Here is a 57101-nt window from a genome sequence, read left to right as displayed (position 1 = left end):
GAAGATCGACATGGTGGGGAACGGGTTGGGCCGCTGGAACACCATGCCGATGGTCCGGCGGACCGCGGTCACGTCGACGTCCCGGTCGTAGATGTTCTGGTCGTCGATGGTCAGCCGGCCCTCGACCCGGGCATTGGGCAGCACCTCGTGCATCCGGTTGATCGACCGGAGGAACGTGGACTTGCCGCAGCCGGACGGCCCGATCAGCGCGGTGACGCTCTTCGGCTCGACGGCGAGGTTGATGTTCTCGATGGCCTTGAACGACCCGTAGTACGCGGTGACGTTCTCGGCTTCGACTCGCTTGGCCATGGTGGACCTCTCTTGGGTGATCATCGGCTCAGCCGGTTGCGGCGGGAGAGCAGCTTCGCCGCGATCGTCAGGATCAGAACGAGACCGACCAGGGTGAGCGCCGCGGTCCAGGCGCGGGCCGGCGAGTACTTCGACGCCTCACCGGCCTGCTGGTAGACGAAGACCGACAGCGAGGCCTGGTTGTTCTCGAACGGGTTCAAGTTGATGGCCGCGCTGGCGCCCGCCACCAGCAGCACCGGGGCGGTCTCGCCAGCCGCGCGGGCGATCGCCAGCATCACGCCGGTGACGATGCCGGGCAGCGCGGTGGGCAGCACGATCCGCAGGATCGTCTTCCACTTCGGTACGCCGAGCGCGTACGCGCCCTCGCGCAGCGGCGCCGGGACGAGCCGGAGCATCTCCTCGGACGAGCGCACCACCAGCGGGAGCATCAGCACGCTCAGCGCCAGCGCGGCCCCGAAGCCGGAGAAGCCCGGCCGGCCGGTGCCGGTGAGGTGCGGCGAGACGATCAGCACCCAGAACGCCAGGATGAACAGCCCGGCCACGATCGAGGGGATGCCGGTCATCACGTCCACGAAGAACCGGATCGCGAAGGCGAACCGGCCGCGGCCGTACTCGACCAGGTAGATGGCGCAGAGCAGGCCAATCGGCACGGTGATCAGGGTGGCGATGCCGACCTGCTCCAGCGTGCCGACGATGGCGTGGTAAGCGCCGCCGTTCGGGTCGCGCGGCCCGATGTTGTTCATCGAGGTCTGGAAGAAGTTGCCGTCGAACCGGTCGAGGCCCTTGCTGAGCAGCGTCCAGACCACCGACACCAGCGGCAGCGCGGCGAGCACGAACGCGCTGTAGACCAGCGTGGTCCAGACCCGGTTGCGGGCCTTGCGCCGGCCCTCCACGGCGCTGCTGGCGGCGTACGTGCCGATCAGGTGCAGCACCAGCCCGAGGGCGATCACCAGGACGGCACCGCCGATGCCGGTGCCGTACACGACCGCGGCCGCGACGGCCAGGGCCGCCACGGCGATGCCGAGCACGGCCAGCGCCGGCAGGCTGCGGCCGCGCAGATCGGTGGACCGGCCCGGCGCGCTCACGGGCGGGGAGATCGTGGTCATGCGGCGGTCTCCGTGAACTCGCGGCGGCGGTAGATGATCGCGCGGGCGGTCATGTTGACCACCAGCGTGATGGCGAACAGCACCAGACCCGAGGCGATCAGCGCGCCCCGGCCGACGTCACCGGCCTCGCCGAACTTGACGGCGATGTTGGCGGCGATCGAGTTGCCGCCGTTCTCCAGCAGGTTGAACGAGATGTTGTAGGCAAAGCTCAGCGTCAGGGCCAGCGCGATGGTCTCGCCGAGCGCCCGGCCCAGGCCGAGCATGATGGCGCCGATCACGCCGGGCCGCCCGTACGGCAGGACCGCCGTGCGGATCATCTCCCAACGGGTGGCGCCGAGGGCCAGCGCGGCCTCCTCGTTGGCCACCGGCGTCTGCCGGAACACCTCCCGGGACAGCGAGGTGACGATCGGCAGCACCATGATGGCCAGCACCAGCGAGCCGAGCAGCACCGAGCGGCCGAACGGGCCGTCGCCGCCAAAGATCGGCAGCCAGCCGAAGTACTTGTTGAGCCAGACCGACAGGTCCGTCACCGGCTGGACGAAGTAGTCCCGGCCCCACAGCCCGTACACCACGCTCGGCACGGCGGCCAGCAGGTCGATCAGGAACCCGAGCGTCGTGCCCAGCCGGCGCGGCGCGTAGTGGGTGAGGAAGAGCGCGATGCCGAGCGCCACCGGCACGGCGACGATCAGCGCGAGCAGCGAGGAGAGCAGGCTGCCGAAGGCCAGCGCCCCGATGCCGAACTTGGGCTGGTCGGCGTTGGGGTCCCAACCGGAGTAGGTGAAGAAGTTCTCGGTGTCCGCTCGGATGGCCGGGATCGCCTTGCTGATCAGGAAGACGGCGATGGCCACGATGATGACCAGGACCAGGCCGCCGGCCGCCATCGAGAGCAGCCGGAACACGGTCTCCATGCCGAACCTGCTCCGGCGGGGAAGCGCGCCGCCGCCGCCGGCGCCGCCCCCGAACGGCGCGGGGTCCCTGCCGGTCGAGGCGAAGTCGGCCGTACGCGCCGAACCGGCGGACCGGCCGTGACCAAGGGTCACGGTCGGCCCGCCGGTGTTGGCGTCGGCCGAGCGGGGGATGTCAGGCATCTACTCGCTCGTTCCGTTCGGAAGGGATGGTCAACTGCGGGTGGTTCAGGCCAGCTTGGTGACCACGTCGGCCACCTTGGTGCGGACCGAGTCCGGCAGCGGGGCGTAGCCCAGGTCGCTCAGCGCCTGCTGGCCCTCGGTGCTGGAGGTGTAGCTGAGGAAGCCCTTGATCGCCTTGAGCTTGTCGGCCGACAGGCCCTTGGTGCAGACGATCTCGTAGGTGACCAGGACCAGCGGGTAGGCGCCGGCCTCCTTGGTGCTGTAGTCGATGGACAGCGCGAGGTCGTCACCCTGGCCGGCCACCTTGGCGCCCGCCACGGCCTTGCCGGCGTTCTCCGCGGTCAGCTCGGCGAACTCGCCGGCGCCGTTCTGGATCTTCGCCATCTTCAGCCCGGCGTTCTCGGCGTAGGACAGCTCGGTGTAGGTGATCGCGTTCTGGGTGCTCTTCACGAAGTTGGTGACGCCGTCCGAGCCCTTCTGGCCGGTGCCGCCCGGCGCCTTCCAGGTCTTGGCGTGGTCGAAGGTCCAGTCCGTCGTGGCGGTCTTGGACAGGAACTTGGTGAAGTTGTCGGTGGTGCCCGACTCGTCGTTGCGGTGCACGGTCTGGATGGCGGCCGACGGGAGCTTGGCGTCCGCGTTGTCGGCCTTGATCGCCGGGTCGTCCCACTTGGTGACCTTGCCGGCGAAGATCTTGGCGAGGGTGGCCGGCTTGAGCTGCAGGCTGTCCACGCCCTGAACGTTGTAGGCCACCGCGATCGGGCCGGTCACCATCGGCAGGTCGACGGCCTGGCCGCCGGAGCAGCGGGCGTCCGCCTTCGGCTTCTCCTCGGGCTTGAGCGCCGAGTCCGAGCCGGCGAAGTCGGCGGTGCCGGCGATGAACGCCTGGATGCCGGCGCCGGAGCCGGACGGGTCGTAGTTGATCGTCAGGCCGTTGCAGGTCTTCTGGTATGCCTTGGTCCACTCGGCCACGGCGTTCTTCTGCGCCGAGGACCCAGCGGCGTTGATCGTGCCGGTGCCGCAGTCGCTCGCGGCCGAGCCGGAGGGCGCGGCCGCGCCGCCCGAGCCGTTGTTGTCCGAGCCGCAGGCGCTGAGCGCGAGAACCGCGGTCATAGCGAGGCAGGCAATGGCGCCGTGCCGCTGGAGCTTCACCTGAGGGGTTTCCCTTCACATGGTCGGTTCCCCGGAGGGGTTTCCGGGCGCCGGTTCATGACCAGCCACGACGCAAGGTAGGAGGGCCAGGTGGACGGATCGTCGGCCGTGGGTGAACGGAGGATGAACAGGCGCGGCCGACTGGCTCACAGTTGGCTGAGGGCAGGTTGTCCGTTAGGTGAACTCGACGACAGGTATGGCCATTTTTCCGGACTTGACACCCCGGCCGCGATCGTGTCGCGACCGCTTCGTGATCCGGGCGTGACCCGGGCCCGGCCGCCGCGCCTGGGTCCTTCGGCCCTCCGGCGAGGGCCGACCGGCTAACCGTCGAGGCCCAACCGGTACGTGGCGTGCGCCGTCCATCGGCCGAAGCCGAGCCGGGCGTACAGGCGCATGGCGGCGGGGTTCGACTCGTCGACGTAGAGCATCACCCGGCGCAGGCCCCGGGACCGCAGGTGCCACAGTCCGGCCAGGGTGAGGGCGCGCCCGAGGCCCCGGCCGTGCGTGCCCGGGTCGACGCCCAGCACGTACACCTCGCCCAGCGGTTCGGTCCGGTCCACCGCCGGCGGATGCACCTTGGTCCAGTGGAAGCCCAGCAGCCGGCCGTCGTCCTCGGCCACTGCCAGCAGGAAGCCCTCCGGGTCGAACCAAGGTTCGGCCATCCGCTCCCGCAGGTCGGCCATCGCCCAGCGGCCCTGCTCCGGGTGGTCGGCGAAGGCCCGGGCGTTCACGGCCAGCCATGCGGCGTCGTCGGCCCCGGGCACGAACGGGCGCAGGGTCACCCCGTCCGGCAGGCTCGGTGCGGCGAGCTCGCCGGTGAGCGGCCGGCGCAGCTGCCAGAGCACCCGTTCCCGGGCGAACCCGAGGTCCAGGCCGAGGGCGGCGGCCGACGGGTGGTCGCCGTGCGCCCAGACGTCCAGGCTCGCTGCGGACCGGTCGGCGGCGTCCGCCCGGACCGTTCCGAGCGCCGCGGAAAGGAGCGCCCGGCCGATGCCGCGGCGCCGCTCGGCGGGGTGCACGACCAACTCGGCCACGGCGGCGTCCCGGCCGGCGGCCAGGTCGAGCTGCGCGTAGCCGGCCACCGAGCCGGTGGCCGTGCGGGCGACGAGGTGGTTGAGTGTGGCCGGGCCGCCGTGCCGCAGCCGCAGCAGGGTCTGCTCGGAGAGCGGGTCCGCGCCGTCGCTCACCCCGGCGGCCGCCGCGAGCGCGAGCACCGGCGGCAGGTCCTCCGGGCCCAGGCGCGCCGTGCGGGCCAGCCGGATGTCGTCTCCAGAAGCGGCTCGGATCATGCTGTCACCGTATCCGCCCGGGGGTTCGGGCGGCCGGGTCAGCCGGTGCCGCCGGGGTCCGGCCCGTCGCCGCCCGGCAGGCCGTCGCCGGATCGTGCCGCCGGGTCCGCGCCGATCCGGTCGGCCGCGGTCGAGCCGTCGTCGACCACCGGATCCGGCCGGACCGGGCTCTGTCGCGGCGTGGGACCGACCGTCGAGGCCGGCGTCGCCGTGGCCGACGGGCTGGCGACCGCCGCGTACGCCGCCGGTTGGTAGGTGGTGGGCAGGGCCGTGAGCTCGAACCGGTCGTTCAGCGTGGGCAGGATGGTGAGCAGGGCGTTCACGGTCTGCTGCCGGTCGCCGCCACCGTCGTGCATGAGCACCACCGAGCCCTCCACGGTGCCGCCCAGCACGGTCTGGATCACCGCGGCCGAGCCGGGCCGGGACCAGTCCCGCGGGTCCACCCCCCAGCCGAGCGAGGTCATTCCCATCTCCCGGGCCACCTCGACCTCCGGCGCGGTCCAGTTGCCGCCCGGCTGCCGGAAGTACTTGATCGGCACGCCGGGCGCGGCCGCGCTGATCGCCGCGCTGGTGCCGGCGAGGTCCGTCCGGATCGCCTCCGGAGTGCGCCGGCCCAGCGTGAGGTCGTGGCTCCACGAGTGATTGCACAACGTGTGCCCCTCGGCGGCCACGGCCCGGACCAGCTCCGGATGGGCCTGCGCGTTCTGGCCGATCATGCAGAAGGTGGCCTTGATGCCGTACGCCCGCAGCAGCGCGAGCACCTGCGGGGTCCAGGTCGGGTCCGGGCCGTCGTCGAAGGTGAGCGCGACCTGGCTGGTGCCGGTGGTCCACCGGCTGCCGGCCGCGCCGCTGCGCTGCGGCGGCAACGGCGGCCGTGGGTCGTACCGCAGGTCGGGCGCGACGGCCGGGGCCGAGGCGGAGGGTCGGGCGGCGGCCGGATGCTGCCCGGAGCTGCCGGTGCCGACCGACCGGCCGATGGCGTACACGGCGCCCAGGACCCCGACGACGATCAGGGCAACCAGGGTGATCAGCCGCAGCGCCGGAAATGACCTCATGCCTCGTGCCCCCGTGTCGCCCCGGCCGGCACGGTGGGGCCAGCGCGCTGGCTGGGCCTCCGGCCGGCCTCCGTAAGTGATCCTGGCTCAGCCTAGGACCGGGTATGGGGGTAAAAGAGGTTTTCTCGCACTTGGCCGACGAAAAACGCGAAAGTGGGAATTCGGTCGAATCAGACGGACAGCGGCTGCGGCGCCGGCTCCGTCTCCGGCAGGTTCCGGCCGGGGGGTACGACGAACTTGTAACCGACCTGGCGGACCGTCCCGATCATCGACTCGTACTCGGAGCCGAGCTTGGCCCGCAGTCGCCGGACGTGGACGTCCACCGTGCGGGTGCCGCCGAAGTAGTCGTAGCCCCAGACCTCGCGCAGCAGCTGGTCCCGGGTGAAGACCCGGCCCGGGTGCTGAGCGAGGAAGCGGAGCAGTTCGAACTCCTTGTACGTCAGGTCGAGCGGACGGCCCTTGAGCCGCGCGGCGTACGTGTCCGGGTCGATGGTCAGCTCGCCGGCCCGGACCAGGCCGGTGGTGGCCGCCGTGGCCGCGCTCATCCGGCCGATGGCCAGGCGCAGCCGCGCCTCGACCTCGGCCGGCCCGGCGCCGGCGAGGACCACGTCGTCGACCCCCCAGTCGGCGTTCACGGCGATGAGCCCGGCCTCGGTCACCACCGCGACCAGCGGCACCCCGAGGCCGGTGGCGCGCAGCATCCGGCAGGTGGCCCGGGCGTCGCCGAGGTCGGACCGGGCGTCCACCAGCACGGCGTCCGGGCTGGGCCCGGCGACCAGCGTGCGGACGTCCCGCGGCGCGGTGCGGACCGAGTGCGGCAACAGGTCGAGCGCGGGAAGCACGGTGGATGAATCACCGGGCAGCGCGGTGACCAGCAGTAAGATCTGCACTACTCACCTCCGTCCGGGCGGCCGCTCGCGGCCGCGCCGAGACCGTCACACCGCCGGCCGCAGGCCGGTGGGTCGTGGACCGTCGATCCCGGCTGCGCTGACGGGCAGGTGCCACGAGCCTAGCGGATCCGGCGGGTCCGGCCGCCGGCTCGGACCCGGATCGCCGTTCCGGAATGCGCCGGTTGACGCCTACATCGTCCGGATATTTTTCCTGCCCGAAACCGTGACCGGCGTGTTGCCCCCGCCGTCTGGCACGATCGTGGCGTGTTCCCCTCGACGCCATCCGAGGCCGGTCGCGACCGGCAACCCGGACCGGCCGGCCGCCCCGACCATGACCCTCGGGGCTACCCCACCGGGCCGGGACCGAACCCGCCCTACGGCGGCCCGCACCGTCCCCCCGGGCCGGACGAGCCCTGGTCGGACGCTCCGGAGGAGACCTGGACCGGCCCACCCGGGCAGCCCCGCGGCAACGCCGCCGCGCCGGCCGGCCGGCGCGGCGCCGGCCGGTCCGACCGGGACGGGGCGGCGGCGCACGGCCCGGCAGGCGCGCGGCATGGCGAGTCCACCACCGGCATCGGGCGGCGCGGCGATTCCACGACCGCCACCGGGCGGCGCGGCGAGTCCACCACCGGCATCGGGCGGCGCGGCGCGGAACCCGACGCCGCCGAGGGCGAGCCGGTGGTCGTGGTGCCGATCCGGCGGGCGCTCTCGGTGTCGGTGGCCGCCTTCGCCGCCCTGCTGGGCGTGGGCCTGGTGCTCGGCGCCCATACGGCCGGACCGGGGCACCGGGTGCCGTTCGCGATCGTGGTTCTCGGCGTACAGGTGCTCTATGTGCTGGCCTGGACCATGGCCATGCGGCCGCCGGCGCTGCCGCTGGTCGCGGGCGTCGGCGTGCTGGTGGCGGCCGGCGCTGACGCGGCGGCCGCGCTGCCCAAGCTGGCCGTGCTGGCGCCGCTGGGGTACGTGGCCGCGGGCGGCCTGGCGGTGGCGGTGCTGGGCCAGTTGATCCGCCGGGCTGACCGGACCAGGGTGACCGAGTCCCTCGGCGCCACCCTGCTGATCGTGGTGGGGGTGGTGGCGTTCGGAACGCTCATCGTGCTCGGCCGCAAACCGGGCGGCACCCAGGCGATCTTCGTCTGCCTCGCGGCGGCCGGGGTGGCCCTGGTGGTGGCCCGGCTCGTCGACGCGGTGCTGCCGCGTCCCCGGCTCGCCCCGCAGGTGCCCCGCGGCGCCGTCGGCGTGGTGCTCGGCGCGATGTGCGGCACGCTGGCGGCCGCCGTGATCGGCAGCTATCTGGTCAGCTTCCATCCGACCGGCTCGGCGGTGGTGGGGCTGGTGACCGCCGGCGCCGCGGTGCTGGCCGACCTCGCGGTGGGCTATGCCGAGGCGGGCCGGCAGATGGCCGGCGAGCGCCCGACCATGTGGCTGGCCCGGCACATGCAGGGTCCGCTGGGCGGCTTCGCGCTGGCGGTTCCGGTGGCCTACGCCGTCACGGTCTTCTTCCGCTGATTCAATCGAGCCTCGTTCGGGTAACGGGACTCGGACCCGATCGAGGCTTGGAGGCGACGTGGCTGGCGGCTATGCGTACGGGGAACGGCCGCGGCGGCGCGGCCGGCGGCTGCTGGTCGGCCTGCTTGTGCTGGTGATCGTGCTGGCCGGCCTGCTGGTGGTGGCCGACCGGGTGGCGGCCGGGTTCGCCGAGCGGACCATCGCCGACCGGGTTCGCCAGGAGGTCGCCAAGCAGGACGCCAGCGCCCAGGTCCAGTCGGTGTCGGTGGGTGGCTTCCCGTTCCTCACTCAGGTGCTGAAGGGGCGCTACGAGTCGATCTCGATGCGGCTGGCCGACGTGAACGGCGCGGTCCAGGGCAAGGGGGTGAGCCTGCCCCGGGTCGACATCGACGCCCGGAACGTGGACGCCCCCCTCGACACCCTGCGCTCGGGCAGCGGTGACGTGACGGCCGGCGCCGTGCACGGCACCGGAACGATCTCGTACGACAGCGTGGCCAAGCTGATCAACCGGCCCGGCGTCCAGCTCGCCGCGCAGAACGGCAAGCTCGGCATCACCGCCCCGGTCGACCTGCTGGGCCAGAAGTTCACCGTGCGCGGCACCGCCAAGCTGGCGGTGCAGAACGGTCAGGTGGCGCTCAAGTTCGACGACCTCACCGCCGACGAGCTGCCGAACATCCCGCTGGCCCAGGCGGCCCTGCGCAACTACGCCAGCCAGATCTCCATCAACATCCCGCTGCCGCAGCTGCCCTTCCAGCTCGCCGTCAAGGACGTGCAGCCGCAGCCGGACGGGCTGGCCGTGACGGCCGACGCCCGGAACGTCCCGCTGCGCTCGGTGTCCGGCTGACGCCGGCTCGCCCGCTCGCCGGCCGGCCCGTTCGCCGGCCCGCTCGCTCGCCGGCCGGCCCGCCGGTCGACCCGGTGCGGCCCCTTGGATCCGCCCGGATCGATCCGGCGGCCGTGACCTGGGTCTCGGCTCCCGGATCGTGGTCGGCTCTGGGGCTCGGGGCGGCCACGCTGGTAGGCTCCGCTTTCATGGGGACCTTCCTCACCAAGAGGCGCGCGGTCGACCTGTGCCGCGTGGCCACCTGCCTGTGTCGCACCGTCCACTGACGGCGCGGCAGCTTCCGGCCGCCTGACGCGGCCCGGCACGTGGAGTCCGTTCCCGGCTCCCCTTCCGCCCCCGGCACCGACGCCGTCGCACGAACCGTGATCCAACCGTCCTGGGTCCCGCGCGTGCCGACCGACAGATCGGGCAGTGACCCGCACGCGCTGGCTCACCACCACCCATCTGCGATCAGGGAGTGATCTGATGAGTCGCGACACCGTACTCGTCTCGGCCGACTGGGCCGAGAAGCACATCGGTGCGCCGGGGGTCGTCTTCGTCGAGGTGGACGAGGACACCTCGGCCTACGACGGCGGCCACATCGCCGGCGCGGTCAAGCTGGACTGGCGGACCGACCTGCAGGACCCGGTCCGCCGGGACTTCGTCAACAAGGCCCAGTTCGAGGCGCTGCTCTCGGAGCGGGGCATCGGCAACGACGACACCGTGATCCTGTACGGCGGCAACAACAACTGGTTCGCCGCGTACGCGTACTGGTATTTCAAGCTCTACGGCCACCGGGACGTGAAGCTGCTGGACGGCGGCCGCAAGCGGTGGGAGCTGGACGCCCGGCCGCTGGTCACCGACGCGGTGAGCCGCCCGGCCACCCGGTACGTGGCGCAGGAGCCGGACACGTCCATCCGGGCCTTCCGCGACGAGGTGGTCAACGCCATCGGCAGCCAGAACCTCGTCGACGTCCGCTCGCCGGACGAGTACGCCGGGCGGCTGCTGGCCCCGGCGCACCTGCCCCAGGAGCAGGCGCAGCGGGCCGGCCACGTGCCGACCGCGATCAGCGTCCCGTGGTCCAAGGCGGCGAACGAGGACGGCACCTTCAAGTCCGACGACGAGCTGCGCAAGCTGTACGCCGACGCGGGGCTCGACGAGGCGAAGGAGACCATCGCTTACTGCCGGATCGGCGAGCGCTCCTCGCACACCTGGTTCGTCCTGCACGAGCTGCTCGGCCAGCGTGCCGTGAAGAACTACGACGGCTCGTGGACCGAGTACGGCTCGCTGGTGGGCGTCCCGGTGGCGCTCGGCGATGAGCCCGGGGAGGCCTGAGATGACCGCTCCTGCTGCTCAGAGCGCGGCCGGTTGCGCCGCCCCCGACCAGGCCGCGCCGCTGCCGGCCAGCCTGGACCTGGAGAAGGAAACCGTCATCACCGGCGTGGTGAGCGCCGAGTCGGGCGAGGCCGTGGCCGGCGCGTACGTCCGGCTGCTCGACTCGACGGGTGAGTTCACCGCGGAGGTGGTGACCTCGCCGGCCGGTCAGTTCCGGTTCTTCGCGGCACCGGGCAGCTGGACGCTGCGGGCGCTGTCCCGGCACGGCAACGGCGACGCCACCGTGACCGCCGGCCGCGGCGTGAACGAGGTGGCCGTCACGGTCGGCTGACGGATCGGCAACGTACGCGGCGGCGCCGGCCGGGATCTTCCCGACCGGCGCCGCCGTCTATGCCGGCGCCGCCGTCCGTGCCGGCGCCGACCCCCCGGCCGTTAGGAAGGGCCCCTTGCTATACAAAAAGCGATAACAAGGGGCCCTTCCTTTCAGCCCGTCAGAGGCCGCTGGCGCGGTTGCCGCAGGGGGTGACCGGGGCGAGGACCCAGTCCAGGGTCTTGACGAATCCGGCGTCCACCTGGATCCGGGTCACCTGCGGGATCCAGCCGTCCTTGGCCGCGATCACCTCGTACCGGCCCTTGGGCACCCAGTAGACGTACCTGCCCTGGGCGTCCGTGCTGAGCGTGTATCCGGTGCCCGGCGAGCCGAGCGAGTTGACCCGGACGGTGGCGCCCTTGACCGGCACCCGGTCGCCCGCGCAGGTCTGCCCGACCACCGTGCCCTGCAGCTTGCCCCAGCTGGCCGGCGGCTGGACGTGCATGGTGACCGGCACGTCCCCGACCTGGTACGGGGTGTCGGACCGGAATCCCAGCTCGGCCGTGTAGGTGCCCGGCTGAGCCACCCCGGCCGCCGCCGTGGCGGTCAGGGTGACCGTCACGGTCCGGGACGCGCCCGGGGCCAGGGTGAAGGTCTCCGGCGACTCGGACAGCCACGGCACGTCGCCCTCGTCGACGCACCGGTCGAGCCCGGGCAGGTGCTCGGTCTCCTTCGATCCGACGAACGAGGTGGGCGAACCGCCGATCTTGTACGCCCCGCACGAGCCCGCGCCGCGATACCGGCTGAACTGCGCGTTCGGCAGGTCCTGCCAGGCGCCGGCCGCGGGGTCGTACCCGATGGTCCGGTTGGTCACCGCGGTGGATCCGCCGGTGACCCCGCCGGCCAGCACGAGCAGGCCGTTGGCGGCCGCGTACTGCGACCCCCACAGGTCGGTCGGCATGTCCGGCAGCCGCGCCCAGTCGTCACCCGCCGGGTCGTACCGGTAGGTGTCGGTGAACTCGGTGCTGCCCAACCCGCCGGCGCAGTAGACGCCGCCGGAGATGCCACCGCAGGACAGCCAGGACACCGAGTGCGGGTACGCGGCGCCGGCGCTGAACGAGGCGGTCTTCGGGTCGAACACCACCGTCGAGTCCGAGTCGGTGCATTCGGCGTCGGCGCAGCCAGCCACCAGGTAGACCTTGCCGCCGACCACCGCGCCGCCGGCCGCGGCCCGGGGCGCCGGGTTGGTCACCCCGGACAGCGTGCTCCACGAGCCCGTGGCCGGGTCGAAGACGTCCACGCTGGCCACCGGCGTGCCGTCGGCCGCCCAGCCGCCGAGCACGTACAGCCGGCCGTTCACCGCGGCGGCCGTCGGCTTCGACCGGGCCGAGGGCAGGTCCGGCAGGGTCGTCCAGGCGTCGCCATCCGGGTCATAGACGTACGCCTTGGCGGCCAGCCCGGTGTCCGAGCCGCCACCGACCGAGTACACCTTGCCGTTCAGCGTGGCCGCCGCGTTGTCGTACAGCTCGGCGGGCAGGTCGGCCACCCGTACCCAGGCGTCGTCGATCCCCGGCGAGCGCGAGGAGCTGGCCGGGTTTGCCAGCCCCGCAGTCGCGAGCGAAGACTGGCTCGGCGCGGCGGCGGCCGGGTTGCCCCTGGCGCCGTACTTCACCCCCTTCTGGGCCTTGCTGATGCCCTTCATCCGGTGCTCGGACAGCGCCGCGCCCTGGCGGCCGAGCAGGTCGAACCCGCCGGGCCGTTCCAGCACCTGCACGGTGGCCGCCGCGCTGCCGGAGTTGGTCACGGTGAGCGTCGTGCTGCGGGTGCTGCCGTACGGCTGGTACGACTCGATGCTGCCCGGCGTCACGCTGAGCCGGCCGGCCTTGAGGGCGAAATCGGCCCGCTTCACCGCGTCGGCCACCACCGTCACGGTCTTGGTGGCCGGGGCGTACGGCGACTTGGTGGCGGTGAACTTGTGCGCGCCGACCTGGCTGGAGAACAACCAGTAGAACCCGTCCGGAATGTTCGGATCCTCCGGGGTAGCCGCCGAGATGCCGCTGTCGGCGGGCGTGTCCACGCTGGACACCTTCACCCCGTTGAGCGGGCTGCCGGTGTTCTGGTCGGTGGTGAAGCCGACCACCAGGCCGCCGGTCGCCGGCGTGCAGTTGCGGTTGATGATCTGGACGTTGTCGACCTCCCACCACCAGTCCCAGTCACCGACGTAGTGGAACCGGACGAGGGCGCCGGCCGCGCCCGCCGCCGGGGTGAGCGGCACCTCCTCGACGGTCGGCCCGCGCCGGCTGGCCGTCTGATGCCATACGTTGGTCCAGGTCGCGCCGTTGTCGACCGAGACGTCGACGTCCGCCGAGTCGTCGGTGCCGACCGCCCGGAAGTCGCTGTTGAAGCGCAGCACCGGGGCGTTCGCGCCGGACAGGTCGACCGGCGGGGTGCGCAGGTCGGTGTCCTGGCTGTTGTCGATCCCCAGGGCGTCGCTGTCGACGATCGCGAAGCCGCCGGCGCCGCCGGTCAGGTTCCCCCGGCCGCCCGGGTCGTCGAACTGCCAGCCGCCGCCGGAGGTCCGGTTCACCACCGACCAGCCGGCCGGGGTGCCGGCGCCGTCGAAGGACTCCGACAGCAGCGGCGCGCTCAGGCTGGCCGAGTACCCGGGCGCCGTGCAGGACGCGTCGACCGGTACCGCGATGTTCACCGTCTTGTTCGCGGCCGCCACGGCAACGTCGGTGGTCACCGTCCGGTAGCCCGGGTACCGGACCGTGGTGGTGAGCTTGTACGTCGCGTCGCCCGGCACGGTGAACGAGAACCGGCCGTCGACCGGGTTGGTGAAGATCGGGCCACCGGGTCGGCCGGTGACCTCGATCCTGGCGTACAGCGGCCAGCCGTGCCCGGAGCCGTCGGTGACGGTGCCGGAGATCGTCACGGTCGGCGAGGCGACCAGGGCGAAGTCGCGGGTCACGGCCCCGCCCTCCGGCACCGTGACGGTGGCGGTCTGGCTGGCGTAGCCGTACGCCGTGGCCGTGACCGTGTGCTCGCCGGCCGGCAGGGTCAGGGTGTACCGGCCGTCGGCGCCGGTGGTGGCGCTCCGCCCCTCCGAGCTGACCGTGGCGCCGGCCAGCGGCGCCCCGGTGCCGGCGTTGGTGACCGTGCCGGTCACCCGGCCGACCGCGCCGCGCGGGGCCGCCGTGACCGCCTGGTACGCGTTGAGCCGGCCCTCGCCGTAGACGTTGTTGTCGTCGGCCGTGCCGCCGCAGCTGGTGTCGTTTACGTCGGTGGCGGAGTCGTCGAGCAGGGCGGCGGTGGCCGCGAGGTCACCGCGCAGGCTCGGCGCGGCCGACCAGAGCAGCGCCACCGTGCCGGACACGTGCGGCGCGGCCATCGAGGTGCCGCTGGCCCGTGCGTAGGTGTTGTTCGGCACGCTGGACCGGACGTCGGCGCCCGGCGCCGCGATGTTCGGCTTGATCCCGCCGTCGACCCGGGACGATCCGCGGCTGGAGAAGTCGGCGATCTGGTTGTTGATGTCGTACGCGCCGGCCGAGTAGGTCTCCGGGTAGTCCCCCGGGGAGCCGGCCGTGTCGCAGGCCGGGCCGGCGTTGCCGTTGGAGAAGGTCGGGAAGATGCCGGCCGCGCGCCAGGCCGCGACGGTCTGCTGGTACCACGGGTCGTTCTGGCCGCCGCCCCAGGAGTTGTTCACGATGTCCGGGTGCAGGTCGGGCCGCGGGTTCTGGCCGTTCAGGTCGGTGGGCGCGAGCACCCACTGGCCGGCCGCCAGCAGCGACGCGTCGGAGCACTGGTCGGTCTCGCAGCCCTTGGCGGCGATCCACTTCGCGCCGGGGGCGACGCCGATCTGGTTTCCGGCGCCGTCGTCGCCGACCATCGTGCCCATCGTGTGCGTACCGTGGCCCTCGTTGTCGCACGGCGCCGCGCTCGGGCAGATCCCGGCCGGGTCGTACCAGTTGTAGTTCTGGTCGAAGCTGCCGTTGCCGAGGTTGCCGCGGTACTTGCCGACCAGCGCCGGGTGGTCGTACTGCACCCCGCTGTCGATGTTGGCCACCACGACGCCCTCGCCGCGGTCGCCGTACTCGCTCCAGACCCGCGGCGCCTCGATGTTGGTGAGGCCCCACTCCACCGCCTGCGTTCCGGCCCGGGCGGCGGTCTTGCCGCCGGCGCCGACCGTCGGGCTCACCGGGTCCACCAGCTTGTACGTCCGGGCCGGCTCAAGGCGTTCCACATCGGACCGCGCGGCGATGAGGTCGACCAGGGCCTTGTCGCCGGTCACCCGCACGGCGTTGGCGATCCAGTACGCCGTGTACGGCGCCTTCCGCTCAGCCAGCAGGGAGCGCAGCCCCGCCTGGCTCCGCTGGGCGGTCCCGGTGAGCCGCTGATACACCTCGGTGGCCCGGGCGCCGGAGTCGCGCAGGCCGGCCGTCCCGCTCAGGCTGGCCCGTTCGCGCAGGTACACGGTGAAGCTGGTGCGTCCCTTGGTCGCCAGCTCGGCGAGCAGATCCTTGTTTACCGTGGCCCGGGCGCCGTCGCCCGCGGCCTGCGCCGCGGTCGACATCACCGGTTGGGCGGTCACGCCGAGCAGCACGGCGGCCAGGACGGCCACCGGCCGTCGCAGCCACGCCCCCCGGGATCGCCGTCCTGTTGGTCGGATGGACATCGTTCCTCCCCACCTGAATGACGCCGTTCGTCCGGGCTGGCCGGCGCCGGTGCCGCGGCCCCGGGATGTCCGGCGCCGCCCCGCGCGGGGATGGGGTGTCCGCCCTCCCCGCCTGGACCTGCTGTCATGCTCAATTCGGCAAGCCACGGTGATCAATGGATGGGGTCGGCCAGTATCGGGTCGAAATCGCGTCAGCCGACCGAGGACCGACCGAATGCGGCCCGATATCGGTCCTCATCGGTGTTGACGCCCGTGGATGGGTCGCGTTGGCTTGGGCTACGGACGGCCGCGGGGAGGTTCGGTGTCGAACGGACAACTGGCGTTGGTGGTGTGCGTATCGGCCGACCGGGGCCTCCGGGAGCGCCTGATGCGACGGCTGGATGATGTGGGGCCGCTGGTCCTCTGCTCGGACCTGGCCGAACTGCGGGCCATGCTCTTTCCCGCCCCCGGCGAGGTCCCACACGCACCCGCCCCCGGCGAGGTCCCGCAGGCACCCGCCCCCGGCGAGGTCCCGCACGCACCCGCCCCCGGGCCCGCCGCCGAGCCCGTCGGCAGTACCGGCGCCGACCGGCCGGGGCCACTCGGCCAGCTGACCATGGACCCCGACGGGCACCTGGTGAGCTGGCGCGGCCGCCCACTGGCGCTCAGCCGGCTCGAACGCCAGCTGCTGGCCCGGCTGGCCAGCCCGCCGGTGCGGGTGTGGACGTACGAGCGACTGTTCGCCTCGGTCTGGGGCGGCGCGTACCTGGGCGACACGGCGATCCTGCACTCGGCGGTGAAGCGACTGCGGCGCCGGCTGCGGACCGTGGACGGCGGTCCGCGGGTGCAGACGGTGCGCGGCGTGGGGTACCGGATCGCCCTCGGCGACTGATCCGCCCCCCGGGCGGCGGCGACGGCGACGTAGGGTCTCTTCCCGACCGGGCCGGGGAGCCCGGCGGTTGGGGGTGGGGCATGCCCGCGTTGTCGCGTCGACAGTGGATCCTGGCCGGGCTCGCGGCCCTCGTCGTGCTGACCGGGCTGGTGACGTGGCTGGTCTGGCCGTCCGGCGGGGAGGCGCCGCGGGAGCGGCGCTACGGCTCGTTCACGGCCTGCCTGCTGACCGACGACAAGGGCCTGGCCGGCGAGCAGGCCAGGGCCAGTTGGGCCGGCATGCAGCAGGCGTCCCTGGCCACGGCCGCCAAGGTGCAGTATCTGAGCGTGGCCGGGGCGCAGACCCCGAGCAACGCGGCCAGCTACTTCAACTCCCTCGGCGTGCAGCGGTGCGGCCTCATCGTGGCGGTCGGGCCCGGTCCCGTCGCGGCCACCGCGGCCGGTCACGGGCAGTTTCCGGGCGTGCGTTACCTGATCGTCGGCAGCTCACCCGACCCGGCCCTGCCCGCCGTGCCCGCCGCCGGTCCGGACGCCATCACCGCGGCCGTTCGGGACCGGATGACCGAGGCGGTCCATAACGCTCCTAAGTGATCTCATACTTTTGGATACCTTGTTTTCCCAGCCAACGTCCAGGAAGCTTCTCGCGTAAGTGGATCACGGGGGAGGGGCTGCCATGGGCGGTCAGCTGATGGATGCTGCGCGGATTCCGGTCCGGCGCCGGCGGGCGGGCCGGTGGGGATCGGCGGCCCGGCGCGTGGCAGCCGTGCTCGTCGCGGTGCTCGCGCTGACCGTCGCGGTCCCCCAGCCGCCAGGAGCGGGCCAGGGCGGCGCCGGCTGGCCGCTCGGCTGGCTCCGATCCGCCCTGTCGATGCGGATCTCCTGGGCCGGCGTCCCGCCGGTTCCCCACCAGCAGAGCGGCCGGTCGGTGCCCGGTCACTACGTAAAGGCCGCGCCCGGCCGGGCCAAGGGCAGTGGCGAACGCGCCAGGGGCGAGCTGGCGCGCTTCCAGCCGCACCGGCCGGCGGCCGGTGTCCGGACGACCGGCCCGGGCCGGTCCGGCTTCGACAAGCGGACCAGCAAGCGGCTGATGCCGGCGTCCACGGCGAACACCGAGGTCTACCAGAACGCCGACGGTTCGGTCACCCGGCGGGTCTTCGAGCGCCCGGTCAACTACCGCGACAGCGCCGGCGCCTGGCACGCCATGGACAGCACGCTGGTACGCGGCGCCGACGGCCGGTACCAGGTGCGGGCCAATCAGCTCGGCATCAGCTTCGCTGGCGCCGCGGCCGCCGGATCGGGTGCCGCCGGTTCGGGTGGCGCGGCCGGCGGCCCGCTGGTGACCATGCCGCTGGGCGGTGACCGGTCGCTCGGGTACGGCCTGGCCGGCGCCGCGCCGAGCCCGGCCCGGGTGGACCGGGAGACCCTCACCTACGACGACGTGTTCCGCGATGTCGACGTGACGCTGGCCGTGGCGGGCGCGGCCGTCAAGGAGACCCTGGTGCTGCGCTCCGCGCAGGCGCCCACGGAGTACACGTACCCGCTCACCCTGCGCGGCCTCACGCCGCGGATCGACGCCGACGGCGCCGCCGTCTTCACCGCGGCCGACGGCTCGGTGGCCGCCCGGATGCCGGTCGGCTATCTCGAGGATGCCAGCGTCGACAAGTCGGGCAGCGGCGCGATCTCGCACAATGTCGCGTACCGGATCGTGCCGTACGGCTCGGGCTGGGCGCTGCGGATGAGCTTCGACGCGGCCTGGCTGCGCGATCCGGCCCGGAAGTTCCCGGTGCTGCTCGACCCGTCCACCGGCACCATCGCCGACACCACCGCGGACCTCTACGTCCAGTCGGACACCACCGAGGTGGACCGGTCCGGCGAGGACAACGTTGCGCTCGGCACGTTCGACGCCACGGCCACCGGCAGGGCCCGCGCGCTGCTGCCGTTCCCGACCTTCGGCTCCACGTACGCGGGCAAGAAGCTGAGCGCCGCCGACCTGAACGTGTTCATGAGCTACCAGGGTGTCGGCGGCACCTGCGCCGCGCGGCGGTTCGACGTCTACCGGGTCACCGCCAACTGGTCCAGCAGCGTCCGGTTCGGCACCTACCCGGCGCTGTCGGCCTCGATCGGCAACGCGTCGCCGACCAGCACCGCGGCCTGCGGCAACACGGCCAAGACGCGGAACGTCGGCACCTGGGTGTCGGTGCCGTTGACCGTGAGCGAGGTCAACGAGTGGGTGACCGGCGGCGGCAACTACGGTCTCGCGTTGAAGGCCAGCGAGACCGACACGGCCGCGTGGAAGCGGTTCACCTCGGCCAACTCGACGCTCACCTGCACCCACGCCACGTACGGCTCGATCAAGTGCACCCCGTTCATCGACGTGACGTACACCGACAACGTGGCGCCGCAGGTGGACGTGCGCTACCCGGCCGACAACTACACCGTGAACAGCCTGACCCCGGAGCTGGCGGCCGGCGGCCACGACTCGGACAGCTGGCCCAACAAGGGGCTGCGATACACGTTCGTGGTCAAGAACTCGGCCGGCACGCAGGTGGCAACCTCCGGCTGGGTCGCCTCGGGCGTCTGGCGGGTGCCGGCCGGCGTCCTCGCCTGGGGGCAGACGTACAGCTACACCGTCCAGGTGAACGACTACTCGTCCAGCTCGGCCGTCAGCACGGCGTACGCGTTCAGCACGGCCGTGCCGCAGCCGGTGATCACCTCGGACCTGGCGCAGAACGGCGGCAAGGGTTACGAGCCGAGCACCGGCAACTACACCACCGCCGAGAGCGACGCCGAGGTGGCCACCGCCGGCCCGGCGCTGTCGATCACCCGGGACTACAACAGCCGGGACACCCGGGCGGACAGCGCCTTTGCCCAGGGCTGGTCGTCCATCCTGGACATGCAGGTCCGGGAGCAGCCGGACGCCGGTGGCGTGCTGCAGACCGTCGCGGTGCGCTATCCCAGCGGTGAGGAGGTCGCCTTCGGCCGGAACGCGGACGGCACGTTCGTGCCGCCGCTGGGCCGGTTCTCCGTCTTCAAGACGATGACCGGCGGCTACTCGCTGACCGACAAGGATGCCACGTCGTACGAGTTCACCCGCTCGGCCGGCAACGGGGTCTACCGGATCACCCGGATCGCCGACGCCTCGGGCCGGGCCGAGACGTTCCACTACGACGCCGACGGCCACGTCGACCAGGTCGTCTCGGGCTCCTCCGGCCGCACCCTGTCGGTCACCTGGGCCACCCCAGCCGGCGCGAGCGCTCCGCACGTGGCCACGGTGCTCACCGACCCGGTCACCCCGGGCGACAACGCCACCCGGCTCACCTGGACCTACTCCTACGACAGGGACAACCTCACCGGGGTCTGCCCGCCGGGTGACGGCACGCACTGCACGGGGTACGCGTACACCACCGCATCCCAGCACGAGGCCGTGACGCTGAACGCCGACCCGTACTCGTACTGGCGGTTGAACGAGGCGCCGGGCGCGACCAGCGCGATGAGCTCGGTGCTGTCCAACGACGGCGCCGACAACGCCACGTACACCAACGTGGCGCTCGGCGCTCCCGGTCCGCTGGCCGCCTCGGACTCCACCGCGGCCACCTTCAACGGCACCAGCTCGCTGGTGCAGCTGCGGCAGAAGGTGGTGGCCAAGGAGTCGTACCAGTCCGCGAGCCTGTGGTTCAAGACGGCCACGGCGGGCGGCGTGCTGCTCGGCTATTCCCAGGGCACGGTGACGCCGGGCGCCACCACTCCCGGCAACTACCTCCCGGCCCTCTACATCGGCCAGGACGGCAAGCTGCGCGGCGAGTTCTGGAACAACAACATCAGCAACCTGCCGACCTCGGCAAAGACGGTCAACGACGACCAGTGGCACCATGTCGTGCTCGCCGGCAACGGCGGCAACCAGACGCTCTACCTGGACGGCGCCGTGGCCGGTACGGCCACCGGCGCCATCGACATGAGCTTCGCCGGCACCCCGAACGTGTACGTCGGGGCCGGATTCCTCGGCGGGTCCTGGCCGAGCCAGCCGAACACCACCGCCACGGCGTCGTTCTTCACCGGCTCGATCGCCGACGTGTCGCTGTACAACCAGGCGCTCACCGCGAGCACCGTCACGTCCCTGTACGGCAGCGGCCGGGCGGGCACCGCCCAGCTGTCGAAGATCACCAGCGAGGCCGGCCGGGTTCAGGCCACGGTCGACTACGACCGGGTCTCCGGCCGGGTCAGCCGGGTGACCGACGAGAACGGCGGGGTCTGGAAGATCGGCGTCCCGCAGGGCATCGCCTCCAGCCAGGGGTACGTGTCGGCCGTCCTCGGCGCCCGGCCGCGGGACTACTTCCGGCTCGGCGACATCGACGCCCCGGCCGACGCCCGCAACGAGGTCATCGGCGGCTCGATGCAATACCACAACGTCGCCTTCAACACGACCCAGCCGAACACCACGAGCCCGTTCGCGGATCGCTACGGCGCCGTGTTCAACGGCACCTCGGCGTACCTGAGCGGGACCGGCGACACCGCCAGCGGCACGACGGACGGTCCCGAGTCGGTCGAGATGTGGTTCAAGGTGCCGGCCGGCACCACCAAGAGCGGCGTGCTGTACAGCTACTCCGGCACACCCGGGACCTCGAGCAACGTGCCGGCGCTCTACATCGGTTCGGACGGCATCCTGCGCGGTGGCATGGAGCAGACCGGCGCGGCCATCACGATGAACACCGGGGTGAAGGTCAACGACGGGCTCTGGCACCACGTCGTGCTCGGCAAGGACTGGATGGCGAACGTCGAGGCCATCTACCTGGACAACAAGCTGGCGGCCGCCAAGACAGGGACCTACCAGACGATTGGCGGGCCGGCGTTCGTCGGCGCCGGCTACACCTCCGGGCTGGCCGGCTCGTCCGGGACCACCAGCTACTTCACCGGCAACATCGCCGAGTTCAGCTTCTATGACAAGATGCTGACCGCGGCACAGGTCAACGCGCACTACCTGGCGTCGAAGGCGGTCGGCTCGCCGACGGCCGACACCACCGGGCCGACCCTCACCCCGGTCTCCAAGGTGAGCGTCACCGACCCGACCGACAAGGTCTCCACCCAGTACTTCGACCTGGTCAACGGCAACCGGCTGATCGCCGACACCGACGTGCTGGGCAACACCACCAGCTACGGGTACGACGTGGGCGGCTTCGCCTCGGTGGAGTACGACCCGCTGGGCCAGGTCACCGAGTCCGGCAAGGACGTGCGGGGCAACACCATCCGGTCCACCACCTGCGGCCGGCCGCACAACGACGAGCTGAGCGAGTGCGACACCACGTACTACTCGTACTGGCCGGACGCCACCACCACGCAGCTCACCCCGGACGCGCGGAACGACCAGCTCACCGACATCCGGGACCCGCGCTCGCGGAACGACAAGGACGAGCGCTACCACACGACGTTCAGCTACGACACCGCCGGCAACCGCACCAGGATGGTCTCGCCGCCGGTGGCGGACTTCCCGAACGGCCGGACCGTGTCGATGACGTACACGACGGCCAGCACGCCCGCGGTGGGCGGCGGCACCACCCCGCCGGGGCTGCCACTGACCACCACCTCGGCCGCCGGCGCCACCCAGACCACCGCGTACAACGCGGCGGGGGACACCGTCCGGATCACCGACGCGACCGGCCTGGTCACCGAGTTCGGCTACGACGGGCTGGGCCGGGCCACCTCCCGGAAGGTCACCTCCACGGCCTACCCGGCCGGCCTCACCACCTCGTACGTCTACGACAACGACGGGCAGGTCGTCGAGTCGACCGAGCCGGCCGTGACGAACCGGGTCACCGGGGCCGTACACACGCTGCGCACCGTCGACTCCTTCGACGCGGACGGCAACGTGCTGACGCGTAGCCAGACCGACACCACCGGCGGGGACGCCGCGCGGGACACCACCAACAGCTACAACGGGTACGGCCAGCTGGTCAAGGCCGTCGACCCGACCGGCGTGGTCACGCTGTACGAGTACGACGCGTACGGCAACCAGACGGCCGAGACGACCTGCGACAGCAGCCCGGCCCCGTCGACGCCCTGCCCATCCGGGGACGTCCTGCGGGTCGTGCGGGACGACTACGACCCCGAGGGTCGGCTGCTCACCACCACGGTGACCGGCCGGGACGGCACCGTCACCCGGGTGGCCTCGAACGCCTACCTGGCCAACGGCGACCTGGCGTCCGAGACCGACGCGATGAACTGGACCACGAAGTACGACTACTACAGCGACGGCAAGGTCAAGAAGGTCAGCCGGACCGATGGCGTGCAGACCCAGGTGCTCGAGGAGAACACCTACGACGAGGCCGGCAACCTGGCCACCAAGAAGGAGAACAACGGCGCCACCACCACCAGCTACCTGTACGACCCGGCGAGCCGGCTGATCTCCGCCACCGTGGCCCCGGACGGCATCGAGCGGGTCAACACCTACAGCTACGACGGCGACGACCACCTGACGGCGACCCGGACGGCCGTGGGCGCCAACCGGTCCGTGCTCTCCACGAACCGCACCGGCTACGACGCGATGGGCCGGGTCACGTCGAGCAGCGTCGGCAAGTCCGTGGCCAGCGGCCCGGCCGGCTGGTGGAAGCTGGACGAGACGAGCGTCGACGACAACGCCGGCTTCCTGGGCCTGCGGCCCGCCATCAGCTACGACTCCTCCCCGTCGCACCACGACATGGAGTTCGACGCGAGCACCACCAGCACCGCCGGCGGGGTGGCCAACTTCAACGGCGTCTACACCATGCGTTCCCAGGACCGGGTGCTGGACACCACCCAGTCGTACTCGGTCTCGGCCTGGGCCAAGGTGGCCGACCTGACCACCGGGCACACCATCGTCGGCCAGGGCGGCAACAACCACGGCGCCTTCTTCCTGCAGTACAGCATCTCGCTGAAGAAGTGGGCCTTCATCTCGCCGTCCTCGGACTCGGCGACGCCGTCGGCGTACTACTCGGCGAACTCCAGCACGGCGCTGACCGCCAACACCTGGGTGCACCTGGTGGGCGTCTTTGACGCGAGCACCAAGGGGATGGCGCTCTACGTCAACAACGTGGCCGGCACCCCGGGCACCAACCCGACGCCGTTCGCCTCGACCCAGGGCCTCACCATCGGCGGCAACAGCTACGGCAACGGTGGCGGGAACACCATGAAGGGCTCGGTCGACAACGTCCAGGTGTACCAGCGGGCGTTGACCCCGGCCGAGGTGTCCACCCTGTATGCGGCCGGCAACGGCCGGACCGCGGGCGCGCTGTGGACCAACGAGATCACCACCGTCAACACGGTCGACCAGCGCGGCCTCACCACGTCGGTGCGCGACCCGCTCGGCAACGTCACCGACTACCAGTACGACGAGGCGGGGCAGGCCGCGCAGACCACGGCGCCGGCGGTGGACACCGAGGTGTTCGGCGGCACGGTGGTCAACGCCCGGCCGGTGAGCCGGATCGGCTACAACGCCTTCGGCGAGCAGGTGGAGGCGCAGGACCCGCTGGGCAACGTGATCCAGAACCGGGTCGACGCGGCCGGCCGGCCGGTCCAGACGATCCTGCCGGACTACACCCCGCCCGGTGGCGGCGCGCCGATCATCGGCGCCACCAGCCGGACCGGGTACGACAAGCTCGGCCAGCTGACCTCCAGCACCGACCCGCGGGACAAGACCACCACCTACGAGTACGACTCGCTGGGCAACGTCACCAAGGTCACCGGTCCCACCAACAAGTCGGCCACGGCCCGCTACGACGCGGTCGGGGATCTGCTGGACTCCGTGGACGCCACCGGCGCGAAGGTCAGCGCCACCTACGACATGCTGGGCCGCAAGCTCACCAGCAGCCAGGTGGTCCGGCAGCCGACCCCGGCCACGAACACCACCGTCTACGACTACGGCACCGGCGCGTACGGGTCGGGGCCCTGGCTGCAGAAGACCACCTCGCCGGAGGGCGTCGCCACCTCGTACGGGTACAACGCGCTCGGCGAGACGATCAGCGTCAAGGACGGCGCCAACAACACCACGCTGCTGGAGCACGACGGCCTCGGCCGGGTGGTGAAGACCACCAACCCGGACCAGACCAAGGACCTGGCCTCGTTCGACCCGGCCGGCCGGCAGGTCCAGACCTCCCACCTGGACGCCTCGAACGCCCAGCTGACCAGCGAGTCGGTGAGCTACGACGACAACGGCAACCCGACGTCGACCAGGGACGCCCGGAACACCACCACGACGCTCAGCTACGACGCGCTGGGGCGGATCACCGGGGAGACGCAGCCGACCACGGCCACCACCTCGATCAAGACCTCGTTCGGCTACGACGCGGCCGGCAACCGCACCCGGTTCACCGACGGCCGCAACATCTCCTTCTGGACCACGTACAACTCGTGGAACAAGCCGGAGTCGCAGATCGAGCCGGTCACCCCGGCGTACCCGGATCTGGCCGACCGCACCTTCAGCGTGGCCTACGACGCTGCGGGCCGGCCGACGGACCAGCTCTCGCCGGGCAACGTGCGGGTGCACAACAGCTACGACGACCTGGACCGGCTGACCGGGCAGACCGGCAGCGGGGCCGAGGCGGCGACCGCCGACCGCGCCTTCGGTTACGACGACGCGGGCCGGATCACCTCGCTGTCCGTGCCGTCCGGCACCAACACCATCGCGTACGACGACCGGGGGCTGCCGCTGTCGATCAGCGGTCCGCAGGACAACGTCTCGTACGCGTACAACAAGGACGGCGAGGTCACCTCGCGCAGCGACGCGGCCGGCACCACCTCGTTCGGTTACGACACGGCCGGCCGGTTCAAGACGGTCTCGAACGCCACCACCGGGATCAACGCGGTGCTCGGCTACAACGCGATGTCGCAGATCTCCTCGGTGACCTACGGCTCCGGCAACGTGCGGACGCTCGGGTACGACGGGCTGCACCGGCTCAAGACCGACACGCTGAAGAACGCCGCGGGCACCACGACGCTCGGCTCGATCACCTACGGGTACGACAACAACGGCAACGAGACGTCGAAGGTGACCACCGGCTTCGCCGGCGCCAGCTCGAACACCTACACCTACGACCTCGCCGACCGGCTCACCTCGTGGAACAACGGCAGCACCACGGTGGGGTACGGCTACGACGACGCGGGCAACCGCACGCAGGTCGGGTCGAAGACGTTCGCGTACGACGCCCGGAACCAGCTCGCCACCGAGAGCAGCGGCAGCGTGACGTACGCGTACACCGCGCGCGGCACCCTCAAGCAGACCTCCTCGGCGGCGGGCCAGCTGAACACGGTGAGCGACGCGTTCGGCGAGGTGCTGTCGCAGCAGGCCGCGGGCGGCACGAGCAGCTACACGTACGACGCCCTGGGCCGGGCCATCCAGCCGGGCTTCCGGTACAGCGGGCTCGGCAACGACCTCGCCCAGGACTCCGGGACCACCTACACCCGGGGTCCGAACGGCGAGCTGCTGGGCGCCGGTAGTGGCACCGGGGCGGGTTCGGCGTACACCTGGACCGACCAGCACGACGACGTGGTGGGGGAGTTCTCGGCCACCGGCACGGCGCTGGGCGGGTCCACCACGTACGACCCGCTGGGGGCCGTGCTGGCCACCGCGGGCATGGTGGGCAACCTTGGCTACCAGTCGGAGTGGACCGACGGGCTGACCGGCCGGGTGAACATGCTGGCCCGCTGGTACAACCCGGCGACCGGCCAGTTCGACACCCGGGACCCGGTCGCCAACAACCCGGTGCCGGATTCCGTCAACGCCAACCGGTTCCAGTACGGCGACGACAATCCGATGACCACGACCGACCCGACTGGCAACTGGGGCCTGCCGAGCTTCAAGTCGATCGTCAACGTCGTGACGCATCCGGTGGCGGCGGTGCAGACGGTGGTGCAGACCACCTACCACGCGGCGGTCAGCACGTACCACGCCGCCGTGAACACCTACCACTACGTGGCCTCGGGCAAGGCGTGGAAGGACGTCAAGAAGGCCGCCAAGAAGGTGGGTCACAAGATCCGGAAGGCCGCCCGGGTCATCAAGGACACCACGGTCCGGTGGGCCAAGAAGAAGATCCAAAAGGTCTCCGACGCGTACAACGCGGCCAAGAAATGCCTGTCCAAGGGTGCCAGCAAGTGCGTGAAGGAGACCGCCAAGAAGGCGGTCAAGAGCGCGGTGAAGAGCGTCAAGTCGACGGTCGCCGCGATCAAGAAGGATCCGTGGAAGTTCGTGGCCACCGCGGCCGTCGGCCTCGCCGCCACCGTGGCGGTGGGCGCCCTGTGCGCCACCGGCATCGGCTGCCTCATCCTGGCCGGCGCCGTGGCCGGTGCCATGTCGGCCGGCGCGGGCTACATGGTCGACGTGGCCCGGGGCGACGAGAAGTTCTCGCTCAGCACCCTCGCCAGCACAATGATCGAGGGCGGCCTGGACGGCGCCCTGTCGGCCGGCACCAGCAAGTTCACCGGCGGCGCCACCAAGCTGCTCGGCGGTGCCGCCAGCAAGATCCCCGGGCTCGGCTCGAAGCTGCCCGGTCTCGGTAAGGGCAAGGGCCTGCCGGGCGGCGAGGAGCCCTCGGCGGCATCGGCCCGGCCGCACGAGGGACCCGGGTCAGCGGGCGGTGGTACCTGCCCGATCCCGACCCGGCCGCACAGCTTCGACCCGGCCACCCGGGTGCTGATGGCGGACGGGTCGACCAAGGCGATCAAGGACGTGGCCCTGGGCGACAAGGTCGCCACCACCGACCCGGCGACCGGCGGGAGTCGCGGCGAGCCGGTCGTGGCGTTGCACAGCAACCGGGATCGAGACCTCACGCGGGTCACGGTCCGGGATGCCTCGGCCCACCATGCCGCCACGCTGAAGACCACTCAGCACCACCCGTTCTGGGACGCCACCGACCACCGCTGGGTGGACGCGGCGAACCTCGTGGTCGGTCACCAACTGCTGGTGCACGACGACAAGCGGACCGAGGGCGACGGCACCGGCGCCGGGATGGGAGGTGGTGGCCCCGGACATCGGGTCACCGTCGTCAAGGTCGAGAGCTTCTCCGGTGCGAAGACGATGCGCGACCTCACGGTCGCCGAGGTTCACACCTACTACGTCGTGGCCGGCCACGACGCGGTCCTGGTCCACAACAACAACCTGGTCAACCTGGGCTGCGGCAGGGCGACGAGCACGGCCAACTGGGTGGACGAAGGGGGCTTCCAGAACTCCACCCCGCCCGCCCCGAGCACTCAAGGCGGCTGGTTCAGGTATCAGAGCGGCGCTGCCGGTTCGAGGTCGAACCTGGCGACGGGAAGAGCTCAAGTGCCTCAGTACAGCGCGCCGGACGGCAATGGCGGCGTCATCACCGCCAAGTTCGACTCCGCCTTTGGCGACGAAGCCATCGATCGGAAGCTCGGGCTTACCCGCTTCGGCCGGGATGAGGCCGAACGGCAAGCGGCTGTTGCCAGCCATCACGGGTTCCAGGCGGTGTATGAACTACCCTCTCAAAAGAAGGTTGACCAGGCCAATGCGCTGCTCAATGAGTGGGGCGTCACTGGAATCCAAACCCGGGTGGGGAGTTGGTGAGCCGTGGTAGCGGATCATCTGTTGAAGGCGCTCGTCGCGGTCGTGGCGGTGCTCGAGGATGCCGCCAAGGTCGGCATGGACTCCCACTCGGCGGTGAACGCGCTGGAGAACGCCGGTTTCGAGCTCGATCAGATGGACGATCGGGAACGTCAGGAATTCGACGAGGTTCTCGAACGTGTTGCCGCCTCGGCTGATCCGGCGCAACGGGAGTGGATCCGCAACCTGCCGCGCAACCTCGGCATTGATTCTTGACGGTCGGCTCGGGACGGAGGGCTCAGGGCCAGGGCCGGGGGGCGCATGCCACGATTGGCGGCGTGAGCACTGACGCGCCGCCGGCCGAGCAGCCGGGTCCGCAGGTCGGCCCGCCGCCGGGCCGTCCGCGGCGGCGGATCCTGCCGTACGTGGTGGCGGCCTGGGCGATGCTGCTGCTGGGCCTCACGTACCTCTCGGTGCGGCACGACCCGCCGACCGTGCGGGAGCAGCGTAGCCTGGCCGAGGCGGCGCCGGTGGTGGACCGGGCGATCGGCGCCCTGGCGGCCGCGGCCGGTCCGGACGCGCTGCTCGAGCTCGGCGAGCCGCGGCTGGACCGGGGCTGCCGGTTGAGCGTCGCCCGGGACGGCGCGAGCCTCTCCCGGGCCGTGACCTTCCGGACCGCGCCCGGCGACGCGGGCGGGCTGCTCGACCGGATCTCGACGGGACTGCCGGCCGCCTACCGGTCGGACACCCGGGCGGTGCCGGACGGGCCCGGGCCGCGGCTGAGGGCCGATGCGGGCGGGTTCGTCGGGATCAATGGCGGGGTCACCGCGCCGGGGGTGATCGAGCTGACCGCGGCCACCGGCTGCCGGCCCGACTCGCCCCACCCGGCGATCTCGGGCCCCGCCGTCTCGGGCCCTGCCGTCTCGGGTCCCGCCGTCTCGGGACCTGCCGGTCCCGGGCCGGTCGCCCCGGGGCCCGCCGGGTCGCCGGGATCCGGGGCGCCGGGATCCGGGGCGCCGGTACGCGGCGAACTGTCCCGGGTCTTCGCGGCGCTCGCCCTACCGGGGTCGGATCCGGCGGCGGTGACCGCGGCTGTGACCACCGTCCGCGCCGGTTGTCCCGACGGTGGCGTGGCCGAGACCGACCGGGCCACGGCGGCCGGTACCCCGCCCGGCGGCCCGGCCGTCCGGTTGCGATCGCTGACCGGCGCCGGTCCCGCGGTGGTCGACACCCCCGAGCTGTACGGCTTTCGCGACGGGCAGCTCGGCGTGCTGGTCCGGATCGTGGACGGCGAGACCCGGGTCTCCGCCACCCGCGGCTGCTGATTCGCCGACCAGCGGCCCCGGGGTGACGGCTCGTGACCCTGGCGAACCCGATATCGACCTCGGCGGCCATACCTGAGAGTCATAATCATGACTCTCAGGTATGGCGGTTCACGGAGTGGCTGCCTCGTCCGAGGAACTTCGGGGGGTTCGACCGATTCGGGCGGTGAGGCGGGCCTGCCGTACGCCGGTCAGTAGACCAGTGCCTGCGCGCCATCGGCCATGGCCTCCTCGACGAAGGTGGCCGCCCCCGCGATCCGTACCCCGGGCAGCACGTCGGCCTCGGTGATCCCCCGCCGGGCCGCGCACTGGGTGCAGGCGGTGACCCGCCCGCTGGTCAGCAGGACGTGCAGCAGCTCGGCGAGCGGGGCCGAGTGCGGCAGCTCGAACTCGGCCGCCCGGCCGGGCAGCGCGAACCAGGTGGACTCGCCGGTCAACCACAGGGACACCTCGACACCGGCGGCCACGGCCGTGGCGGCGACGGTGAAGGCCTGCGCGCAGCGCTCCGGCGCGTCCGCTCCGGCGGTGGCCTTGACGACCAGGGTGCGTGCCATTCAGCCAGCATAGGATGGGCGCGATGGTTACCGAGATCGGGTTCGTCAGCCTGCTGGTCGCGGGTTTCGGCGCGCTCGCCGGTGGCCTGGTCTATCTGGCCGTGAAGATCTCGCGGGGACGTTGGTGAGCGCGAGGAGCGAGCCGGGTCTGCGAGCCCCAGTCGCGAACGAAAGGAATCCGGTGACCAGCACGCCTTCGGACGAGAACCCGATGCAGCCGCCGTGGCTCAACGCGCCTCCGGTCGAGCCGTACCCGTTCGAGGAGACGTACAACCTCCGGGTCGGTCCGGACCTGCACCCGGCGCTGCTGGGCCTGCTGCCGTACATCGGCCGGTGGCGCGGCCGTGGCCGCGGCGGCTACCCGACCATCGAGGATTTCGACTACGCGCAGGAGGTCGAGATCACCCACGACGGCCGGCCGTTCCTGCACTATCGGTCCCGGGCCTGGCTGCTCGACTCCGAGAGCAAGCCGGTCCGCCCGCTGGGCCGCGAGGTCGGCTGGTGGCGCCCGGTGCTGGACGGCGACCGCGCCACCGACGACCTGGAGGTGCTGCTCACCAGCCCCACCGGGGTGATGGAGCTCTACCTCGGCCGGGTCACCGGCACCCAGGTGGAGGTGGCCACCGACGCGGTGCTGCGGACCGCCACGGCCAAGGAGGTCACGGCCGGCAAGCGGCTGTTCGGGATCGTCGAGGGCGCGCTTCTCTACGCGCAGGAGATGGCGGCGGTCGGCCACGGCCTGTCGCCGCACCTGTCCGCCCGGCTGCTCCGGGTGGGCGGCTGACGGCTCACGGGGTGGGCGCGGGTGCCGGGAAGCCGAGCAGCTCCCGAAGGCGTCCGGTGTGCGGGGACGCCGGCAGGCCGATCCCGTCCAGCCGCCGGATCTCGGCGAGCCCGCGCCCGGACGAGGTGAGCCACGCCCCGCCGGTCGCCCGCAGATCGCCCGGGGTGGTCATCCGCTCCTCCGCGGACCAGCCCAGCTCGCCGGCGTGCCCGAGCAGCCACCTGGCGGTCACGCCCGGCAGCACGCCGGTGGCCGCGGCCGGAACCGTGCACAGGGTGTCCCCGTCCAGCCACACCACGCTGGCGGTCGGGGTCTCCAGCACGTACCCGTCGGTGGAGACCCAGAGCACGTCGTCCACGCCGTTAGCGGTGGCCCACCGTCGGCTGGCCGCGCTCACCGCCCAGGAGAGGGTCTTGTGCCCGGCCAGCAGCCACGGCAGGTCCCGGCGGGCCGCGGCCGTCACGCCGAGCGGCAGGGTGCGTACGGTGACGCCGTCCCGGCGGGCGCGGACCGCGGCCGGTGGCACCTCGGTGACCGTGGCGATCACGGCCGGAGCGCCATCGACGGGTCCCCGGGTGCAGGTGAGCCGGGCCGTCCCCTCGACGCCCGGCGGCCAGCCGGCGCAGGCCGTGGCCAGCAGCTCCACCAGCTCTGCGACCGGGGGCAGCGGCAGCTCCAGGGCCGTGGCGCCGGCCGCCAGCCGGGCCAGGTGCTCGGCCACCAGCCACGGCTGGCCGTCCCGGACGTGCATGGTCTCGAAGAGCCCGTCACCGAGCAGCAGGCCCCGGTCGTCGGCGCGCACCACCGGCTCGCCGGCCGGCACCACGCCCCGGCCCAGCACCGCGACTACCTGAAGGCCGGACATCCGGCAGATCGTAACCGGCGAACTATGCTCGGACGGTGTCGGAAACGCACCTCGCCGAACTCCTGCGGTCCCGTGGGCTGCGGCTGACCGCCCAGCGCCAGCTGGTGCTGCGCGCGGTCCATGACCTGGGTCACGCCACCCCCGAACAGGTGCATGCGGCCGTCCGCGAGGTGGCGTCCGGGGTCAACATCACGACCATCTACCGCACCCTGGAGCTGCTGGAGCGGCTGGGTCTGGTCCGGCACACCCACCTGTCGCACGGCTCGCCGACTTACCATGCGGCCGACGACGACCAGCACGTCCACCTGGTCTGCCGATCCTGCGGCCGGGTGGGTGACATGGACCCGGAGCTGCTGCGCCCGCTGGCCGACCGGCTCTGCGCCGAGCGCGGCTTCCGGGTGGATATCGGGCACGTGGCGCTGTTCGGCGTCTGCGGCGAATGCGGGGAGCGGACATGATCGATTTACCCGGTGCGGTTGCCGTCGAGGCGATCGACGAGGACACCCGGGACCGGCCCGACCCGGAGCACGCGGCCGCCGGGGTGCGGTCGGTGGCGGCGCACTACGGCGATCCGCTGCGGGAGCAGCGGCAGGCCGCCACCGAGGTGGCGCTGGTGGACCGCTCGCACCGGGGCGTGCTGGCCGTGCCCGGCGAGGAGCGGGCCGGCTGGCTGCACACCCTCACCTCGCAGCATCTGGCCACCATCTCCGCCGGGCAGGGTTCCGAACTGCTCGTGCTGTCCCCGCACGGGCACATCGAGCAGCACGCCATGGTGGCCGAGGACGGCACGACCGTCTGGCTGGACACCGAGCCGGGGGACACCGCCGGGCTGCTGGACTATCTGCTCAAGATGCGCTTCTTCACCCGGGTGGATCCGGCCGACGTCACCGCCGACTGGGCGCTGCTCTCCCTGGTGGGCCCGCGGGCCGCCGAGGCCGCGGCCACGCTCGGCGCGTCCGGGCTGACCGAGCCGGACCTGGCCGAGGTGCCGGGTCCGAAGTTCGCCGCCGGCTCCGTGCCGCCCCGACCCACCTCCCGGTACGACGTACGCCCGCTGCCGGGCGGCGGTTGGGCCCGACGGGTCCGGCTCGGGGTGGACCTGCTGGTGCCGCGCGCGCGGATCGAGGAGGTGGCGGCCACCCTCCGCGGGTCCGGCGTGCCCGCTGCGGGGCTGTGGGCGTACGAGGCGTTGCGGGTGGCGGCCCGGATCCCGCGGGTGGGCCTGGACACCGACCACCGCAGCATCCCGGCCGAGGTCGACCTGGTGGCCCCGGCCGTGCACCTGGACAAGGGCTGCTACCGCGGTCAGGAGACGGTGGCCCGGGTGCACAACCTGGGCCGGCCGCCGCGCCGGCTGGTGCTGCTGCATCTGGACGGCTCGGCCGGTGACCACCTGCCCGAGCCCGGTACGCCGGTCACCGCGGACGGCCGCTCGGTCGGCTTCGTCGGCTCGGCGGCGCTGCACTACGAGCTGGGCCCGATCGCGCTCGCGGTGGTCAAGCGCAACGTCGCCGACGACGCCCCCCTGCTGGTCGGCGCCGTCGCCGCGGCCATCGACTGAGCGGAAGGAAGGGCCCCTTCTTATCGCTTTTTGTATAGGAAGGGGCCCTTCCTAACATCTGGCCTTGATGGTGAAGCCGGGGCGGCGGCTACGATCCGGCCATGACGACAGGGACGTTGATCACGGTGGCCCCGACCGGGGCGGAGTCGGCCAAGGCGGACGTGCCGGCGCTGCCGGTGACGCTGGACGAGTTGGTGAGCACCGCCAAGGAGTGCGAGGCGCTGGGCGCCGCCGTGATCCACGTACACATTCGGGACGGTGAGGCACGGCCGACGCTGGACCTCGGCCGGCTCCGTGACACGGTGGCGGCGCTGCGCGAGAGCACGGACCTGGTGGTGCAGCTCTCCAGCGGCGGCGCGGTCACCGACCCGGAGGCCGCCCGGCTGGCCGTGCTGGACGCGGGGCCGGAGATGGCCTCCTGCACGATGGGCACGGTCAACTTCGGCGACGACGTGTTCCTCAACCGCTGGGAGTTCGTCGTCGGCCTGCACACCCGGATGCAGGAGCGCGGTGTGGTCCCCGAGTACGAGATCTTCGACCTTGGTCACCTGACCGCGCTGCAGCGCCTGCTCGGCAAGTACGGCCTGCCGGCCGGCGGGCACGTGCACGTGGACTTCGTGATGGGCGTGCCGGGCGGCATGCCGGCCACCGCGGAGGCGCTGGTGGCGTGCCGCCAGGCGGTGCGGGACCTGCCCGATGGGACGACCTTCTCGGCCACCGGCATCGGTCGGGGCACGATCCCGGTGATCCTTGCCTCGCTGTCCGCGGGCGGTCACCTGCGGGTCGGCATGGAGGACACCGTCACGTACGCCAAGGGCCGGCCGGTCGAGTCGAACATGCAGCTGGTGGCCCGCGCGGTGGCCTTCGCCCAGCTCGCCCAGCGGCCGCCGGTGACCCCGGCCGAGGCCCGTACGCTGCTGGGCATCCCGGCCCGGAGCTGACGCCAGGGCTGGGCATCCCGGCCCGGAGCTGACGCCAGGGCTGGGATCCCGGTCCGGAGCTGACGCCAGGGCTGGAAATCCCGGGCCGGGACCGACGCCCGGGCGCCGGTGGGTAAGGTTCCGAACCGTGCGCAAGACTTACCAGGGCGGGGTCCCGCTCGTCGAGGTCGTCCGGTCCGGGTTCGTGGAAGGCGTCCACCGCGGTTCCGTGGTGGTGCTCGACGCCGCCGGCTCGGTGCTGACCGCGGCGGGGGACGCCAGCTCGCCGATCTTCCCCCGATCGTGCAACAAGCCGATGCAGGCGGCCGGCATGCTCGCGGCCGGCCTGTCGCTGCCCGACCCCGCCGACCTGGCGCTGGTCGCGGCGAGCCATCACGGCGAGCCGTTCCACGTCGAGCGGGTCCGCGCGCTGCTGGCGGGGGCGGGCCTGCCGGAGTCGGCGCTGCGCTGCCCGCCCGATCTGCCGCTGTCCGAGTCGGCCCGCGCGGACGTGTTGCGGGCCGGCGGCGGGCCGGAGCGGGTGCTGATGAACTGCTCCGGCAAGCACACCGGAATGCTGCTCACCTGCCTCGCGAACGGCTGGCCCGTCGACGGGTACTGGCGGCCCGAGCACCCGCTGCAGCAGCGGCTGCGGGCCGCGGTCGAGGAGTTCGCCGCCGAGAGCGCGGCCGCGGTGGGCGTGGACGGCTGCGGCGCGCCCGTGCTGGCCGTCTCGCTGACCGGGCTCGCCGGCGCCTTCCTGCGGCTCGTGCAGGCCGAACCGGGCACTCCCGGCAGGGTCGTCGTGGACGCCATGCGGGCGCACCCCGAGCGGGTGGCCGGGACGGTGGCCGAGGACACCCGGCTGATGACCGGAATGCCCGGCCTGCTCTCCAAGGCCGGCGCCGAGGCCGTGCAGGCCGTCGCGGTGCCCGGGGTCGGCGCGGTGGCGCTGAAGATCGACGACGGCGGCATGCGGGCCCGGATGCCGGTGCTGGCCTCGGCGCTGGCCCGGCTCGGACTGACCGCCCCGGTCCTCGACGAGTTGGCAGCCGCTCCGCTGTACGGCGGCGGCGAACCGGTGGGCGCCCTGCACGCGCTCTGGTGAGCCGGTCCGGCCCGCGTCGCGCTGGTGAGCGGGTCCCGGCCGGTCAATGCCGTTGCTGGGTCGGCACGCCGGCTGGCAGGGTGCCGGCCATGACGCAGCCGGCCGAACCCTTCATCGAGCACTGGGCCGAGGCGCCGGCGGCGCCGGAAGCCGCGGTGGCGGCGCTGCACGGCGTCGAGGTGGCCTGCCGGCGGCTGGCGGTGCCGGACGAGCCGGTCCGTACCGTCGCCGACGCGCTGGGCTGGTTCCGGCATCCCCCGACCGACGAGCACCGCGAGTTCTGGCTGGCGCACACCGGCGACGGCGCCGTCGCGGCCGCGGCCTGGCTCTCGGTATGGCAGTCGACGACCGGGCACGCCGAGGTCCTGGTGCGACCCGAATCTCGCGGTCACGGGCTGGGGTCGGCGCTGTTGGACCGGGTACGGACCGCGGCGGCCGTGGCAGGCGCGCGGACGGTGTTCGGCCGGTCGGCCGATGAGCACGACCGGAACTGGCTGGTCCGGCGCGGCTGGCGGGCGGGCCACACGGACGTACGACAGGTGCTGGAACTGACCGCGAGCCGGTTTCCGGCCGCGGATCCGGCCCGCGGCGCGGTGCCGTCCGCCCTAACCGACGAGGTACGGGTGGCGCACTGGACCGGTCGGGCGCCGGAGCATCTGCTGGCGTCCTACGCGATGGCGCGGGAGGCGATCAACGACGCGCCGGGGGATCCCGCCGAGTACGAGAGCTGGTCGCCGGAGCGGGTTCGCGACCTCGAGCGGTCCATCGCGGCACGGGGCCGGGAGATGTACGTCAGCGTGTTGCTGGCCGGCGACACCGGGGCCGGCTTCACCGTGGCCGGCGACACCGGGGCCGGCTTCACCGTGGCCGGCTTCACCGAACTGCGGGTGTCCGCCGAGCCGGGATCGGTCGTGTCGACCGAGGAGACCGCGGTACTGCGGGCGTACCGGGGTCGGGGGCTCGCCGTCCGGCTCAAGGCGGAGTCGCTGGTGCGGCTCCGGTCGTGCCGGCCGGATGTGCGGCGGGTGGCTACGACGAACGAGGCGGGCAACGCGCCGATGCTGGCGGTGAACCGCCGGCTCGGGTTCGTCCCGGTGGCCCGCTGGACCCGGCTCCGCCTGCCGCTCGTCGCGTGATCCGCCGGCGGGCCGGATGCGCTGCCGTCGGCGGATTCCAGGCCGAGTGACATCGCTAACTCCAGCAAGCGTTTGCTTGCAGGAGCTAGCAAGGATGGCTAGCGTGGGGTCATGGCCACACCGAAGGACCTGCCCCGGGACATCGGGGGGTTCATCCGCGATCTGCGGCGCAACGCCCAGATTTCGCTGCGGCAGCTCGCCGAGCAGACCGGGGTCAGCAACCCCTACCTGAGCCAGATCGAGCGGGGGCTGCGCAAGCCGAGCGCCGAGGTGCTGCAGCAGATCGCCAGCGCGCTGCGGGTCTCGACCCCCGCCATGTACCTGCGGGCCGGCCTGCTCGACGACAAGGAGGGGCAGGGCGTGCTCGCGGCCATCGCGACCGATCCCGACCTCACCATGGCGCAGAAGCAGTCGCTGAGCCAGATCTACGAGACGTTCCGCCGGGAGAACGCCCGGGTCGCCGCCGCCACGGCACCGGCCGAGCCGGCCGGTCCCGCGACGCCGACCGGACCGACAGCGGCCGAGCCCGGCTCGCCGGCCGAGCCCGCAACGCCGGCCGGTTCCGCAACGCCGGCCGGTCCCGCAACGCCGGCCGGGGCCGCGACGCCGGCCGAGCCGACCGAAGACCTGCTCGACTCGGTCGCGGTGACCGAGGCCGGCGCGGCGCCGCCCCCGGCCGCGAGCGACCTGGCAGAGAACGCCCCGGAGGCAGGCGCACCGACCGGTAACGGCCCGGCCGGGGGCGCCCGCCGATCGACCGCCCGAAAGGCGACCCGGAAGTCGGGAGCGCCCAGCAGCACGGCCGCCCGAGCGGCCGACGAGGAGGAATTGTGAACAAGCCCAGGACCAGCCGCATCCCCGCCCCGCTGTACGCCGCCGCCGGCGCCGGCGACCTCGCGTACGAGTCGCTGCGCCGCCTGCCGACGGTGCTCGGCGGGCTGACCGGCCGGGCCACCAGCACCGGCTCCGAGCTGCGGGAGCGGGCCGTCGCCTCGTTCCGCACGGTGAACCAGACCGCCACGGGCACCGCCGAGACGCTGCGCGGCCGTGCCGCCGAGACGCTGCGCGGCCGTGCCGCCGAGACGCTGCGCGGCCGCGCCGGCGACCTCGACGTGGACAAGGTACGGGAGCTGGCCATCCGCAACGCCGCGGTGGTGCTCACCAACGCGCAGGCCGCCCAGGAGCGCGCCCTGAGCGCGTACACCGCGCTGGTGACCCGCGGCGAGCGGCTGATCGGCTCCGGCGTGGTGCAGGCCGCCGACACGGTCAACGCCGACCTTGCCGCCACCGAGGTGGCCGAGGTGGGCGCCACGCCGGCGACCGTCGCCGAGGCCATCGGGGCGGACGACCACACCGCCACCGGCCCGGCCGCCGCCACCGGCCCGGCCGCGTCCGCCACCGCCGACGCCCGGCCGGTCAAGCGGACCCGCGCCAGCAAGGCCACCGCGGAGAAGGCAGGCGAGGCCAAGGCCGCCAAGCGCACCCGCCCGACCGCCGAGTAGCCCAGCGGCGCCGACTCCCGACGGCCCCGGGCCCGTGCCTATCGGTACGGACCTGGGGCCGTCGACATAAGCTTGCCGGCATGGCCTCAGCCGCGCCGATCTTCTATACCGATGTCGTGAGCATCATCAACCTGGTGCTCCTGGTCTTCGCGCTCGTCGTCGAGGCCGTCGCCTTCGTGCACTGCCTCACCCAGCGCTCCGACGCGTTCCCCGCGATCGGCACCCTGCCCAAGGCGGGCTGGCTGGTCATCCTGGGCCTGTCCCTGGTGCTCACGCTGCTCTTCTTCGGACCGATCAGCATCTTCGGTCTGATCGGCATCGCGGCCGCGCTGATCTACCTGCTGGACGTCCGGGTGGGGTTGCGCGACATCACCGACGGCAAGGGCTTCTGGTGAGGGATTTCCGCTGGCCGCCACCGCCCGACGGCGGACCACGGACGTACGGTCCGGGTCCCACGGCCCCGCGCACCGGGCGGCCGACGATCCCCGAACCCCCGACCGAGCTGGTGGCCACCCCGCACGGGGTACGCCTGGAGCGGTTGGTCACCGGCGCCGGTGAGCCGGTCACCATCTTCGCGCACGGCCTCGGCCAGGGCATCGCCACGACCCGGCCGCTGGGCAGCGCCGTCGACGGCACCAAGGTCTTCTTTCAGTTCCGCGGCCACGGTCGGTCGGAAGCGCCGGCCGGCCCATGGAGCTACCAGGATCTCGCCCGGGACCTGCGGGCCATGGCCGACCTGGGCCAGGCCAACCGGGCGGTGGGGGTGAGCCTCGGCGCCGGGGCGCTGTGCCGGCTGCTGGTGGAGAGCCCGCGCCGGTTCGAGAAGGTGGTGCTGTTCCTTCCCGCCGTGCTGGACCGGCCCCGCCCGACGGCCGCCCGGGAACGGCTCACCGACCTGCTGGACGCCGTGGACGAGGGGGACGCCGCCGCGATCGCCGAGGCCGTGGCGTACGAGATCCCGGCCGCGCTGCGGAACACCCCGGCCGGTTGGGCGTACCTGCGGCAGCGGGTCGACCAGCTGACCCGGGACGGCCTGGCGCCGGCGCTGGCCAGCCTGCCCGACCAGGTGGCGGTGCGCACGGCGGCCGCGCTGGCCGAGGTGACCGCGCCGGTCCTGGTGATCGGCTGCCAGGGCGATCCGCTGCACCCCGCGGAGGTGGCCGAGCAGGTCGCGGCCGCGCTGCCCGCGGCCACCCTGCACGTGTACGACCGGCCGGGCGTGCTCTGGACGCACCGCGCCGACGTGCGGGACCGCATCTCGGCATTCCTCAACGCGTAGGCTCCCCGGGCATGGGCGTCACGCGACATGGCCACACCCACCGGCTCGACCTGGCCGACCCCACCCTGCGGGAGTGGGAGTGCACGGTGCTGTCCAGCGACCCGGAGCAGGGCATCGTGCTGGACCGGTCGGCGTTCTATCCGGGCGGCGGCGGGCAGCCGCCCGATCACGGCGTGCTGCTGTGGCAGGGCGTGCAGACCCGGATCGTGGGCACCCGCAAGGGTGACGAGCTCTACCTCATCCCGGCCGAGGGTGATCCGCTGCCGCCGGCCGGCACGGCGGTGACCGGCGCGGTCGAGGACGACCGGCGGACCATGCTGATGCGTACCCACTCGGGGTTGCACGTGCTGTGCGGCGTGGTGTTCCGGGACTTCGGCGCCCTGGTGACGGGGAACTCGATGGAACCCGGCGAGGCAAGGATGGACTTCAACCTCCCCGAGGTGCCGCCCGACTTCAAGGTCCGGATCGAGGAGTTGGTAAACGCCGAGGTGGCGGCCGACCGCTCGGTGGCGGTCCGGGTGCTGCCCCGGACGGAGGCGCTGGCGCTGCCGGACATCATCCGCACCCAGTCCAACCTGATCCCGCCGGACGAGCAGGAGGTGCGGATCGTCGACATCGTCGGCCTGGACGTGCAGGCCGACGGCGGCACGCACGTCGCGTCGACGGCGCAGATCGGCAAGGTCCGGGTGGTCAAGGTGGAGAGCAAGGGCCGGGCCAACCGCCGGGTACGCGTCCGCCTCGCCGACTGACTCCGCCCCGGTGAGTCAGCGGTGCCGGACCCAGATGTTGGGTTCGTGGTAGACGCCGGTGTCGGCGCCCCGGTCGATCCGCAGCGTGCTCAACCCGTCCGGGATGACATAGTCGCCCGAGCCGGGCAGCGCCAGGCCGGTCCACTCCTCCCACTCGGCGACGGTGCCGGTCATCGTCTGGCTCCTGGGCGCCACTGAAAGCATCGTGCCGCCGATCCGGAGATGGGTGCGCAGCCACGGGTCGAACGGCTCGCCGTCCGGCCGGCGCCACGACGCGTACGCCTCGATGGTGGTGATCGGATACCGGGCCTTCGCGGTCGGACGGACCGGTGCGATCACCCGGCCGAGGCCGCGTTCGACGGCATGGTCCCGCAGCGCCGCGACCAGTCGGCCGGCCCAGCCGCGGCCCTGCTCATCGCTTCGGACCATGCCGCCCATCACCACGAAGGTGTCGGGCCGCTCGCCGGCCTCGTGGCCGAGCACGGACCGAGCCAGCGCGTCGGTGTACCCGGACGGCAGGTCATCGACGGCGCCGCTCCAGCGCAGCGGCACGCCCCAGCCGGCCGCGACGATCCGCTCGGCGTCGTTCAGCAGGAAGAAGTCCAGGTCGGAGAAGTACTCGGCGCGCCGTTGCAGGTACGGCTTCACGCCCTGGTCCTGGCCGATGAACTCCGGCCAGTGCTCGGTGAACAGCTTCCCGAAGACCTCGGCGGCGTCGTTTCGGGAGGCCACGGTCACGAGTCGAGGTGGAGACGGCAAGGAAGGGCCCCCTGTTATCGCCTTTGGTTGCACAGGGGACCCTTCCTAACACATCCGGGCTCAGGCGGTGGGCCAGACCAGGTCGATGCGTTCCATCTCGACCGGGTAGCCGGCCCGGGCGAACGCGGCGGCCATCGGATGGTTGGTCTGGTCGGTGGCCGCCACGATCCGGTCGGCGCCCGTCGCCACCAACCGGTGCGTGGCCTCCACCAGCAGCTCGTACGCGTAGCCGTGCCCGCGCTGCTCGGGCAGCACGCCCACGAACGCCACGATCGGGTCGGCATGGTTGGCGGCCGGCACGGTGATTCCGACCAGCTCACCCGCCGGCGTGTACGCGAGCAGCCACCAGTCGCGGGGACTCGGCAGCCAGGCGAGCAGGTCGAAGTCCTCCTTGGCGGCGGCCTCGATGCCCGCTTCCGCCGCCACCCGCCGGGAGTGCGCGTCGAGGCTGCCCTCGGTGATCCGGCGCAGCACGTCGAGGATCACCCCGTCGTCCGGCTCGGGCCGGAACTCCAGCCGGCCCGGCCGGCCCGGCACCCCGCACTCCGGCGTCCAGCGGTACCGGTACCGCTCGACCAGCACCGACATGCCGGCCGCGGTGGCCGCGTCCAGCCGGGCCTGGCCGGCGGCCCGCAGGGCGGGCACGTCCCGCCACCCGGGCGGCACCCGCAGCTCGTGTTCGGTCCGGAACGGCGCGGTGCGCAGCAGTTCGATCGCGGCGTCCCGGTTGGTAAGGTCGAAGTGGTCCAGCGCCAGCGGCTGCTCGTCGTCGGGGCCGCCCCACCAGGCCGCGCGGGCCAGGACCACGCCGTCGCGCAGCGCGACCCAGGTCCATTCGGGACGATAGTCGGCGATCCGGTACGGGTCACCGAAGGCGGCCCGGCCCGCCAGGCCGGGGTCGGGAAGCGAGTGGTAGAGCTGTTCCTCGCCCGCGCGCAGCGGGCGGATGACCAGGTCGGTCATTGGGGATCCTTCCGGAGGCGGTGGTGCTCCCGGTCAGGACCGTGGCGTCCTCGCTGCGGGGTGGGAGCACAGGACTGCGGTGGTCATGGCCCTCACCTCCGTTCGTTGATCGAGGACGCCCGCAGAGCGTACCAGTCGATCAGCCAATCGGTGACCGACGTCGGCCGGGCAGCGGCGTCCGCCGATGTGCGATCGGCCGGAGACCGTCTTCTCGATGAGACAAGCCGGCAAACGGATTAACCCGTTCGGGTGATGGTACGAGTGCAGCGAGCCGGTCGCTTCCTCATGGGTGTACCGATAGTTACAAAGGGTGAACAAGGCGTGCTCGACCAGTAAGCCTCACGGTACTATGGGATTCCTGGTCAAGTCGCTTAGTCGGTGGCCGCTTCGGCCCGGCGGCACGCGCCTGACATTGACGGTCCGTGATCTAGCGAGAATTGGTGCAATGGTTGCTGTTGCTGTCGGGTGGCTGACACCGGAGGGAGGTGTCGGTACGGCTAAGCTGCCTCTCATGCCCAGGGAGCCGGACCAGGTAACCGCGTTGCGCTTGGAGCAGGCCGCCCTCCGGGTCGGTCAGGCAGAACTTCGAGCCGAGCAGCTGCAGCTGAAAGCGGAGCAGTTGCAGCATGAGCTGGACCGGGTCCGCCAATTCGCCCTACACGAGCGGCGTCTGGAACTGTTCCGGCTACTTCGCCGATTGGGCGACGGCCTGTGGTGGTTGATGGTTATCGGTTCCACCTATTTTCCGCTGCGAGGCGTGGAGCCGCTGGCTCATCAATTCGCAGGAAGAAACACGCAACTGCGGGCCGGCCTTACCATATCCTTTGCTTTTGCCGCGGTGACGGGTGTTGGCTGGTTGAGCACCGGGATCCAGAGCCGTCTTCGCAAGCAAAAGATACGGAATCAGCGGAGGCGCTTGGCAGATCTAGAGAGTGAGCTCGCCGCTGGGAATCGTGATTCACGGGAAGTATCTTCGAGCACCGCTAGAGGGGACGTGTGACATGAACGCAACTTCGATGGTGCTTCTCCTGATGCTCGTCGCGATCGCGCTGTCCCCCTTCCTTCTAACGCTGCAGTTGACCCTGATCGCTCATAGCCTCTACCGGAACAGGCTGTGGCTGCTGCGTGACAAAGTCACGGACGATCTCCGTAAGGGTGTGGTCCGGTCGACGCCGACGGCCGAGCGGGTGAGATCGCTGATCGAGCGGCAGATCCAGGTTGCTGGTCGTCATACCCTGGCTGATTCACTGCTTGCGGTCAGCATCTTCAGCGTTGATGGTGGCACCTCGGTGTTCGAGGAGATTATCCAGAGTGCGCCCTCGGACGGTACGCCGGCTCGGGACAGAGAAATCCTGATTGGCTATCTCCGCGAGTTCCGTTCGGCTACGATCAGGCACCTTAGGTGGGGATCGGTGTTTGGGTGGTTTGCCTTTCCGTTCTTCCGCGCGGTAAGTCGACTCGACCTATGGCTGCGTCGGCTCACAAAATCGGTTTCCGAACGTGAGCTACACAAGTGGGTTCCGCTTCAACGAAGAGCCCGAACGGCATATCCTCGTCCGTCAGAATCAACGGGTGATCCCGCGACCTTCGGCGCATCGCCGCAGCGAAACAGGGTCGAATGGACCGCTCAGCAAATCACTAGGAAGTTGGAGCGGGCAGAGGTGGAGATAATGCCCGCCGCCACGCCGTCCCGACATGCTCGAAAGGGAGCCAGGCGTCCGGAACTTGCGGATGCGGGAGTATGATCTACCGCCACTTCAGCTCTTGCCTGATTTGATCGATAAGCCGTGCCTTGCTCTTGGCCAGGCTGTCTGTGCTGCGTCCGATGTCGCCACCCAGCATGAGGATCAGATGTGCCTCGGCGGCCTGCTGGACGGCGTCGGAACCCACGATGCGGATCTCATCCAAGATTCCTGCCGCCTCTGATCTAGCCTTGCGGAAGGTAGCCATGCCTTCGGTATCGGAAGGCTGTACCAGCAGACGTTCCGCACAATCCGACATCTCTTGCGTTGCTCTGAGAAAGCGGCTGTAGACCAGCCTTCGTTCCTTCTCCGCCGCCTGTTCCGCCTGGATCCGCAGGGACCTGTGGGCCAGCCAGATCGTCGTCGAAACCGTGCAGGCGCCCACGACGCCAGTGATCAATGGCGCGATCCACTCTTCAGCCATCTCGTCATCCTGTCATTGCCTGCTGTCGAGGAAGGGTCGCCGATGACCAGCGGCGTTGACGTTCCGGAGGAGTCGGTGGCGGACGAGGAGATCAGCGGACGAGGAGATCACCTCAGCACCTACGACGCCTGGGACAAATCCGGACGTCCCGTGTCAGGATTTGTTGGCAGGTTCGGGCGCATGACCGACAACACCGCTGCACAGCCGCTCGCCGGCCGGGTGGCGCTGGTGGCCGGCGCCACCCGCGGCGCCGGCCGGCAGATCGCCGTCCAGCTTGGCGCGGCCGGCGCCACCGTCTATGCCACCGGCCGGACCACTCGGGACCGCCGCTCCGAGTACGACCGTCCGGAAACCATCGAGGAGACCGGCGAGCTGGTGACCGCGGCCGGCGGCACCGGCATCGCGGTGCCGGTCGACCACCTCGTGCCCGAGCAGGTACGCGACCTGATCGCGCGGATCGACGCCGAGCAGGGCCGGTTGGATGTGCTGGTCAACGACATCTGGGGCGCCGAGAAGATGGTCACCTGGAACGAGCCGGTCTGGAAGCAGCCGCTGGACGCCGGCCTGCGCACGCTCCGGTTGGCCATCGACACCCACATCATCACCAGCCACTTCGCGCTGCCGCTGCTGATCCGCAACCCCGGCGGCCTGGTGGTGGAGGTCGGCGACGGCACCACGGACTACAACGACGCGAACTACCGGCTGTCGGTCTTCTATGACCTCGCGAAGGTGTCGGTGAACCGGCTGGCCTTCAGCCAGGGCCACGAGCTGCGCGAGCACGGCTGCACGGCGGTGGCGCTCACCCCCGGCTGGCTCCGCTCGGAGATGATGCTCGAACACTTCGGCGTCACCGAGCAGACCTGGCGGGACGGCTGCGACCAGGACCCGCACTTCGCCATCTCCGAGACGCCGGCCTTCGTCGGCCGGGCCGTGGTGGCGCTGGCCGCCGACCCGGACCGGGCCCGGTGGAACGGGCAGTCGCTGTCCAGCGGCGGCCTGGCTCCGGTGTACGGCTTTACCGACCTCGACGGCAGCCAGCCGGACGCGTTGCGCTACCTCGTCGAGGTGGTCGAGGCCGGCAAGCCGGCCGACGTGACCGGTTACCGCTGACGGGGCGCGTTAATAGGGGGCCCTTGCTATACAAAAAGCGATAAGAAGGGGCCCTTCCTTACTCGTACAGCTCGACGAGCCGGCGGGCCGCGGCGGCGAAGCGGTCCCGCAGCTCCGCGGGCGCCACCACCTCCACCTCCGGGCCCAGCCCGAGCAGCTGGTGGTACGCCACCTCCACCGACTCCACGGCCAGCCGGGTCAGCACCCAGCCGCGCTCGTCGGGCTCGCCGGCGTCGGCCAGCGCCGCCGCGTACGCCTCCGCCGAGTCGGCCGTGTGGCGCAGCCCGCGCAACCCGGCCGGGCTGAGCCGCAGCGTCACCCGATCGGCCAGCATCCCGCGCAGGAACTCCCGCGCGGCGGCCCGCCAGTAGGCCGCCAGGTCGAATCCCTCGTCCCGGTCGAACGTCGTGCCGCCGGGCCGCATGCCAAGCACCCGATCCACCCGGTACGTGCGGAACCCGTCCGCCAACCGGGCCACGAGATACCAGACGCCGTTCTTGAGCACCAGCCCGTACGGTTCGACGGTCCGCCTCACCTCCCGGCCGTGCCGGCCGTAGCGCAGCTCGACGATCCGGTCCTGCCACACGGCGCCGGCCAGCGCGGCGAGCCAGCGCGGCGGCTCGCGCTCGCCGTACCAGCCGGGGGCGTCCAGGTGGAACCGTTGGCCGGTCCGGGCCGGCGCGTCCCGCAGCCCCGGCGGCAGCGCGGCCAGCACCTTCAGCTCGGCCGCGGCCACCGCGTCGGCCAGGCCCATCTCGCCGGCCGGGCCGGGCACGCCGGACAGGAACAGCGCCTCCGCCTCGGCCCGGGTCAGCCCGGTGAGCCGGGTGCGGAACCCGCCGAGCAGGCGGTAGCCGCCGGCTCGGCCGCGGTCGGCGTACACCGGGATGCCGGCGGCGGACAGGGCGAGCACGTCCCGGTAGACGGTCCGCTCGGACACCTCCAGCTCGCTGGCCAGCTCACCCGCGGTCATCGTGCCGCGCGCCTGGAGCAGCAGCATCAGCGAGATCAGCCGGGACGCCCGCACGGCTTCATCATGCCGGAGGGCCGCCGGGTTGCCCGAGGCGTTAAGAAGGGGCCCTTCCTATACCGAAAACGATAAGAAGGGGCCCTTCCTTCTCAATCGGGGGTGAGGAGGCCGCGTTGGAAGGCGACCGCCACGGCCGCCGCGCGGTCGTTGACGCCCAGCTTCCCGTACGCGTGCAGCAGGTGCGTCTTCACGGTGGCCTCGCTGATGAACAGGTCGGCCGCGGCCTCCCGGTTGCTGCGGCCCCGGGCGATCAGCGTGAGCACCTCCAGCTCGCGAGGGCTCAGCGGCTCCTGCGCGGGGGCGCGCAGCCGGCCCATCAGCCGGCCGGCCACCGACGGGGAGAGCACCGACTCGCCCCGGGCGGCCGAGCGCACGGCCCGGACCAGGTCGTCCCGGGGGGTGTCCTTGAGCAGGTAACCCGTGGCGCCCGCCTGGATCGCCGGCAGCACGTCGCTGTCCGTGTCGTACGTCGTGAGCACCAGCACCCGGGCCGGGAGCCCGCGCCGGTTGAACTCGCCGATCGCGGCCACCCCGTCCATGCCGGGCATCCGCAGATCCATCAGCACCACGTCGGGGCGTACCGCCTCGACCACCGTGACCGCCTCGGCCCCGCCGCCGGCCTCACCCACCACGGCGAAGTCCGGGTCGCCGGTGAACATGCCGCGCAGCCCGTCCCGGACCACCGGATGGTCATCCACGATCACCAGCCGGATCGGTGTCCCGGTCATGCCGCCCCACCCGCGCCGGTGGCCACCGCGGCCGAGGCCGGGTGGGCCGGCTCTGCGGCCGAGGCCGCGTGGGCCGGCTCTGCGACCGAGGCCGCGTGGGCCGGCTCTGCGACCGAGGCCGCGTGGGCCGGGTCCGAGACCGCGTGGGCAGGCTCCGGGTCCGACGTTGGGTGGGCCGGCTCCGGGATCGAGATCGCGAGGGCCGGCACCGAGGCCGATATCGCGGTGCCGCCGCCCGGCTCCGACTCGATTTCCAGCCGGCCGGCCACCCGGTCGATCCGCTGCCGCATGGCGACCAGCCCGAACCCGCCGTCGCCGTTCCCGGCGGTCCCCGCCGCGCCGCCCCGGCCGTCGTCCCGGACGTCCAGCGTGACCTGGTCCGGCATGTACGACAGGGTCAGCCCGACCCGGGTGGCGCCGGCGTGCTTGGCCACGTTGGTGAGCGCCTCCTGCGCGGTGCGCAGCAGCGTCACCTCGATCTCGGGGTGCATCGGCTGCACCGTACCGGTGGTGGTGATCCGGGCCGGCACGCCGTGCCGGGCCGACCACTGCTCGACCAGGTCGGCCAGCACCTCCGGCAGCCGGCCCTGGTCGAGCTGGGCCGGCCCGATGGCCCGGACCGAGCGACGCGCCTCGGTGAGGCTCTCCCGGGCCAGGTCCAGCGCGGTGTCCACGTGCCGCTGCCACTCACCACGGCGGTCCCGCGTCTGCTCGGCCGCCTCCAGCTGGGTGATGATCCCGGCCAGCCCCTGCGCGATGGTGTCGTGGATCTCCCGGGCCAGCCGCTGCCGCTCGTCCAGCACGCCGGCCTCGCGGGCCTGGGTGAGCAACTGGGCGTGCAGGCCCTCGTTTTCCCGCAGCGCGGCCTCGAGCCGGCCGTTGGCCTCGGCCAGCTCGTCGATCATGACCTTGCGGCCCTCGCTCTGCCGGGCGTTGACCACGCCGAACCAGCCCACGGCGCCGGCCAGCACCAGGTTGAACAGCACCACGAGCGCCCACAGCAGGAGGTGCTGCGCGGAGTCCGGCAGCCCGCCGCCCTGGGCCGTGGCGCTGATCACGGCGGTGGCCGCCACCCCGGCGATGATCCGCCGCCCGCGCAGGGAGAAGGACAGCGGATAGCCGGTCCAGGCGAAGAAGCCGTACCAGGGGGAGACCAGCACCAGGACGGCGGCCAGCACCAGCAGGCCGGTGAGATAGCCGGTCATCCGGCCGGGTCGCTCCGCCGCGGTGACGACCGAGCGCCCCAACCAGGCGCACCACCCCACCGCGACGGCACAGACGCCGAGCAGCAGTGCCGCCGGCTGCTGCCCGGGTGCCGGTACGACCAGCGCCAGCAGGGTGGAGATGCCGAGCGTCGCGTACGGGATGACGCGGTTCGCCGTGTTCTCGTGGCGCCGCCACGCGTCCCACCGCTCGGCCTCGGTCTGCATGGCGGTCTACTCCCAGCGGAACAGTCGGGCGGCCGCGATGCCCGCGAGCATGGCCACCAGGGCCATTATGACCAGCGGCAGGATGTCCGGCGAGGTCCCCCGCCAGGTGTCGAGCAGGGCCTGCACCCCCGGCGGGGTGTAGTCGCCGATCCGGGCCACCGCGTCCGGCAGCAGGAACCGGGGCAGGTAGACGCCGCCGAAGAACATCACCAGGGCGAACAGCCCGGTCGCGAGCCCGCCGGCCGCCCGGCCGTTCCGGGCCACCGCGGCGACCAGCAGCCCCAGCGCCAGCAGCGACCCCGCGCCGAGCACGAAGGCCAGCAGGAAGGCCAGCGGCTGCCGCGGCAGCGCCACCCCGAAGGCCAGCCGGCCCACGGCGACGACCAGCGCGGAGCTGACCAGCAGCACGCCCACGTTGAGCACCAGCTGCGCGGCCAGCAGCGCCGTCGGGCTGACCGGCGTGGTGGACAGCCGGCGCAGCACGCCGCGTTCCCGGTACCCGGCCAGCACCTGCGGCATGATGTTCACGCCGGTCACCGCGAGGCTGATCACCAGCAGCGACGGCGCGAAATAGGCCACGAAGCTCTGCCCGTCGAAGTCCGGGTTCGGCTTGCGCAGCGCCGGGATCAGCCCCAGCACCACCAGGATGACCACGGGAATGCCGAGGGTGCTGAGCACCGCGGCGGGATCGCGCAGGTAGAGCCTGGTCTCCATGGCCAGGATCCGGCGGAAGGATGTCACGGAAGCCTCCTGAGCTCAGTTCTCGATGGGGTGGCCGGTGAGCCCGACGAAGGCGTCGTCGAGGCTGCCCTGCTCCAGCCGCAGGTCGGCGGCGATGATCTGGTGCCGGGCCAGCACCGAGGTGACGGCGTGCAGCAGGTTTCCGGTGCCGGTGACCAGCACCTGGCCGCCGCTGCGGGACACCGAGGTGACCTCGGGCAGCTCGTCGAGCAGCGCGTCGTCCAGCTCGGCCGAGGGCCGGAACCGGATCCGTTGCTCGGGCGCCACCCGGGAGACCAGCCCGGCGGGGGTGTCGAGGGCCACCACCCGGCCCGCGTCGATCACGGCGAGCCGGTCGCAGAGCCGCTCGGCCTCCGCCATGAAGTGGGTGACCAGCACGATCGTCACGCCGCGCGCCCGCACCTGCTCGATCAGCTCCCAGGTGTCCCGCCGGGCCTGCGGGTCCAGCCCGGTGGTCAGCTCGTCCAGGATGGCCACCTGCGGGTTGCCGACCAGCGCCAGCGCGATCGACAGCCGCTGCTTCTGGCCGCCGGAGAGCCGCTTGTACGGGGTGTCGCGCTTGCCGGCGAGGCCGAGCTGGTCCAGCAGCTCGCGCCAATCGGCCGGGTCTCGGTAGAACGAGGCGTACAGCTCCAGCGCCTCGCCGGCCCGCATCCGGTCCGGCAGCTGACTTTCCTGCAACTGGATGCCCAGCCGCTGGCGCAGCTCGCCGGGGTGGCGCCGCGGATCCAGGCCGAGCACCGAGATGGCGCCCGCGTCCGGGACCCGCAGCCCCCCGACGCACTCCACGGTGGTGGTCTTGCCGGCGCCGTTGGGGCCCAGGATGCCGAAGATCTCACCCCGCTCGACCGCGAACGAGACATCGCGTACGGCGACCTGATCGCCGTAGCTCTTGCGCAGGTCGGTGACCTCGATGACGGACATCGGCAACGCCCTTCCTCCCGTGTGAAGTGCTGCGTCCAGCATTCCGACCCGGCGAGCCCGCCGAATCGAACAGCCGGCGGCGCCTCCGGCCGACCCCGGTGGACCGCCGCATCCACCACCCGGTTGAGCGAAGGACGGACCCTCCGGGGGCGCCCGGCGCAGCAAGCGTCGCCGGAGGGTCCGCCAGGCCCCTTGTTATCGCTTTCGGCAAAGGAAGGGCCCCCGGCAAACACGCGGCGCGCCGATCGGGCGGCCGATCGCTAGGCTCACGCCTCGTGAAATCGCGTACCGTCGCCGGCCCGGTCGGCCAGTTCGCCTCCGGGGTGGGCCTGTTGCTGCGCGGCCTCGGGATGTACGCCCGCAACCCGGGGCTCATCCTGCTGGGGATCGTGCCGGCGCTGATCTCGGCCGCGCTGTTCGTCAGCGCCTTCGTCGCCCTCGCGTACTTCGCGGACGACCTGGCCGCCCTGCTCACCCCGTTCGCGGACGGCTGGTCTCCGGGGCTCCGCAGCCTGGCCCGGACGGTGGCCGGGCTGGCGCTGCTCGGCGTGGGCGGCCTGCTCAGCGTGCTGCTGTTCACCGCGGTCACGCTGGCCATCGGCGACCCGTTCTACGAGAAGATCTCCGAGCGGGTGGAGGAGCGGTACGGCGGCGTCCCCGACGCGGTCGAGGTGCCGTTCTGGCGGTCGCTGCGGCGCAGCGTGGCCGACTCCGTCCGGCTGATCGCGATCTCGGTGCTGATCGGCATCCCGCTGTTCGCCGCGGGGTTCATCCCGGTGGTCGGCCAGACCGTCGTACCGGTGCTGGGCGCCCTGGTGGGCGGCTGGTTTCTGGCCCTGGAGCTGGCCGGGTCGGCGTTCTACCGGCGGGGCATGCGGCTGCCGGACCGGCGCCGGATCCTGCGGACCCACCGGCCGCTGGCCCTCGGCTTCGGCGTGGCCGTGTTCGTGGCGTTCCTCATCCCGCTCGGCGCCGTGCTGCTGACCCCGGCGGCCGTGGCCGGCGCCACCCTGCTGTCCCGGCGCGCGCTCGGGCAGCCCGTTCAGGAGGCGTGACATGCGGATCGTGCTGGTCGAGGGCGACATCACCGAGCAGCGGGTGGACGCCATCGTCAACGCCGCCAACTCCAGCCTGCTGGGCGGCGGCGGGGTGGACGGGGCGATCCACCGCCGGGGCGGGCCGGCGATTCTCAACGAGTGCCGCCGGCTGCGCGCCGCTCGGTACGGCCGCGGCCTGCCGACCGGCCAGGCGGTGGCCACCACGGCTGGCGACCTGCCGGCCCGCTGGGTGATCCACACGGTCGGGCCGGTCTGGTCGGCCACCGAGGACCGCTCGCCGTTGCTGCGGGACTGCTACGCGAACAGCCTGCGGGTGGCGACCGAGCTGGGCGCCGCCACCGTGGCGTTCCCGCTGATCTCGGCGGGCATCTACGGGTGGCCGGTCGAGGACGCGGTGGCGCAGGCGTTGTCCGTGCTCGACGCCGCGGATCCGGCCGGTGTCACCGAGGCGCGCCTGGTGCTGTACGGCCGGTCCGCGTTCGAGGCGGCCCAGCGGTTGCGTCCCGGGCCACCGTCTCGTCCCGGGCCGGGAATCAGCTGACCCGCAACCCCCGCAGCAGCGCCGCGTCGCCGGTGATCTCCAGGACGTCGAGGTCGACCCGGCCATAGAGCGCCAGCAGCAGGTCGCTCGCGCTGCCCACGGCGTGCACCCGGGCGTGGTGGTCGTCGTCGTCCAGGATCGTGCCGGTGTCCAGCAGCGCCACGCCCTGGCCGCGCAGCCGCAGGTACCACTCCTGGGCCGCGTCCTGCGCCACCAGCTGGGCGACGCCCTGCCAGGGCCCGGGCTCGCGCCGCCGGCCGGCGGGCAGCCAGCTGTCCAGCACCTCGCTCACCCCGTCGGCGGCGAGCTTGGTCTCGATCGGCTCGGCGGCGGCCAGCGCCATCTGGGCGTCCCAGCGGTGCACGGCGGTCTCGTGCGCCATCCGGCGGTGCCAGAAGGAGGCCCGCTTCGGCTGCGGGGCCCAGTTCCAGGCCGGCGCCTCCGGGTCGAGCCCGTCGAGCACGCCCATCAGCTGGTCGTACTCGTCCTGCCACCACTGCAGGGTTTCGGCGCCGGTCGGCAGGGCGTCGTCGGCGTACCGGTGGGTCGGCGCGCCGGTGACGCCGCGCCCGACGTGTTCGCGCACCCAGTGATAGACGCCGGCCAGGTGCCGGGTCAGGTCCTCGGTGGTCCACTCGGGACAGGACGGAACCGGTGTCTCCGGGGGAGCTTCCGCGACGGCGGCCCGGAACGCCGGGCCCTCGGCCCGCAGCGTTCCGATCCAGAAATCCTTGGTGCCGTGCAGTCTGCTCATCGCGATCCTCCCGGACGACCTGCCCCACCGGCCGGTGGGCAGGCTGCCCCTCAGCCTAGGGTGAAGGTTGTGCGAGACGTTAGTGCCCAACCGACACCTGCCGCAGACCCGGCGCCGGCCTCGCCGCTGGCGCCGTACACGACGCTGCGGCTCGGGGGAGCGGCGCGCCGGCTCGTGACGGCCGAATCTTCGGACGAAATAGTGCAAAGCGTACAGCAGGCACAGTTCGCCGGGGAGCCGATTCTGCTGCTGGCCGGCGGCAGTAACGTGGTGATCGGCGACGACGGCTTCCCCGGAACGGTCGTCCTGATCCGGTCCCGCGGCATCGAGCCGGTGGCCGAAACGGCCGAGACGGTGACGCTGCGGGTCGCCGCGGGCGAGTCGTGGGACGGGTTCGTGGCCCGGACCGTCGCGGCCGGCCTGTCCGGATGCGAGTGCCTGTCCGGCATTCCCGGCTCCTGCGGCGCCACGCCGATCCAGAACGTCGGCGCGTACGGCCAGGAGGTGGCCGAGACGATCTCCGCGGTCGAGGCGTACGACCGGGTGGCCGACGAGGTCGTCCGGATGACCGCCGCGGAGTGCGGTTTCGCGTACCGGTCCAGCGTGTTCCGGCACAGCGACCGCTGGGCCCTGCTGAGCGTCGACTTCACCCTGGCCCGCTCGCCGCTGTCCGCGCCGGTGCGGTACGCCGAACTGGCCCGCCGGCTGGGCGTGGACCAGGGCGAACGGGTGGAACTGGCCCGGGCCCGCGAGGCGGTCCTGGGCTTGCGTGCCGGCAAGGGCATGGTGCTCGACCCGGCCGACCCGGACACCCGCTCGGCCGGCTCGTTCTTCACGAATCCGGTGCTCGACGGCCGCGCGTACGAGACGCTGCGCCGGCGGGCCGCGGACGCCGGCCTCGGCGAACCGGCCTCGTGGCCCGGGGCGAACGGGGTGGTCAAGGTCAGCGCCGCCTGGCTGATCGAGCGGGCCGGGTTCGGCAAGGGACACCCCGGTCCGGGCGGGGTGGCCATCTCGTCCAAGCACACGCTCGCGCTCACCAACCCGACCGGCGACTCCACGGCGGCGCTGCTCGGGCTGGCCCGGGAAATCCGGGACGGGGTACGGGACCGGTTCGGCGTGACGCTGCACCCCGAGCCCATCATGGTCAACTGCGCCCTCTGAGCGGCCTATTTGGCGACGGCCGCCCAGTCGACGGTCAGCTCGCCGCGCCGCCACCGGTTCGGCCGGTCCAGCACCGGCCAGCCGGCCGCGCGCACCGCGCCGACCGCGCGCAGCCACCGCTGCCGGGGGCCGAACGTCGCGTACGGCGCGGCGTCCCGCCAGGCGTCGTCGAGCGCCCGCACCAGCCCGTGTACGCCGGTGCCCGGAACGTTGCGGTGGATCAGCGCCTTGGGCAGGCGCTCGGCCAGCGAGGCCGGCGAATCCAGGTTGGCCAGCCGGGCGGCCAGGGTGAGCGAGCGGGGACCGCCGGCGTCCAGCAGCACCCAGCCGGCCAGCCTGCCCAGCTCGTCGCAGGTGCCCTCCACCACCGCCCCGTTCGGGGCGAGGGCGTCCGTCATCGTCCGCCACGCGGCGGCCACCGCGGCCTCGTCGTACTGGCGCAGCACGTTGAACGCCCGGACCACCACCGGGCGCAGGCCGGCCAGTTCGAAGCCGCCCCGGGCAAAGGTGAGCCCCGGGGGGTCCGCGGCCGGCTCGGCGGCGGCGACGCGTACGGGATCGATCTCCAGACCCACCACCCGGACGTCCGGGCGGACCGCGGCGGCCAGCCGGGCGCGCAGCTCGACGGCCGTGACCGGGGTGGCGCCGAAGCCCAGATCGACCACGAGCGGCTCCGGCGCGTCCCGCAACGGGCCGGCGAGCCGGTACGCGATCCAGTTGTCCACCCGGCGCAACCGGTTCGGGTTGGTGGTGCCCCGGGTGATCGTGCCCACCGGTCGGCGCGCCGGACTGGATCCCACCCGGCTCACCGTACCGCCGGTCCGCTCACTCGACGCGGTGCACCTTGTGCTGGGCGGCCTGGGCCAGCGGGCGGACCACGAGCCGGTCGATGTTGACGTGCTGCGGCCGGGTGGCGCACCAGGCCACGCAGTCCGCGACGTCCTCGGCCACCAGCGGCTCCGGCACGCCGCGGTAGACCGCGGCCGCCTTCTCGGCGTCGCCGCCGTAGCGCAGCAGGCTGAACTCGTCGGTACGCACCATGCCCGGATCGATCTCGATCACCCGGACCGGCCGGCCGCACAACTCCAGCCGCAGGGTCTCGGCCAGCGCCGTCTGCCCGTGCTTGGCGGCCGTATAGCCGCCGCCGCCCTCGTACACCACCAGGCCGGCCGTCGAGGAGATCACCACCACTGTCCCCGCGCCCGAGGCGTCCAGCAGCGGCAGCACGGCCTGGGTCACCCGCAGCGTGCCGAGCACGTTCACCTCGTACATCCACTGCCAGTCGGCCACCGAGCCGCTGGCCACCGGGTCCATCCCGCGCGCCCCGCCGGCGTTGTTGACCAGCAGGGTGACCGGGTGCGGCAGCCGGTCCGCCGCGGCGGCCAGCCCGGCCACCGACTCGTCCGAGGTGATGTCGCAGGCCACCGCGGTGGCGGCGCCGCCCGCCGCGGTGATCTCCCGGACCAGCGCGTCCAGCCGCTCGACCCGCCGGGCCGCCGCGAGCACGTGGAATCCTTCGGCCGCCAGCCGGCGGGCGGTGGCCGCGCCGATCCCGCTGGAGGCGCCGGTGACGATCGCGATCGAGGTCATCGCAGCATTGTTCCGCACGTCGCGGGGGAGCGCCGGACGCCCGCCCGGCTCCGCTTCGCACCGGCCCGGACGGCCCGGCGCGGAATGAGTTGCGTCACGAGGCGGGGGGCGGCGCGATGCATGCCCGGCCGTCGATCGGGAAGATGGCATACCGCGTCGGGGTTGACCTGAGGGGCGCCAGCCGCGCGCGTCATCCAGCACCCCGGCATAAGGAGCGGATGTGGCGGAACTGCCCAGCGGAATGGCCCGGCAACGAGGTGCTCGACCGTGGCCGACGCCCCGGCGCATCGCGGTGCTCTCCGTACACACCTCCCCGCTGCACCAACCCGGCACGGGAGACGCCGGCGGCATGAACGTCTACGTCGTGGAGGTCTCCCGCCGGCTCGCCGAGCAGGGTGTCGAGGTCGAGATCTTCACCCGGGCGACCGCCGGTGACCTCCCGCCGGTGGTCGAGATGGCACCCGGGGTCCGGGTCCGGCACGTGATGGCCGGCCCGCTCGAGGGGCTGTCCAAGGAGGAACTTCCGGCCCAGCTCTGCGCCTTCACCACCGGCGTGCTCCGGGCCGAGGCCGCGCACCCGCCCGGCCACTACGACCTGATCCACTCGCACTACTGGCTCTCCGGCCAGGTGGGCTGGCTCGCCAAGGAGCGCTGGGGGGTGCCGCTCGTGCACACGGCGCACACCCTCGCGAAGGTCAAGAACGCCCGCCTGGCCAGCGGGGACCGGCCGGAGCCGCGGGCCCGGGTCATCGGCGAGGAGCAGGTGGTGGCCGAGGCGGACCGGCTGGTCGCCAACACGTCGTTCGAGGAGCAGGACCTGATCGGCCGGTACGGCGCCGACCCGCGGCTGGTGGCCGTGGTGGAGCCGGGCGTCGACCTGGACCGGTTCCGCCCGGTGGCCGCCGGCAGCGAGGCCGCGGCCCGGGTGGCGGCGCGGCGCCGGCTGGGGCTGCCCGAGGGCGGCAACGTGGTCGCCTTCGTCGGCCGGATCCAGCCGCTCAAGGCGCCGGACGTGCTGCTGCGGGCCGTGGCCGCGCTGCGGGACCGGGACCCGCGGCTCGTCGACGAGCTGACCGTGGTGGTGGCCGGCGGCCCCAGCGGCAGCGGGCTGGACCGGCCCACCAGCCTGATCGAGCTGACCGCCGCGCTGGGCATCTCCCGGACGGTCCGCTTCCTGCCCCCGCAGACCGGCGAGGACCTGGCGGCGCTGTACCGCGCGGCCGACGTGGTCGCGGTGCCCTCGTACAACGAATCCTTCGGCCTGGTCGCGCTGGAGGCGCAGGCCTGTGGGACCCCCGTGCTGGCCGCCGCCGTGGGCGGCCTGGTGACCGCGGTACGCGACGGCGTGAGCGGCCGGTTGGTGGCCGGCCACGACGCGGACGACTGGGCGCGGGCCCTCGCCGAGCTGCTGGCCGCGCCCGCCCGCCGGCTGGTCCTCGGCCGGGGGGCCGCGCGGCACGCCGCCAACTTCTCCTGGTCGCGCACCGCCAGCGGGCTGCTCGCCGTGTACCGGGACGCGGTGGCCGAGCACCGGGCCCGGCTGACCCGCCGGCTGGCCGGCGACGCCGCCGCCCTCGGCGCCGGCTGAGCGCAAGGAAGGGCCCCTTGTTATCGCTTTCGGTATAGGAAGGGCCCCTTGTTAACGCGCCGACGCCCTCGTCGAGCGGGGCGGCGGGGTCGGACCGCGTACCGCTGGGTAACAATGCTCGAATGACGACCACCGACTCCGTACCCGCCCGGATCGCCGCCCTCATCGAGCGGGTCTGCGCCGAGCGGGAGCTGCCGTGCGAGCCGACCGGCGAGCTGTCGTACGCGGTGACCCTGCCGGGCACCCACAAGCTCAAGACGGTCTGCAACCTCATTGTGGGCGAGCACGCGCTGCGGGTCGAGGCGTTCGTGATGCGGCAGCCGGACGAGCGTCGCGAGGAGCTCTGGGCCTGGCTGCTCCAGCGCAACTCCCGAATGTACGGGGTGGCGTTCTCCATCGACGCGGCGGGCGACGTCTACCTGACCGGACGGGTCGGGCTGTCCGGGGTCACCGAGGAGGAACTCGACCGGTTGCTCGGTTCGGTCCTCACGTACGCGGATGAGTCGTTCGACACGATGCTCGAGATCGGCTTCGGCACGGCCATCCGGCGCGAGTGGGAGTGGCGGGTGAAGCGCGGCGAGTCGCTGGCGAACCTGCAGGCGTTCGCGCACCTCTTCGAGCCTTCGGGGACCGCTCGGACCGCGCCGGGCGATCGGCCCGATGGAGGTTCGGACGCGGCGTGACGGGTATGCGGCGCCGGGTGACCGGCACCGGGAGCGGCGCGGGTCACCGGCGTCAGGACACCTGTCAAGGGAGCGGGAGATCCTCGATGGCTCAGCGGAACCCTTCGACCCGTGGCGGCACCAGCACCCGGTCTGGCGGCCGGTCGGCCGGTTCGTCCGG

General features: G+C 72.5%; 51 protein-coding genes and 1 pseudogene (2 of these 52 running past the window's edge). 30 read left to right on the top strand and 22 right to left on the bottom strand.

What is annotated here, in order from left to right; translation table 11 throughout:
* The 7 genes and pseudogenes from pstB to ACFFHU_RS30360 all read right to left on the bottom strand — a co-directional run.
* Nucleotides 1-309 carry the 5' end (the start) of a phosphate ABC transporter ATP-binding protein PstB gene (pstB, locus tag ACFFHU_RS30390; RefSeq protein ID WP_377343932.1) on the bottom strand. Its footprint begins 468 nt before the window's first position, so 309 of the gene's 777 nt are visible here — the first part of the coding sequence; the start codon lies at nucleotides 307-309; its stop codon lies off the left edge, out of view.
* Nucleotides 310-329: 20 nt separating this feature from the next.
* The gene (gene pstA, locus ACFFHU_RS30385; protein ID WP_377343931.1) at nucleotides 330-1415 is read right to left on the bottom strand and encodes a phosphate ABC transporter permease PstA; all 1086 of its coding nucleotides are present in this window, start codon (nucleotides 1413-1415) and stop codon (nucleotides 330-332) included.
* Nucleotides 1412-2503 carry a phosphate ABC transporter permease subunit PstC gene (pstC, locus tag ACFFHU_RS30380; protein ID WP_377343930.1) on the bottom strand — a complete coding sequence of 364 codons (1092 nt, stop codon included), beginning with the start codon at nucleotides 2501-2503 and terminating at the stop codon, nucleotides 1412-1414. Before pstC ends, pstA begins: the two co-directional genes overlap by 4 nt.
* A gap of 45 nt (nucleotides 2504-2548) precedes the next feature.
* Nucleotides 2549-3652 (bottom strand): phosphate ABC transporter substrate-binding protein PstS, encoded by a 1104-nt coding sequence (pstS, locus tag ACFFHU_RS30375; RefSeq protein WP_377343929.1) that lies wholly within the window; start codon nucleotides 3650-3652, stop codon nucleotides 2549-2551.
* A gap of 320 nt (nucleotides 3653-3972) precedes the next feature.
* On the bottom strand, nucleotides 3973-4941 hold the full coding sequence (mshD, locus tag ACFFHU_RS30370; protein WP_377343928.1) for a mycothiol synthase: 969 nt from the start codon (nucleotides 4939-4941) through the stop codon (nucleotides 3973-3975).
* Between the two features lie 260 nt (nucleotides 4942-5201).
* Nucleotides 5202-5996: pseudogene (locus ACFFHU_RS30365) on the bottom strand (polysaccharide deacetylase family protein); the annotation flags it as partial.
* Nucleotides 5997-6166: 170 nt separating this feature from the next.
* Nucleotides 6167-6886, bottom strand: a complete 720-nt coding sequence (locus ACFFHU_RS30360; protein ID WP_377343927.1) for a winged helix-turn-helix transcriptional regulator — start codon at nucleotides 6884-6886, stop codon at nucleotides 6167-6169.
* A gap of 264 nt (nucleotides 6887-7150) precedes the next feature.
* Here ACFFHU_RS30360 and ACFFHU_RS30355 point away from each other — a divergent pair, with 264 nt between their 5' ends.
* The 5 genes from ACFFHU_RS30355 (at nucleotide 7151) to ACFFHU_RS30335 (ending at nucleotide 10884) form a co-directional block, all read left to right on the top strand.
* Nucleotides 7151-8395, top strand: a complete 1245-nt coding sequence (locus ACFFHU_RS30355) for a hypothetical protein (RefSeq protein ID WP_377343926.1) — start codon at nucleotides 7151-7153, stop codon at nucleotides 8393-8395.
* Between the two features lie 58 nt (nucleotides 8396-8453).
* Nucleotides 8454-9239 carry an LmeA family phospholipid-binding protein gene (locus ACFFHU_RS30350; protein ID WP_377343924.1) on the top strand — a complete coding sequence of 262 codons (786 nt, stop codon included), beginning with the start codon at nucleotides 8454-8456 and terminating at the stop codon, nucleotides 9237-9239.
* 188 nt (nucleotides 9240-9427) lie between these two features.
* Complete coding sequence (locus ACFFHU_RS30345; RefSeq protein WP_377344078.1) at nucleotides 9428-9505, top strand: Ms5788A family Cys-rich leader peptide; 78 nt, start codon at nucleotides 9428-9430, stop codon at nucleotides 9503-9505.
* A 199-nt stretch (nucleotides 9506-9704) separates the two neighbouring features.
* Nucleotides 9705-10553 (top strand): sulfurtransferase, encoded by an 849-nt coding sequence (locus ACFFHU_RS30340; RefSeq protein ID WP_377343923.1) that lies wholly within the window; start codon nucleotides 9705-9707, stop codon nucleotides 10551-10553.
* A 1-nt stretch (nucleotide 10554) separates the two neighbouring features.
* Complete coding sequence (locus ACFFHU_RS30335; protein WP_377343922.1) at nucleotides 10555-10884, top strand: DUF1416 domain-containing protein; 330 nt, start codon at nucleotides 10555-10557, stop codon at nucleotides 10882-10884.
* Nucleotides 10885-11044: 160 nt separating this feature from the next.
* Here ACFFHU_RS30335 and ACFFHU_RS30330 read toward each other — a convergent pair whose 3' ends face one another.
* Nucleotides 11045-15538: a S8 family serine peptidase gene (locus ACFFHU_RS30330; RefSeq protein ID WP_377343921.1), complete on the bottom strand. Its 4494-nt coding sequence runs from the start codon at nucleotides 15536-15538 to the stop codon at nucleotides 11045-11047.
* 301 nt (nucleotides 15539-15839) lie between these two features.
* On the opposite strand from ACFFHU_RS30330, the gene ACFFHU_RS30325 reads away from it, so the two are divergent.
* The 5 genes from ACFFHU_RS30325 (at nucleotide 15840) to ACFFHU_RS30305 (ending at nucleotide 29257) form a co-directional block, all read left to right on the top strand.
* Nucleotides 15840-16409 (top strand): winged helix-turn-helix domain-containing protein, encoded by a 570-nt coding sequence (locus tag ACFFHU_RS30325; RefSeq protein WP_377343919.1) that lies wholly within the window; start codon nucleotides 15840-15842, stop codon nucleotides 16407-16409.
* 80 nt (nucleotides 16410-16489) lie between these two features.
* The gene (locus ACFFHU_RS30320; RefSeq protein WP_377343918.1) at nucleotides 16490-16999 is read left to right on the top strand and encodes a type 1 periplasmic-binding domain-containing protein; all 510 of its coding nucleotides are present in this window, start codon (nucleotides 16490-16492) and stop codon (nucleotides 16997-16999) included.
* Nucleotides 17000-17162: 163 nt separating this feature from the next.
* Nucleotides 17163-27956 carry a LamG-like jellyroll fold domain-containing protein gene (locus tag ACFFHU_RS30315; RefSeq protein WP_377343917.1) on the top strand — a complete coding sequence of 3598 codons (10794 nt, stop codon included), beginning with the start codon at nucleotides 17163-17165 and terminating at the stop codon, nucleotides 27954-27956.
* A gap of 21 nt (nucleotides 27957-27977) precedes the next feature.
* Nucleotides 27978-28208, top strand: coding sequence for a hypothetical protein (locus ACFFHU_RS30310; RefSeq protein WP_377343916.1), 231 nt, complete (start codon nucleotides 27978-27980; stop codon nucleotides 28206-28208).
* Between the two features lie 62 nt (nucleotides 28209-28270).
* Nucleotides 28271-29257: a hypothetical protein gene (locus ACFFHU_RS30305; RefSeq protein ID WP_377343915.1), complete on the top strand. Its 987-nt coding sequence runs from the start codon at nucleotides 28271-28273 to the stop codon at nucleotides 29255-29257.
* A 188-nt stretch (nucleotides 29258-29445) separates the two neighbouring features.
* On the opposite strand, the gene ACFFHU_RS30300 is transcribed toward ACFFHU_RS30305, so the two are convergent.
* Nucleotides 29446-29808, bottom strand: a complete 363-nt coding sequence (locus ACFFHU_RS30300) for a DsrE family protein (protein WP_377343914.1) — start codon at nucleotides 29806-29808, stop codon at nucleotides 29446-29448.
* A gap of 23 nt (nucleotides 29809-29831) precedes the next feature.
* Here ACFFHU_RS30300 and mtfM point away from each other — a divergent pair, with 23 nt between their 5' ends.
* Entirely contained in the window at nucleotides 29832-29936 is a 105-nt protein-coding gene (mtfM, locus tag ACFFHU_RS30295) for a small membrane protein MtfM (protein ID WP_304528807.1), read from the top strand.
* Between the two features lie 83 nt (nucleotides 29937-30019).
* Nucleotides 30020-30592 (top strand): heme-binding beta-barrel domain-containing protein, encoded by a 573-nt coding sequence (locus tag ACFFHU_RS30290; protein WP_377344077.1) that lies wholly within the window; start codon nucleotides 30020-30022, stop codon nucleotides 30590-30592.
* A 4-nt stretch (nucleotides 30593-30596) separates the two neighbouring features.
* On the opposite strand, the gene ACFFHU_RS30285 is transcribed toward ACFFHU_RS30290, so the two are convergent.
* Nucleotides 30597-31457: an aminotransferase class IV gene (locus ACFFHU_RS30285; RefSeq protein WP_377343913.1), complete on the bottom strand. Its 861-nt coding sequence runs from the start codon at nucleotides 31455-31457 to the stop codon at nucleotides 30597-30599.
* A 35-nt stretch (nucleotides 31458-31492) separates the two neighbouring features.
* On the opposite strand from ACFFHU_RS30285, the gene ACFFHU_RS30280 reads away from it, so the two are divergent.
* The 10 genes from ACFFHU_RS30280 (at nucleotide 31493) to ACFFHU_RS30235 (ending at nucleotide 39712) form a co-directional block, all read left to right on the top strand.
* Nucleotides 31493-31915 (top strand): Fur family transcriptional regulator, encoded by a 423-nt coding sequence (locus ACFFHU_RS30280; protein WP_377343912.1) that lies wholly within the window; start codon nucleotides 31493-31495, stop codon nucleotides 31913-31915.
* Entirely contained in the window at nucleotides 31912-33018 is a 1107-nt protein-coding gene (gene ygfZ / locus ACFFHU_RS30275; protein ID WP_377343909.1) for a CAF17-like 4Fe-4S cluster assembly/insertion protein YgfZ, read from the top strand. The genes ACFFHU_RS30280 and ygfZ overlap by 4 nt, the downstream gene beginning before the upstream one ends.
* A 101-nt stretch (nucleotides 33019-33119) precedes the next feature.
* Nucleotides 33120-33959 carry a beta-keto acid cleavage family enzyme gene (locus ACFFHU_RS30270; RefSeq protein ID WP_377343908.1) on the top strand — a complete coding sequence of 280 codons (840 nt, stop codon included), beginning with the start codon at nucleotides 33120-33122 and terminating at the stop codon, nucleotides 33957-33959.
* Nucleotides 33960-34086: 127 nt separating this feature from the next.
* Nucleotides 34087-35046 (top strand): asparaginase, encoded by a 960-nt coding sequence (locus ACFFHU_RS30265; protein ID WP_377343907.1) that lies wholly within the window; start codon nucleotides 34087-34089, stop codon nucleotides 35044-35046.
* A gap of 89 nt (nucleotides 35047-35135) precedes the next feature.
* On the top strand, nucleotides 35136-36182 hold the full coding sequence (locus tag ACFFHU_RS30260; protein WP_377343906.1) for a GNAT family N-acetyltransferase: 1047 nt from the start codon (nucleotides 35136-35138) through the stop codon (nucleotides 36180-36182).
* A gap of 111 nt (nucleotides 36183-36293) precedes the next feature.
* Complete coding sequence (locus tag ACFFHU_RS30255; protein ID WP_377343904.1) at nucleotides 36294-37016, top strand: helix-turn-helix domain-containing protein; 723 nt, start codon at nucleotides 36294-36296, stop codon at nucleotides 37014-37016.
* On the top strand, nucleotides 37010-37684 hold the full coding sequence (locus ACFFHU_RS30250; protein ID WP_377344076.1) for a hypothetical protein: 675 nt from the start codon (nucleotides 37010-37012) through the stop codon (nucleotides 37682-37684). Before ACFFHU_RS30255 ends, ACFFHU_RS30250 begins: the two co-directional genes overlap by 7 nt.
* An 80-nt stretch (nucleotides 37685-37764) precedes the next feature.
* Entirely contained in the window at nucleotides 37765-38079 is a 315-nt protein-coding gene (locus tag ACFFHU_RS30245; protein ID WP_377343903.1) for a DUF2516 family protein, read from the top strand.
* On the top strand, nucleotides 38076-38963 hold the full coding sequence (locus ACFFHU_RS30240) for an alpha/beta fold hydrolase (protein WP_377343902.1): 888 nt from the start codon (nucleotides 38076-38078) through the stop codon (nucleotides 38961-38963). The genes ACFFHU_RS30245 and ACFFHU_RS30240 overlap by 4 nt, the downstream gene beginning before the upstream one ends.
* Before the next feature lie 11 nt (nucleotides 38964-38974).
* Nucleotides 38975-39712, top strand: a complete 738-nt coding sequence (locus ACFFHU_RS30235; RefSeq protein WP_377343900.1) for an alanyl-tRNA editing protein — start codon at nucleotides 38975-38977, stop codon at nucleotides 39710-39712.
* Nucleotides 39713-39727: 15 nt separating this feature from the next.
* On the opposite strand, the gene ACFFHU_RS30230 is transcribed toward ACFFHU_RS30235, so the two are convergent.
* Complete coding sequence (locus tag ACFFHU_RS30230; protein ID WP_377343899.1) at nucleotides 39728-40444, bottom strand: hypothetical protein; 717 nt, start codon at nucleotides 40442-40444, stop codon at nucleotides 39728-39730.
* An 87-nt stretch (nucleotides 40445-40531) separates the two neighbouring features.
* Nucleotides 40532-41434, bottom strand: coding sequence for a GNAT family N-acetyltransferase (locus tag ACFFHU_RS30225; RefSeq protein WP_377343898.1), 903 nt, complete (start codon nucleotides 41432-41434; stop codon nucleotides 40532-40534).
* 511 nt (nucleotides 41435-41945) lie between these two features.
* On the opposite strand from ACFFHU_RS30225, the gene ACFFHU_RS30220 reads away from it, so the two are divergent.
* Both ACFFHU_RS30220 and ACFFHU_RS30215 read left to right on the top strand, forming a co-directional pair.
* A complete protein-coding gene (locus ACFFHU_RS30220; protein WP_377343896.1) occupies nucleotides 41946-42434 on the top strand; it encodes a hypothetical protein in 489 nt (162 codons plus the stop codon).
* Nucleotides 42435-42450: 16 nt separating this feature from the next.
* Complete coding sequence (locus tag ACFFHU_RS30215) at nucleotides 42451-43179, top strand: hypothetical protein (RefSeq protein WP_377343895.1); 729 nt, start codon at nucleotides 42451-42453, stop codon at nucleotides 43177-43179.
* A gap of 1 nt (nucleotide 43180) precedes the next feature.
* Here the strand turns inward: ACFFHU_RS30215 and ACFFHU_RS30210 are convergent, their stop codons facing one another.
* A complete protein-coding gene (locus ACFFHU_RS30210; RefSeq protein WP_377343894.1) occupies nucleotides 43181-43600 on the bottom strand; it encodes a hypothetical protein in 420 nt (139 codons plus the stop codon).
* 180 nt (nucleotides 43601-43780) lie between these two features.
* On the opposite strand from ACFFHU_RS30210, the gene ACFFHU_RS30205 reads away from it, so the two are divergent.
* Nucleotides 43781-44710 carry an SDR family oxidoreductase gene (locus tag ACFFHU_RS30205; RefSeq protein WP_377343893.1) on the top strand — a complete coding sequence of 310 codons (930 nt, stop codon included), beginning with the start codon at nucleotides 43781-43783 and terminating at the stop codon, nucleotides 44708-44710.
* Nucleotides 44711-44768: 58 nt separating this feature from the next.
* On the opposite strand, the gene ACFFHU_RS30200 is transcribed toward ACFFHU_RS30205, so the two are convergent.
* The 5 genes from ACFFHU_RS30200 to ACFFHU_RS30180 form a co-directional block, all read right to left on the bottom strand.
* On the bottom strand, nucleotides 44769-45737 hold the full coding sequence (locus ACFFHU_RS30200; RefSeq protein ID WP_377343892.1) for a helix-turn-helix transcriptional regulator: 969 nt from the start codon (nucleotides 45735-45737) through the stop codon (nucleotides 44769-44771).
* Nucleotides 45738-45829: 92 nt separating this feature from the next.
* Entirely contained in the window at nucleotides 45830-46468 is a 639-nt protein-coding gene (locus ACFFHU_RS30195) for a response regulator (RefSeq protein ID WP_377343891.1), read from the bottom strand.
* Entirely contained in the window at nucleotides 46465-47898 is a 1434-nt protein-coding gene (locus ACFFHU_RS30190; protein ID WP_377343890.1) for a sensor histidine kinase, read from the bottom strand. The genes ACFFHU_RS30195 and ACFFHU_RS30190 overlap by 4 nt, the downstream gene beginning before the upstream one ends.
* A gap of 6 nt (nucleotides 47899-47904) precedes the next feature.
* The gene (locus ACFFHU_RS30185; RefSeq protein ID WP_377343889.1) at nucleotides 47905-48639 is read right to left on the bottom strand and encodes an ABC transporter permease; all 735 of its coding nucleotides are present in this window, start codon (nucleotides 48637-48639) and stop codon (nucleotides 47905-47907) included.
* Nucleotides 48640-48654: 15 nt separating this feature from the next.
* Entirely contained in the window at nucleotides 48655-49563 is a 909-nt protein-coding gene (locus ACFFHU_RS30180; protein ID WP_377343888.1) for an ABC transporter ATP-binding protein, read from the bottom strand.
* 275 nt (nucleotides 49564-49838) lie between these two features.
* On the opposite strand from ACFFHU_RS30180, the gene ACFFHU_RS30175 reads away from it, so the two are divergent.
* Both ACFFHU_RS30175 and ACFFHU_RS30170 read left to right on the top strand, forming a co-directional pair.
* Nucleotides 49839-50618 (top strand): EI24 domain-containing protein, encoded by a 780-nt coding sequence (locus ACFFHU_RS30175; protein WP_377343887.1) that lies wholly within the window; start codon nucleotides 49839-49841, stop codon nucleotides 50616-50618.
* 1 nt (nucleotide 50619) lies between these two features.
* Nucleotides 50620-51162, top strand: coding sequence for an O-acetyl-ADP-ribose deacetylase (locus tag ACFFHU_RS30170; RefSeq protein WP_377343886.1), 543 nt, complete (start codon nucleotides 50620-50622; stop codon nucleotides 51160-51162).
* Here ACFFHU_RS30170 and ACFFHU_RS30165 read toward each other — a convergent pair.
* Nucleotides 51155-51916 (bottom strand): maleylpyruvate isomerase family mycothiol-dependent enzyme, encoded by a 762-nt coding sequence (locus ACFFHU_RS30165; RefSeq protein ID WP_377343883.1) that lies wholly within the window; start codon nucleotides 51914-51916, stop codon nucleotides 51155-51157. The two genes, ACFFHU_RS30170 and ACFFHU_RS30165, sit on opposite strands and share 8 nt — an antisense overlap.
* 69 nt (nucleotides 51917-51985) lie before the next feature.
* On the opposite strand from ACFFHU_RS30165, the gene ACFFHU_RS30160 reads away from it, so the two are divergent.
* Entirely contained in the window at nucleotides 51986-53080 is a 1095-nt protein-coding gene (locus ACFFHU_RS30160) for a UDP-N-acetylmuramate dehydrogenase (protein WP_377343882.1), read from the top strand.
* 5 nt (nucleotides 53081-53085) lie between these two features.
* On the opposite strand, the gene ACFFHU_RS30155 is transcribed toward ACFFHU_RS30160, so the two are convergent.
* Both ACFFHU_RS30155 and ACFFHU_RS30150 read right to left on the bottom strand, forming a co-directional pair.
* On the bottom strand, nucleotides 53086-53880 hold the full coding sequence (locus ACFFHU_RS30155; protein ID WP_377343881.1) for a class I SAM-dependent methyltransferase: 795 nt from the start codon (nucleotides 53878-53880) through the stop codon (nucleotides 53086-53088).
* Nucleotides 53881-53905: 25 nt separating this feature from the next.
* Nucleotides 53906-54670 carry an SDR family NAD(P)-dependent oxidoreductase gene (locus ACFFHU_RS30150; RefSeq protein ID WP_377343880.1) on the bottom strand — a complete coding sequence of 255 codons (765 nt, stop codon included), beginning with the start codon at nucleotides 54668-54670 and terminating at the stop codon, nucleotides 53906-53908.
* A 241-nt stretch (nucleotides 54671-54911) separates the two neighbouring features.
* Between ACFFHU_RS30150 and mshA the strand changes: the two genes are divergently transcribed.
* Together mshA and ACFFHU_RS30140 are read left to right on the top strand one after the other, a co-directional pair.
* Entirely contained in the window at nucleotides 54912-56258 is a 1347-nt protein-coding gene (gene mshA, locus ACFFHU_RS30145) for a D-inositol-3-phosphate glycosyltransferase (protein WP_377344074.1), read from the top strand.
* A 122-nt stretch (nucleotides 56259-56380) separates the two neighbouring features.
* The gene (locus tag ACFFHU_RS30140) at nucleotides 56381-56941 is read left to right on the top strand and encodes a type III secretion system chaperone family protein (RefSeq protein WP_377343879.1); all 561 of its coding nucleotides are present in this window, start codon (nucleotides 56381-56383) and stop codon (nucleotides 56939-56941) included.
* A gap of 91 nt (nucleotides 56942-57032) precedes the next feature.
* Here ACFFHU_RS30140 and ACFFHU_RS30135 read toward each other — a convergent pair whose 3' ends face one another.
* On the bottom strand, nucleotides 57033-57101 hold the 3' portion of the coding sequence (locus ACFFHU_RS30135) for a phosphatidylglycerol lysyltransferase domain-containing protein (RefSeq protein ID WP_377343878.1). Its footprint extends 1107 nt past the window's final position; only the last 69 of its 1176 coding nucleotides appear in the window; its start codon lies beyond the right edge, outside the window — the gene reads right to left on this strand; its stop codon occupies nucleotides 57033-57035.

This window comes from Plantactinospora siamensis (assembly GCF_042434095.1).
Lineage (GTDB): Bacteria > Actinomycetota > Actinomycetes > Mycobacteriales > Micromonosporaceae > KBS50.
The sequence above is the reverse complement of the archived record's forward strand: the minus strand, read 5'-3'. Positions and strand labels throughout refer to the sequence as shown.

Coding starts and splice junctions, on each gene's coding strand:
- ACFFHU_RS30270 (WP_377343908.1), top strand. CDS start 33,120: ATGACGACAGGGACGTTGATCACGGTGGCCCCGACCGGGGCGGAGTCG.
- ACFFHU_RS30260 (WP_377343906.1), top strand. CDS start 35,136: ATGACGCAGCCGGCCGAACCCTTCATCGAGCACTGGGCCGAGGCGCCG.
- ACFFHU_RS30300 (WP_377343914.1), bottom strand. CDS start 29,808: ATGGCACGCACCCTGGTCGTCAAGGCCACCGCCGGAGCGGACGCGCCG.
- ygfZ (WP_377343909.1), top strand. CDS start 31,912: ATGATCGATTTACCCGGTGCGGTTGCCGTCGAGGCGATCGACGAGGAC.
- ACFFHU_RS30290 (WP_377344077.1), top strand. CDS start 30,020: ATGCAGCCGCCGTGGCTCAACGCGCCTCCGGTCGAGCCGTACCCGTTC.
- ACFFHU_RS30345 (WP_377344078.1), top strand. CDS start 9,428: ATGGGGACCTTCCTCACCAAGAGGCGCGCGGTCGACCTGTGCCGCGTG.
- ACFFHU_RS30245 (WP_377343903.1), top strand. CDS start 37,765: ATGGCCTCAGCCGCGCCGATCTTCTATACCGATGTCGTGAGCATCATC.
- ACFFHU_RS30335 (WP_377343922.1), top strand. CDS start 10,555: ATGACCGCTCCTGCTGCTCAGAGCGCGGCCGGTTGCGCCGCCCCCGAC.
- ACFFHU_RS30165 (WP_377343883.1), bottom strand. CDS start 51,916: ATGAGCAGACTGCACGGCACCAAGGATTTCTGGATCGGAACGCTGCGG.
- ACFFHU_RS30205 (WP_377343893.1), top strand. CDS start 43,781: ATGACCGACAACACCGCTGCACAGCCGCTCGCCGGCCGGGTGGCGCTG.
- ACFFHU_RS30320 (WP_377343918.1), top strand. CDS start 16,490: ATGCCCGCGTTGTCGCGTCGACAGTGGATCCTGGCCGGGCTCGCGGCC.
- ACFFHU_RS30215 (WP_377343895.1), top strand. CDS start 42,451: ATGGTGCTTCTCCTGATGCTCGTCGCGATCGCGCTGTCCCCCTTCCTT.
- ACFFHU_RS30140 (WP_377343879.1), top strand. CDS start 56,381: ATGACGACCACCGACTCCGTACCCGCCCGGATCGCCGCCCTCATCGAG.
- ACFFHU_RS30180 (WP_377343888.1), bottom strand. CDS start 49,563: ATGTCCGTCATCGAGGTCACCGACCTGCGCAAGAGCTACGGCGATCAG.
- ACFFHU_RS30220 (WP_377343896.1), top strand. CDS start 41,946: ATGCCCAGGGAGCCGGACCAGGTAACCGCGTTGCGCTTGGAGCAGGCC.
- ACFFHU_RS30170 (WP_377343886.1), top strand. CDS start 50,620: ATGCGGATCGTGCTGGTCGAGGGCGACATCACCGAGCAGCGGGTGGAC.
- ACFFHU_RS30150 (WP_377343880.1), bottom strand. CDS start 54,670: ATGACCTCGATCGCGATCGTCACCGGCGCCTCCAGCGGGATCGGCGCG.
- ACFFHU_RS30340 (WP_377343923.1), top strand. CDS start 9,705: ATGAGTCGCGACACCGTACTCGTCTCGGCCGACTGGGCCGAGAAGCAC.
- ACFFHU_RS30330 (WP_377343921.1), bottom strand. CDS start 15,538: ATGTCCATCCGACCAACAGGACGGCGATCCCGGGGGGCGTGGCTGCGA.
- mshD (WP_377343928.1), bottom strand. CDS start 4,941: ATGATCCGAGCCGCTTCTGGAGACGACATCCGGCTGGCCCGCACGGCG.
- ACFFHU_RS30285 (WP_377343913.1), bottom strand. CDS start 31,457: ATGTCCGGCCTTCAGGTAGTCGCGGTGCTGGGCCGGGGCGTGGTGCCG.
- ACFFHU_RS30235 (WP_377343900.1), top strand. CDS start 38,975: ATGGGCGTCACGCGACATGGCCACACCCACCGGCTCGACCTGGCCGAC.
- pstC (WP_377343930.1), bottom strand. CDS start 2,503: ATGCCTGACATCCCCCGCTCGGCCGACGCCAACACCGGCGGGCCGACC.
- ACFFHU_RS30195 (WP_377343891.1), bottom strand. CDS start 46,468: ATGACCGGGACACCGATCCGGCTGGTGATCGTGGATGACCATCCGGTG.
- mshA (WP_377344074.1), top strand. CDS start 54,912: ATGGCCCGGCAACGAGGTGCTCGACCGTGGCCGACGCCCCGGCGCATC.
- ACFFHU_RS30210 (WP_377343894.1), bottom strand. CDS start 43,600: ATGGCTGAAGAGTGGATCGCGCCATTGATCACTGGCGTCGTGGGCGCC.
- ACFFHU_RS30255 (WP_377343904.1), top strand. CDS start 36,294: ATGGCCACACCGAAGGACCTGCCCCGGGACATCGGGGGGTTCATCCGC.
- ACFFHU_RS30190 (WP_377343890.1), bottom strand. CDS start 47,898: ATGCAGACCGAGGCCGAGCGGTGGGACGCGTGGCGGCGCCACGAGAAC.
- pstA (WP_377343931.1), bottom strand. CDS start 1,415: ATGACCACGATCTCCCCGCCCGTGAGCGCGCCGGGCCGGTCCACCGAT.
- mtfM (WP_304528807.1), top strand. CDS start 29,832: ATGGTTACCGAGATCGGGTTCGTCAGCCTGCTGGTCGCGGGTTTCGGC.
- ACFFHU_RS30225 (WP_377343898.1), bottom strand. CDS start 41,434: ATGACCGACCTGGTCATCCGCCCGCTGCGCGCGGGCGAGGAACAGCTC.